This is a genomic window from Microcoleus sp. w1-18aA5 (genome assembly GCF_036701705.1).
In the GTDB taxonomy this organism is placed as follows: Bacteria; Cyanobacteriota; Cyanobacteriia; order Cyanobacteriales; family Microcoleaceae; genus Microcoleus.
In genome coordinates this window covers 1-49,018 of the sequence record NZ_JAUPTE010000047.1, presented here as the reverse complement: position 1 = coordinate 49,018, position 49,018 = coordinate 1, and the positions used below count along the sequence as shown (strand labels likewise).

Below are 49,018 nucleotides of genomic sequence, written 5' to 3'. Positions count from 1 at the left end.
ATGATGACGAGCGAACAAAACCGTTTGGAGACAGCTACGCCAACAGTTGCTGCCCTTACCCAGGAACATTTGGACTATCTAAAACAGCAACAACAACTAATCAAAAAACTGATTAGTGACCATTTTGACCAACACCCACACTTAAAACAACAGCGCGAGCTGTTGAATTCAATTCCTGGCATTGGAGATTTAACAGCTTCTATATTATTAGCTGAAATTGGCGATGTTTCTGATTACGATAATGCTCGTCAATTAGCAGCCTATGCTGGTTTAACACGCCCGCGAACGTACTTCTGGGACTTCGGTTAAGGGCAAAACTCGTTTGTCTTGTACGGGTAATGTCCGACTGCGAAAAGCTTTGTATATGCCAGCGGTAGTGGCGATGCGTTATAACCCTTTGTTGAAAGCTATGAGTGACCGATTATTGGGTCGTGGGAAGGTCAAAATGCAGGTAATTGGTGCTTTGATGCGGAAATTGGTGCATTTGGCTTTTGGTATTTTAAAGTCCCAAAAGCCTTTCGACCCCAATTATTTACTTGCTCCCCCTTGACAGGTCAAGACAGTATCTACAGATATTATCAGCGTTTCTCCGGGTTCATCTGCGGTTAAAAACCTCGAAGTCTACTTACTGGCATAACCCGTGTTCACCAAAAACTCCCGCAACTTCCCAAAGAATTGAGTGCGATCGCGTCCTTGATAAACCCTCTCCAATAACTGCCAACCTTCCGCCTCCTGGCCCATGACATACTTGTTCGCCATGAAGGCCGCCAACACCCCTTTCACCTCCGCATTTTCACTCAGACGCTTGTTAGATTCTAGCCAAAGCTCAGCAGAATTCGTGTATACTTCTACCGGATACTGTTTGCTAACATCTTGCATTTTACCTGGGCGGTACTGCCAAATTTGCAGCGGAAAGCGAGAATCAGCGTAATTTGTAAAAGCCTCGGAAAATCTGCCGTCCTGACTTTTAAACTCGGGGATATCATTTTTGCCCAAATCGACAATTTCGTAACTCACATTGCCCCAGAAATGCTTGATATGAGTGTATTTGTTAGCGCCCGAATCGTAGCGGTAAATAAACGAATAATTGCAGCAGCGGACACCGCTTTTGGTTGAGACTAAATCTGCCAGCACTTCCGGTTCTTTGTCCCCGTCTAAATCACGGATTCGCAGCGATAAAAAACGTCCTTCTGATATTTCTTCGCTGGTTTTTTTGTCGGGATTATCTACTAGAGAACGAGTCGGAATTAGCACTGGTTCTTCTAATAAAGTTTTACCGTCGCGGATAATTCTGATGCGGAGATTTTTAGCATTTTCTGCTTCTTTTAGGAAAGAAACTTCCGCCCGAACTTTCCCCGATTCCGAGGTTTCTGTTGTTCTCGGCGGGCCAATATTCGGGGGAATTTGGGCGATATATTGGGTAGGAACTAAGGCAGTTTGGCCGGGTTTGGCGATCGCCTGACAGAAAAAACTTGCGACTTCGGCGCGAGTAGCATTCCGAGTAGGTTCTAGCTGTTTAACAGCCGGATAATTCACCACCAGTTGTTTTTCTGTGGCGGCGGCGATCGCACTTCTGGCTAGTTCGGGAATTTGCGGCGCATCCTCAAAAGTCGCATCCAAAATCTCAGCCGCCGAGCCCGTAGGTGTATATTTCAAGCCGCTGGTTAAAGCTACCAAAGCCTGCCAGCGGGTAATATTCAAAGTCGGGTTAAAGATACTGCCACTGTATCCAGACATAAAACCCGTCTGATAAGCTTCTCGAATTGCTTTAAAACCCCAGTAATTTGTAGGAATATCTGCAAAGTCGATCGGAGCGCGGACGGTTTTGGCATCGGGAAAAGCCATGCGAACCATCGCCGCAAACTCAGCGCGGCTGACGGGGCGATTCGGGCGAAAACTGCCGTCTTCGTAGTAGCCACTGATAATTTTTTTCTCTGCTAACTCCTCAATACAAGCTTGGGCCCAATGGTTGTTAACATCCTTAAATTTAGCTTGAGCAAATGCCGGCGTTACATTCAGACCCGGAAACATTAAATTCCCGATGATTATCACTAGGGCTACCACTAAACCGATAATAGCTTGCCGTCTGTGCGATCGAATCATAGAACAGACTCCTCTACTTACAAATTGTTGTTCAAAACTTTGGAAAACTTTGTTTATATAATATCAGCTATATTAACCAGATTTAATACCATTTATTAAAAATTTACCGACGACCAAGGACACGGCACTGCCGTGTCCCTAATTTTTCGAGTTCCTATAATAAAGCTTACTTCGACTCTAAAGTCATCTCCATCGCCATTTTTGTTGTGATTGTTAATTCTTCAGAACTGCCAGCATTTTTACCACTCATTTCGCTATTTGAACTAATAGACACAGTAGAGCGAAAAGGATTTAATCTATCCAAGCGCATTGTGGCTGCTCCCCGACCCTGAGAACTAAAAGATTTTAGGGTTAGGGTAGTTCCAGCAGGCAGTTGGGGAGAGGTAAGATTTTGGGGGTTGGCTTGCTGCTCTATACTTACATTCAGAGACACAACCCCATCTTGCCAGCTATCCAATTCATAGGTAGCAATTTCATTCACATTCATGCCACTGAAATCAGAGGAAGAAGAAACGCGCCATTTGGCTCCTTTTCCGACTGCTTCGGCAGGCAGCGGCGAGGCTAGTTGTTCTAGAGATTTAGACATTTGTCGAACCATTTGTTTGAGGTTGTTGTCAGCTCCTTCGGGCAAAATAATGTCGCCTCCTTTATGAAAACCGCGATTGTCCATGATGAAAGAGCCTTTCACTCCCACCATGCTTTTGAGTGCGGAACGCATGGCATCTCGGACGGCTGGCGGCATATTTCCAGTATCGCCAGCGATATCTGAGTTAGTATAAGCAAACTCGTAGTGAATATCGCCGTTGGGATCGATTTTAGTGACTTTTGTCTCGAAAGTCATCATCGATACTGGAATTTTAGCCCCAGGCGAAGACCGACCGGATGCGGATATTTCCATATCCATTTTTACGGTCATCACAGTTGTTTCTTTGACATCAATAGCTGGTTTTAAACGCAGTTCCTGTCGTGGTTCCACTCCCGGATTTAGCAGTTCCACTTGTGGGGTTTTGGAGTTGGCGGCAGGTGCGGATACGCCAGGGGCTGGCTGCTGCACTAGAAGTGGAGTTTCAGCACTTAGGGAAGCAGGAGAAAGCTCGATCGCCCATCCGGCACTTACCAAACAAAGAGATGCAATAAACTGTCTTTTTTTCATGGATTTAATTTCCTGTTATTTGAATGTTAGCCTGTTCCCACAGTCGATCGACTGTCACAAATTTGTAACCTTTATACAAAAGCAATGGAATTATTTTATCAGCAGAAGCTGCAACATCTTCGCCGCCGCAATAGCCGTCGTGGAGTACAATAATTGATCCGTTTTCAGTTTGCTGCACGATGCGACTAATAACTTTCCTCACCCCCGGCCGCACCCAATCTTCCGGGACGACACTCCACATTACGGGGCGATATTCCCACTGTTGCAATAACTCTAATGTTCGCGGCGTAAAAATGCCATTGGGTGGCCTCACGTCCAGGATTAATTTTGGGTCTAAATCGCAAGCTTTGGCAATTGCTTTCTGCGTGTCTTCTAAACTTTGTTTGAGTTCGTGGGTTTTTAGTTTTGGAAACGATATATGCTGATAGCCGTGGAGACCGATCCAGTGTCCGCGATCGTACACTTCTTTAGCCGTTTCTGGATGCCGATCCACGCAAAAACCTAGCCAGAAAAAACTAGCTTTGATGTCGTATTTATCTAAAACTTTTAAAAGTTGAGGTGTGTGCTGACGGTGCGGCCCGTCGTCAAATGTGAGAGCAATTTCTCGGCTGTTGATATCTCCCGTCCACAGACATCTGGGAAAAGCAGATTTGAGGATGGGATGAACGACAGGAAACAGGGGTGCTAATGGCATTGGTTAATGTTGCGAAAGTGCGATCGGGTAGAAATGAAGCTGCGTTACTATAGGATAAAGTTAACTCAATCGAGGTAAATATGACAACTGGCATTGATATTGGAAGGCTAATTGTCCGCACGCCAGGAACTTGCGACTGGCGCCCCCCATTGCCACAACCCGAATTACCGTAAAAAATATTGCTATTGATTTTAATGCTGGGCTGACTCCAGAAAAAATCATTAATTAAAAACCGCATTTGACTCGTTCGCAAATTTATGGTCTACTAGCCTAATATTAGGCGAAGCCAGACAAAATTGAGGCAAATCTAGCAGCAAAAAAAGCTGATGGAAAGCGCTTGCTATCGGAAGTTACGATAAAACTCAAGTCTTTAAAATAGAATAAGATAGCCAGATTAAAAAAATATATTATCTTAATAACTATCTCGAATAATAGATGAGCAATCGCACTTAAAAACAACTTTAACTCTTTTGATAGAGCCTCAAACTATATCCGATCGCATCGACCTCTATCTCGCGGTTGATGCGATCGCCCTACAGCGTCCTCCTATACTAAAAACCAGCATAACTAATCGAGAAACGATCAAGGAGGAACAATGACCGAGGAATACTTAGCCGAACGCACAGTTTCAGCCGTATTTAAGGAAGAAGAACAATTAGACGGCGTAATTCGGCGGTTGCTAGATCGCGGAGTTTCCCGCGACCACATCTCAGTAATGGGAAAAAACTTTCAATCTAAAACTAAAATTGCCGGCTTTATTACTAAAAAAGATGTGATATTAGGCGGTCTCCGAAGCGGGGCGATTTTTGGTTCCTTATTCGGTTCTTTTTTGGGTTTGCTAACAGGCGTCGGCGTGCTGTTTATTCCCTTTGTCGGTGCAGTAGTATCGGCGGGCCCGCTGGGTGCGGTACTGTTGGGTGCAGCTAGCGGGGCGATCGCAGGTTCGGCGGGTGCGGGTTTAGTTTCCGCTTTGGTCGCTTTGGGAATGCCCGAAGACAAAGCAACTATCTATCAAACCCGCGTTGAAGCAGGCGAATTTCTCGTGATGGCAGAAGTTCCCGCAGATAAATCGGGCGAATTTCAACTCTTGCTAGAAAGTGCAGGTGGCGAAGAGATAGCTATTAGCGAAATGACGCTGCCGCGCGCCGTCAAAGGTCGCTGCAATAGTCAGGCAGACTTATCTCCAGAAGTGCGATCGCACCTGTCGGAAGCTGCTCAAAAAACCTTTATGGAATCCTACAACGCCGCATTTGATGAAAGCAACGACTCGATACAAGCCGAACACACGGCTTGGAACGCCATTCACCAGCAGTACGAAGAAGATGAAAACGGCGTTTGGACTAAGCCTTTAGCAAAAGTCTAGTCTTCCCATCGCAGCCAACTAATAAAAAATACAATCAAGCCTCTAGAACTGCGGTTCTGGAGGCTTTGACGATTTTAGATTTTAGATTTGTGCAAGACTTAATTAAATTTTATATTTTATAATTTTGAAAAACTAAATTTTTAATAATTTCCGAATTGCCGAAAGCCGCATTACTTTTTGAAAGTGGTATTGCACTAAGTTGCGTTGTCAAGTACAATCTATAGGCTTGCAATATAAAATTGAGTTAAGCAAATGCAAAAATACGTTTGTACAGTTTGCAATTACGTCTATGATCCAGAAGTAGGCGACCCCGACGGAGGCATAGATCCCGGTACACCCTTTGAAGATATCCCCGACGATTGGGTTTGTCCCACTTGCGGGGCGGCAAAATCCGATTTTGAACCAGAATAAGCGAGAAAAAATTTGTCCGATCAAATCCTCAAAATTACAATCATTGGCGGCGGTGCTGCTGGTTTTTTTAGTGCAATTACCTGTGCCAAAACCTACCCCCAGGCCCGCGTCACTTTACTAGAAGCTGGCCGGCAACTCCTGGCAAAAGTTCGCATCTCTGGCGGCGGGCGCTGCAATGTGACTCACGCCTGTTTTGACCCCGGTGTTTTAGTGCAGAATTACCCCAGAGGAGGGAAAGCTCTGCGCGGTGCTTTTACTCGATTTCAACCGCGCGATACTGTAGAATGGTTTGCAGGTCACGGTGTGAAATTGAAAACAGAAGAAGACGGGCGAATGTTTCCCATCACAGACGATTCGGGGACAATTGTTAACTGTTTGATTCGGGCTGCTGAGGATGCAGGCGTAAAAATTCGCACTGGCGATGCAGTAGTTTCAGTAAAGAAATTAACGGGCAACACCGCAGAGGGCGAACAGGGGGATACCGCCCCTAGGTTTGAAATTGAGTTAAAGTCGGGGGAGAGTTTTAAGTGCGATCGCATTCTTCTCGCTACAGGCAGCAATCCATCGGGTTATAAGTGGGCAAAAGAGTTGGGTAATACTGTAGAACTGCCCGTTCCTTCTCTATTTACTTTTAATATTTCCGATAGCAGAATCAAAGATTTAGCGGGAATTTCTGTTCCTAATGCTAAGGTGAAATTGCCGGGAGCTAAATTAGAACAAAGCGGGCCTTTGCTAATTACTCACTGGGGTTTAAGCGGGCCTGCTGTACTCAAACTTTCGGCTTGGGGTGCGAGATTTTTGCACGATCGCCATTATAAAACCTCTGTGCTGATTAATTGGCTTCCCCAGTACAATGCGGAAGTTTTGCGGCAGCAACTGCTAGCAGTTAAGTCGCAGTTGTCGCACCGATTGATTGTTTCTAGCTGTCCGTTTCCGATGCCGCGCCGCCTCTGGGAACGTTTGACAAGTTCGATCGGGATTGATGAACAAAAACGCTGGGCCGACTTATCTAACAAAACCCTCGATCGCCTCCTGCAAGAACTCGTTCAAGGCGAATATCAGATTGCCGGAAAAGGCGCATTTAAAGAAGAATTCGTCACCTGCGGCGGTGTCAACCTCAAAGAAGTCGATTTTAAGACAATGGAAAGCCGCCGCTGTCCCGGACTTTTCTTTGCGGGCGAAATCTTGGATATCGACGGCGTGACGGGCGGTTTCAACTTCCAAAGTGCTTGGACTACGGCGTGGTTGGCCGGAAACGCGATCGGCAAACCATCCGATTTTAGATTTTAGATTTTAGATTTTAGATTGCGGGATACTTGCTATATAAAGGTTTGGGAGTGGCGATCGCGCGATCGGCTTACCAATATTAACTTTTGTGTTATTTTTGAATTAAGGCGCACCAAATGTGTTTCAACTTCAGCTTGTAGACACAATTCGCAGTTTTGCGGAGTTAACATCGGCGAATACAGATGAAAAACTTGAATCTACAAACCCTAAAGTTCGATCGCAACCTTGAGGGCCATCTTGACTCACCTTTCATCGAAAAAAATGGCTTGCTGGAACTCAACCTCAAATTTATCACTCCCGAATTTTTAACAGCCTGGACGTTTGAAACACACCTGTACGACGAACAAGTTGCGATCGACCACTTTGTCATCACATTTCCCAGCCGCACCGATCTCGAAAAATACGCCGCATCTTTGCGCTCTTTCGGCGCCAAAACAGTTGAAGGCCCCGACTTGTTCCCGATCAACTTTTGTTCGGGAAACATTAACGTTCCCTCCGATTTGTGGCTGCATTTAATGACCTTATTAATGCCAGCGGGCGGCTTAGTAGTATTAGATGCGCCCCACGCAGCCGGCGACCAAAAAAACCGCTTTCAGCAAGAAAGAGGATTAGAAGCAGTTCACCACGTCGCGCTTCGAGTCGAAAACGTGCAGAATGCTGCTAAAATATGGCAAAATAAAAACTTTAAACCGCTATCAGAGCGTCCTCTAGACTACGGCTCATTAACCCAGTGGTTTCTGCAAAACCCCGCCGGACAAATCATCGAATTAATAGAACGTCGCCCCGGCAACAACGGCACCTTTGACTGCAAAAACATCGCAGGCTTGCGTCTCAGCGAAGATAAAGTCAGTAGTCAGTAGTCAGTAGTCATTAGTCATTAGTCAGTAGTCATTAGTTAACGGTTAACCGTCAACGGTTAACAGTCAACAGTCAACAATGCCCCATGCCCAACGCCCAATTCCCAATTCCCAAATCTATGGTTGCAATAAAAATCCCCAAAGTCACTTTTCAACCCCCAACATTCAACTCAGTTGAAGAAGAACGCCGCCACCGCAAACAGCGTTTAGCCGCCGCATTCCGATTATTTGCCCGCTTCGGATTCAGCGAAGGAATTGCCGGACACATCACCGTCCGCGACCCCGAACACCTCGACCATTTCTGGGTCAATTCTTTTGGAATGCACTTTAGTTTAATTCGAGTCAGCGACCTAATTTTAGTCAACCACAAAGGCGAAGTTGTGGAAGGAAATAAACCCGTAAACGAAGCAGCATTTGCCATTCATTCCCAAGTGCACAGCGGCCGCCCCGACGTAATCGCAGCAGCCCACGCTCATTCTCCCTACGGCAAAAGTTGGTCGAGTTTGGGCCGCCTGCTTGACCCGCTGACGCAAGATGCTTGTTCTTTTTATGAAGACCAAGCTTTATTTGACGATTACACCGGAGTTGTTTTGGAAATCGAAGAAGCTAAACGCATCGCCAAAACTTTAGGTGAGAAAAAAGCGATTATTTTACAAAATCACGGACTGTTAACAGTAGGTCAAACAGTAGATGAAGCGGCTTGGTGGTTTATTGCAATGGAACGTTCTTGTCAAGCGCAGTTAATGGCCGAAGCAGCAGGAAAACCAATTCTCATCAAGCCAGAATGTGCGCGTTTAACACAGCAGCAAGTAGGGTCTCACCGCATGGGATGGTTTAGCTTTCAACCGCTTTATGACATGATAGTGCGTCGGGAACCTGACTTATTAGATTAAGGAACTAGGCGGTTGAAACCGCTACTACACAAACACAGTCCGCCTGCGGCGAATCAAGAATGAAGGGGGTATTAAAGCCGGATTTAGTATCAGAAGTGCAAAATTTATAAATTCATGCTGACACGGATTCCAGCCAAGCTATCAAATCCTCTTGACTGGTAAAATCTAACAAGATTTCTCCTAAATCATCTAATTGTTCGAGAGATAACTGCTGGATGCGAGTTTGAACTTCTGGTGGGATTTCGCCAGTGCGCCGCGCGATTTGACGCAGAATTAATGCTGTTTGCCCCTCAATTAGACCTTCTTGGCGACCTTCTTGGCGACCTTCTTGCATCCCCTTAATAACGGCACCGCGTTGGTCTTCAAAGAACATTTCCCGCTTTTCTAATGATGCTAACTCGTCAAGGTTTAAGGTAGACCTGTTAGCAATGTTAAAAGCTGTTTGAATTTCGGGTACTGACGCCAATTTATCCGGTATTTCCTCCAGTTCAGGAGCATTTTTTATAAAATAAATCCAGCTTTGAATCAGATTTTCAACTTGTTCTAATTTTTTGTTAAACTTTGGTAGTTCAACAAAAACTAACTCTATTTCCCGATAATACTCGAAGTTTTCTTCGACTTCTTTAAAGACAAAATGTGAGAGAAACTTTTCGGTATTTTCAAACAGGATAAAATCCGTAATTGTGAGAGCGATGAGAGGATTTAATTTTGAGTAGCCTTCTCTCCGTTTGAGTTGAGTGGCGTAGGTTTTTGCTGCATTATATATAACGCGCTTAGTAAAAGCTTCTACATTGATGACCTGCATTTCGATAATTACAGTTTTGTTGCCCGTAATTTTTGCTTTGACATCCAGGTAAGTGTCTTTTAACCCAGTAATGCTCGGTGCGGCGTAGGGATCGATGATTTCTAAGTCTGTAATTGTCGGCTCTGCGTTGTAGAGCATGGCATTTAGGAAGCTAATCAAAACTTCTTTGCTCTGGGGCGAAGCAAAGATTTTTTTGAAGCCAAAATCTGTCTTAGGGTTGATGAAATTCATAATTGATAATTAGTAAATGGTATTTTAATGTGATAATTATATCACAAAATTCCTTCCATTTCTAAATCTTCAATAAGCTGCAATCCGCGCGGATCGCCGACTCGCAATAGCGAAGATTTAGCATCTTCCCTGACGCCCATATCTTCATCTTCTTCTAAAGCTTCAATCAAACCGTCGATCGCCCCAGCGTACACTATATTATTCGGCAATTCTCGCGCCAGTTGCCCGATCGCCCAAGCGGAATTACTTCGCACAGCAGACACAGCATCTCCCCGCAGCGCTTCAATCAACGGCGGAATCGCCGCAATCACCACATAGTAACCAACTTTTGCCATTTGACCCAGAGAACTCGCCGCCCACAAACGCACCGCCGAAATATCAGTTTTCAGAGCATCAATTAAAGATGGCAAAGCGCGGTGATCGCTGCAATTTCCCAAGGCCCAAACTACCCCTTTGCGAACGTAACCGTTCCAGTCGCGGTTAAGCTGAACAATCAGCGGTTCCACAGCATCGGGGCTCGGATTTCGCCCCAACGCATAAGCCGCGCTCACTCGCACCAAGGGGCAACCGTCTCTCAATAAATTAATTAAATGGGAAATTGCTCGATCGTCCTGCAGTTCGCAAAAAGCCCGCGCCGCAATCATCCGGTGCTGAGGTTCCGGGGATTCCAGCAAAGGCAGCATTTCCTCTGGATCTGGCAGCGGGGGTTCGGATTCGTCAAATTGATCCAAAGGGCTTTCCAGTTCCGTGTCAGTATCAAGGGCGTTGGAGTAGTCGTTATTGTTCATAAAAAAACTTTACCGCACAGAGGATGCTCCTAAGCAACTCAGTCAGCAGTCACCAGTCACCAGTCAATAATTGTAGGGTGCCCACGATATTGCACCATTGTGAGCAACAGGCTTTCCGGCCTGTTCCACAAGAATAAAATTTATCTTTTGTGGAACAGGCCCAAAAGCCTGTTCATAAAAGGCTAATTGAGAATGGTGCAACATATAAGTTACTACAAACGAATATCTCTGCTTTTACTTAAGTTGGTAGTGAGGAATTCAGTCCTCATAATTTGGATGAATCAGGACTTTAGCCCTGATTCCAAACCAGTAGAATTTATTTTTCAAAGAGACTTGAGCATCGAGACGGAATGACTTTGATAGCCTAATTTTTGATAGAGATTCACCGCCGGCTGATTGCTCAGAAATACTTGCAAACCAATTTGCCGATCGCCTCTTTCCCGCGCCCAATTCTCAGCATAAATAACTAAAGCTGCACCGACTCCTAGACGGCGATGTTCCGGTGCTACGTACAGCAAAAAAATGTGAGCGTAGCGTTCTCCGGTGGTTTGGTCGATCGCATTTCCCAACCACAAACATCCGACAACCGATTGGAGATTTTGCGCCTGAGATTGGGGATTGAGATACTGCGAGGGAAGCGCCGGCAAAATTTCTGCCTCTTCCTGGCTGTTTTTCTGGCACTCTACCCACCAAACCGGCGTCTGGTTAGAAAAATACTGCTCGACAGTTTGAGCCAAATGTCCCAATTCCCCATCCGGGTAAAGCTCTTGGTAAGTCCGGTGCATAAACTTTACCAGTTTTGCCCGATCGAGTCCCGATCCCGATCGCAGCCAGTAACCCGGTATTAGTTGAGCAGACCTCAGCTCAGCGGACACGAAAAGCGGAATAATTTAGCCCCAAGAACATTGGATTGACTATTGCCGCTTGCTTTTGAGGGATCGCTTCCTCAATCGGTGCCGGGGCAGCCATGTCACCAGGCAAAAAGATGCGAGCACTGACTGCTACCAGAGCCGCGAAAAATACTAATACCGCTATTAATGGAGCAATGTATTGACGAATGATACCCATAACCGTAAAAACTTAATTCTTGAGTTGATATTATCAAGTGTACCATACAAATCTTGTCAGCTATAATTGCTGCCATTGGACAATTAGCTCAAGCCTGAGCGCTCGCAAATACCAACAAACAGAAAATATAATATTATGAGTTCCTCGCCTGCTGTTTATGAAGCTCTAGCTAAATCAATTGTTTTTTTGAATCAAAAGCCGAGCGCGCAAAATGAAGTTTCGACTTTCCTAGATACTAATGGCTACTATATCGATCGCATATTCGACGACCCAGAAACAAACTTTTATGCGATCGGATTCGGTTCATCCAATCCCGAAAACCCGCCCGCCCTCGTATTTAAAGGTACAGACTTCATCGACGGCGACGCTATTTTTTCCGACTCGCGGGACATTGGTTTACCTGAATTTGAAAAGAACAAAGATAATATCAAAAATTGGCTCACAGAAATCGGTCAAAATACTGGTAAAAACCCCAGCAAATTATTGCCAGATGTCATCGGACACAGTTGGGGCGGAGCAGTCGCTCAAATTGTAGCAACCGAATACACATCTCTGACCGGAGATATCTTTACTTTCAACTCTCCGGGAGTCTCCGCGAATACATTCACCAGTTTTCGGAGAAATCTCGGCAGAGTCGGCAACAAAAATGTCACTCACTACATTGTCAGCGGAGATTTCGTCAGCTTGTTTGGTGAAGCATTTATTCCGGGTAAAGTATTTATCCAAAGTTTTACAGATCCGAGTATTAATCCCTTAACTGTTTTGGCAAAACATCGAACTGAAAATTTGTTAACTACTCCGCCCGTGGGTTTTTTGCAGAGGCAAATTTCCGTAGAACAATTAAACAGTCCCGAATTTGCTTATAACAACGACTCAGATTTTAACGAGTTTATCGCTGCGATGAATTTCGCCCTGCCCAATGTGTCAGTCGCCATCAGAACCAGAGGCGGTGCAGAGAGTTTGAGAACAGCACCAGAATTTTCTTTTGTGCAGTTGATCAGAGAAATGCAATACGGTTTAGCTCCCTTACAACCGAATTATTTATCAGGCGACGCTCGTAGCAATACTGCTACGGGGGGCCCTGGAGAGGATACAGTTATCGGCAACGGCGGTAACGATACTCTCAGAGGCAATCGAGGTAATGACAGCATCATCGGTGGTGATGGCGACGATTTCTTGTACGGCGGCAGAGATAACGATTATTTGGAAGGTGGCGACGGAAACGATTTGGTTTCCGGCGAGTTTGGTAACGATTTTTTAATTGGTGGTGCGGGGCGCGATCGCTTTGTATTGGAATCCGGCGGCGGAGCAGATGTGATTTTAGATTTTCAAGATAGTGAAGATTTAATTACACTGTCGAGGGGTCTAACTTTTCCTCAAATTATAGTAACTCAAGGTGTTGACGGAGCTTTAATTACTATCCCGGTTACTGGGGAAATTCTTGCTACTCTCAGAGGCGTAGTTGCCAGCGATATTACGCGGGTAGATTTTGTATAGCTTTAGGGTGCTCAAAATTGGTATTTTTGGTGGCGCAAAATCTGCCTTGGTTTTGTAGCGAGAGTTTTTTTGTATTAAAAAATCTCTATCAATTTGCCACTAAAAAACCAATAAAAATGACCAATTAATATGGTCAATAAACGAAGTTTATAGTAAACTTAGTTAAGTAGCTTAAAAACTAATTCCCCCTCAAACGACAGGAAATAAAAAAATATGCCCTCCTCCCCCGCCGCTTACGAAACTATAGCCAAGCAACTTGCTTACATAGATGACCAGCCCCAGTTTCAAACTTTAGTTCAAACAGGCTTGAGTACTGCTGGCTACCAAATCGATCGCACCTTTGACGATCCCGGAACTGGATTTCACGCGATCGGCTTAATTTCCACCACCTCAGACAAACCGCCAGTTTTAGTATTTCGCGGCACCGACTCGCCCGTAGATGATCTTGCTAACGGAGACCCGCGCGGCACCGGTTTTAACCAATTTGAAGCCAACAAACAAGCATTAGGAAATTGGCTGACCCAAATCAGTCAAGATACAACCAAAAACCCCAGCCGCTTGCCACCAGACCTTCTGGGACACAGCTTGGGCGGCGCCATAACGCAACTAGCCGCCACTGAATTCACATCTGCGATCGGAGATGTTGTCACCTTCAATTCTCCCGGAGTTGATCAGAGCACCGTCAATACATTCAAGCAGAAAGTCGGTGCCGGAAAAAATGTAACTCACTACGTAGTTGAGGGGGATTTTGTTAGTTTGGGAGGAGAAGCTTTTCTCCCCGGAAAAGTAGTTCTTCAAACATTTACTAACCCGGTTATCAACCCGCTACTTGTCTTGGACAAGCACACGCAAAGCGGTTTGTTAACTTCTCCACCTCCCGGATTGACTCAGAAAGAAATCTCTGTAGACGAGTTGAGCCGCCCTGATTTCACCTTCACGGATTCCGATTATTTAGAGCTGTTAGCTGGCGTAGACTTTACACTGCCCGACTTGGCAACCTCGCTGGAATCTCGCAGCAGTTTAGAGCAATTAAGAACCACTCCGGGAGCCTCATTTTTAGCAAATGTTGCAGCAATGCAAACTGCTCTAGATCCATCCCAAATTAATAATTTAGTCGGCGACGATACCAACAATACAGCATCAGGTTTTGGAGGGGACGATATTATCACTGGCAATGGGGGCAACGACACTCTCAGTGGCAACAAAGGCAACGATATTATCAGCGGTGGCAGCGGCAACGATCGGCTATTAGGTGGCAAAGGAGATGACAATTTGAACGGGGGAGAAGGAGACGATACGCTCATTGGCGGAGCGGGTGCGGATCTCTTGATTGGCGGCGCTGGACGCGACGTATTGGTGTTAGGAGTAGGTGCCGGTACAGATACACTTGTAGACTTTCAAAAGGGTGAAGATTTAATCGGTTTGAGCGGAGGTTTGACCTTCAACCAAGTGAGAGTTACTGCAGGCGATTTTATAACGACGATCGAAATTGCCAGTAACGGCGAAGTTCTTGCCAGTATTCCTGGCATTCCAAGTAGTCCGCTAACAGCTAGTGATTTTATTGCGATTTAGTTCGGGGCTGGCAATACAGATTTCGGTAGGGACACAACATTGTTGTGTCCTTATTTTATGAACGCAACCGCACATAATTTATACTCCAATACGCTTGGGATAAGAATAATCTGATTTCCTTTAACAAGTCTGGGACTCTCATAAATGCGTGAAATGAAATTCGTCGGAAAGCGCTAGCCCAAGCGTATTGATTTATACTCATTCCATGATTACAAACATCCATATTCCTCTAGGGAGGGGTTGACCGAAATCTCCAAAAGTAGTGCAGACATTGGTAAACCCGACCCGCCCGAATATTATAGTTATAGCGATCGCACTTGATCTTAATCGAAATCGTCCAGTCCAGGTCTGGGCATGGATGCTAATTTTTTCTCATCTTCTAGGGGCAGAAAGAAAATCGTCAGCATACCGGGAATCACAGCCAGCGCGCTCATCAAAAAATAATTTTGATAACCGAGACTCGCCTGCAAGTAGCCGCTGAAAACGCCCGGAATCAGCACTCCTGCGGCCATAAAAGCCGTTGTAATTGCATAGTGAGATGCTTCGTATTCAGGGCGGACAGTCCGCATCAAGAACACTGTATAGGCAGCTACGCCAAGTCCGTATGTAAATTGCTCGATCGAATTTACGGCATAAGCCCATTCAATCCCCGGTTGATTGATTGCCAATAGCCAATACAGCACGTTAGTTGAATTTTGCAGAATAGCCGTCGGCCACATCCATTTTTTCAATCCTTGTTTGGCAATCAAATAGCCGCCCAGTAACCCTCCTATTAACAGAAACATTACCCCTAAAGTACCGGATAATAAGCCCATATCCGACGTAGAAACTGCTAATCCTCCTTTCTCAACTTTATCCATTAAAAATGGAGGAGCCATTTTAAAAGTCAAGGCATCGCCCAAGCGAAAAATCAAGACGTAAGCCACAATCCAACCTATTTTATCTTGCTGAAAATAAGTTTTGAATGCTTCGATAAAGCTGGTTGTTCGTTGGGGGGTGTCGGATTCCAGAGCGTAATTGCGAGGATAGGGAAGATACCACCGCTGAAAAAGATATATCAGCACAAACATAATCGCACAAATGCCAAAGGCTGTCGCCCATCCGTAGTTAAGCGCCGACACGCTAAAATCCGAACCGAAAAGTGACAGCGGAATGTTTTGATATATTTTGGTGTCGCCTGTATTTCCAGTGACTAAATGGTTTTCGGCCAGTTTCCCCGCTAAGAACACCAATAAACCGCTACCGGCAATGACAGCACCTCTATAAGCCGTGTTGCGAACCCCGACAAATAGTGCTTGTTGGTCTTTATTTAGAGTGTTTAAATAAAATCCGTCAATGGCGATGTCGTGAGTAGCTGACACAAAGGCGATCGCGGTAAAGATAACAAGCGATATAATAATCGGTGCGGGCGTTAATACGCCAAAAGCCAGGAAAGCAAACAGGAAAGCACAAATGATTTCGGTTGTTAAAATCCATTTGCGTTTCGTGGAATACAAATCAACAACGGGCCCCCACAAACCTTTTAAAACCCAAGGAAAAGACAAAAGACTTGTCAATCCGATCAATTCGTTGCTGGTTCCCATACCTTTCAAAAAAATCACCGACATTAAATTAACGACGGTGTAAGGGAGACCTTGAGCGAAGTATAATACTGATACCCACAATCCAGCGTTATGCTTTTTTTCCATTGCAGAGATATTTTACCTAGTTACTTATTTGATTTACTGAGTGCGATCGACAATTCCGGTCAATTCAACCCCTGGCATCACAGTATATGCCATTCCGATGCCAGCGGCTGCCATATAAATAGTGCATTTTAGCATCCTTCAGACTCAAAACAATTTTTATTTTTTGAATTAGCTTGCAAAAGATTTTCTCCGTTAAAATGAACGAGGTAAGCGCGAAGATTCTTGTCCCACTCAGAAGTGTCATAAGTTCGCAGCAATTCCAAAGCACTTTCTTCTATCTGATATGCGGTTTTTGGACTATTCACCGGACGTTCGGGACTGTCAGGATTAACAACAATTAAACCTGCATCTAGAAACTGATGCACCGTTTGGCGGCGCACAGTTTCCCGCGTATTTGGTGCATATTTTTTACTGTACTCCTCCTCCATAAATTCCATAATTGGTGTGATGCCCCGAATAGGAGATTTTGCCGATTCCCAAGCTTCCTTTGGCTTAAGGTCAAGCAAAGCCAGAAGGGTTAAGGCGGAACGTTCGTTAAGCTGACCTTTTGGAAAACCCAGCGCTGCAAGGATTTCTAGAGATTCATCAATACGGTTCTTGATTGTCGTCGGGCTATTTTCTAACGGATTGGGATCGTTAAGCAGTTGTGTCTCGACAAGTTTATCAATCTCCCGCTGTGTAGGAAATATTTCTGTTATTTGAGCGCCAAGTAAAAGTAATTGCTCTACATTAGGATACTTCAAAGTGCGTAAATCCGTAGCATTAACTTGAGTGTGTCCGTTGAACAGTCGGAAAAACGCATCTACCAAACTCGAATTTAGATAAACGGCCAATCCCCCCGCCAGGGTGAGGTCTAATCCGCGTCTCTGTTGGTGAAAGTAATTCAAATGGTTCTCAAAACCAACGCTAGAACTATTAATTTTATTGGCATCCCAGACAACTGCAACAATTCGCTTTTTCTCTTCCTTTGAGGAGAAGCGCTTGCTCAAAACATAATGTTCGTTAGGTACGAGGAGTGCAGCAGTTTTTTCCGTGACAACTAAAGCTTGATGCTTTCTCGTTGCGGTGGGATATTCAACACCGCCAGCCGAGAAGTGTGCGGGATAAATCAGCGGAACTGTACCCTTTTCAGGTTTTAGCCGCAAGTCAGAGCGAACACGAAAATCTACAACTTTTCCGGTGGAAACTGTTAAGCCTAATTCCTCTAGGGTACAAGTAAATTGAGCCATTTGCTCGACTACTTTCTGGCTGACAGAATCCGGTAGAATCCGAATAAATTGCTCGGAGTCTTGGGGATTAATTAGGGCGGTATAGGGCAGTTGGTGAGACAAAACCAGGTCGTCGCCCGCGCTGCTGCTTGAGGTAATTAGTACAGTATCTGGCTGTTCTATTTGTTTGGTGGCGCGCACAATAATAGTTTCTTGCAGCACCGCATCATCGCGAAATGGCAACTGTCGGGATTCAAAGATGTGTACTTGGCGTAAAGCCATCATTTGAAGGAATACTTTGCGGAAATCTCGAAAGTATAAACCGTTGCAAAAGCTGCGGGGAGTAATCGATACTAATTCACCGTTTGGTTTGAGCATGTGAGCAGCAGCAACTGTGAAGCCAGCGTAGAGATTGCTGGTTTCTAGTCCTATAGAACGCAGCAAGGTTCGGGCTTGGGATTTAGCGTTTATTTTGGCATAGGGAGGATTGATAATTGCATGGGTAAATTCCCGTTTTACTGGTTGTGTAAATAGATGGGGCTGCAACATATCGGCGCTGTCTTGAATAAAATCTATTTCGCGAACCTCAGAGGTAAAAGATATCCCAAAATGCTGACATTCAATACTGCATAATTCTAAAGTTTGCTTGAGGTATTCAATCAAAATAAGGTCAATTTCATAAGCTGTAACGTGGAGGCTGTGCGGTTTGTTTGGGCGCTGGCAAAGTTCGCAAACAACGGCTGCTAACAGCGAACCAATACCAGCCCCGGCATCTAAAAGCGATATATCAGGACAGTTAAATTCAAACATTCCCGCCATCAAACTTGCGACTGAGGAAGGTGTTAAAAATTGTCCTTTTTCTCCTCTCTGGCTTTGCTGCAACTTTCGGGTTGCTTCTTGGCGCCAGCCATCTACTCGATCGAGTAAATTGCTTGCTGTTGAGTAGCTGTTACCCGGAAGGGCTAGGGTTTGAAAGTGGGGTACTATCATTTGTTCAAAAAGTGCGTTAGCGAAGCCCTAGAAGAGGATCGCAAGTTCAGTTTATTTTCGCCAAAATAGGAATCTATACGCTATCATAGTACCAGTTTACTCTCTTCCCATAACAGCAAAGGGCAGCCATGAGTCAAGAAAATTTTACATTTCTCCTTGATAGCGAAAAAAAAGAGGCGCTGAAGGCGATCGCTACTGTCACAGATCGCGATTTAACTTATGTTTTGAACGAAGCGATCGCTTCTTACCTAGAAAATTATCAATGGCTGCTCGATGAGATTAACAAAGGCGTTGCCGAGGCCGAAGCTGGAGACTTTGCCAGCGATGATGAAGTCCAAGCAGTTTTTGTCAAATTGACCAATGAAAATTAAGTGGCTGCGACAATCTTTGCGAAATCTAGAACAGGCTCACGCATATATTGTTAAAGACGATCCAGAGGCAGCAAGGCAATTAATTTTAAGGATTCAGAGTGCTGTAGGTCAACTCGCAGAATTTCTTTTTATGGGTCGAGTTGGTCGCGTAGAAGCTACTAGAGAACTTGTCATTTCCAATACCTCTTATCTCATCATCTATCGAGTAAAAGAAGAAAACGTAGAAATTCTCCGTATCCTTCACAGTTCAAGAAAGTATCCAGAAAATTAGGTGATGCTGCCGATCGCACTTTTAGTGTATTTTCGCCAAAATAGGATTAGTATTATTGAACCGCGAAGACGCGAAGGACACGAAGGAAGAAGAAAGAAGCAGAAAGAAGCAGATAATTTTATACAGAGAAGGGTGTAAGAGACCCGATCGACTTTTTCTGCAAGCGTGTGTTTTGCAATACCTATTTTACCGATCTGCCCAATTAATGTATGATTGTGCGAAAATGTCAAGCGGACGCTCAAACCAAAAGTCTGTAAAGGACTGTTAAACGCTCTCTCACACATTTCTGATGCGAAATACCAAAACATTCTTTTTGTCAAGCTTGTTCCTGATTGGCTTAACAATTAGTTTTCTGCTGACTCCTGGTTGGTTCTCCAACTTCCCATCCGGGGCGATCGCAACTATGCCCCCACAAACCCAAACCGCCGATTTTCGCGCCTTCTGGGTGGACGCCTTCAACCCCGGCTTTAAAACTCCTCAAGAAGTCACAAAATTGATCGCAGACGCGCAGCGGGCCAATGCCAACGCGATCGTCGCCCAAGTCCGCCGCCGCGGCGATGCTTTTTACACGAGTGCGATCGAACCCCGCACCCTCGATCCCAACGTTCCTGCGGGTTTCGATCCACTGCAAGATTTGATTGACAAAGCCCACGCCGCAGGCATTGAAGTACACGCTTGGATGGTGACGCTGCCGGTGGTTTCGGGCACCAAACTTCCCGCCGGTCACGTTTGGCAACAACACGGGCCCAATGCGCCGGGAATCAACAATTGGGCGATGCTGACTTCGAGCGGCGAATCACCCGGTTTCCTCGATCCCGGCCATCCAGACGCCCTAGATTATACCGTTTCCGTCTATTTGGACTTGCTCAAGCGCTACGATGTGGACGGCGTACAGTTGGATTATGTGCGCTACGGCGGGCCGACTTGGGGCTACAATCCGACTGCGATCGCCCGTTTTAATCAGCAAACAGGTCGATCGGGCAAACCCGCACCCACCGATCCCGCGTGGATGCAGTGGCGGCGCGAACAGGTGACAAATTTAGTCCGGAAGCTTTATGTAGAAAGCCTTGCGATTAAACCGCGCGTTAAAATTACCGCCGCCACGATCGCCTGGGGGGACGGCCCGCAAAACGATGCAGGGTGGTATCAAACGCAGCCTTACAAAGAAGTATTGCAGGATTGGCGCGCTTGGCTGGAAGAAGGGATTGTAGACATGGCGATGCCGATGACTTACCAGCGCGAGTACAAACGATCGCAAAAACTCGCTTATGACAACTGGATCGAGTACGCCAAAGACCACCAGTACAACCGCCAAATTGCGATCGGCCCCGGCAATTACCTCAACTACATCGAAGACACTCTAGGCCAGATTCGTCGCGCCGAACAGCCGTCTGCGAAAGGAAATCACGTCGCAGGTACGGTGCTCTATTCCTACGCTAGCAGCAACGTGTACACGAATGTGGAACTGCGATCGGGCGGTAGCGGTGATTTGCCCCGCCAGCCTTGGAAATACGTACCCCAAAGCAACGATTTGTTCTATACCGCGCTGTCGCAGCCGAGTCAATACGTTGATGCTGCGACGGGCAAAACCTATGAAACTCAGCCTGTGTGGGCGACAGCAGCAGCGGTTCCCGATATGCCTTGGAAGTCGCGGCCGACTACAGGTGCGATCGCCGGAAATTTGCAGCGGTGCGCTCGAACTTGCGACGGTGCGAGCTTGACATTGCAGTCGATCGATGCTGCGGGCAAGGTGCGCCAACTGCGCGCGGATGGTAAAGGATGGTTTGGGGCGATCGAGCTTTCTCCGGGAACTTATCAGTTGAAAGTTGACGGTAGTCAGATTCAACAAACAGTTAATGTTGTCGCCGGCGACGTAACAAAAGTGAATTTCGGAGCCTCTTAATATCTTTTTAGGGTGCGCCGGGGTGCACTATTGCGATCGACTTACAGCGTATCCCGGGTTTATAGAACCCATTTAGGATCTTTTTGTTGTCTCACAAGCCTTTGAGGTATCTAGGTTGTATCTGGTTTGATGCCTGTTAGTTTAAAGTCCTGACTCTGGTATTAAATCCTCTGGTAAAACGATACCCTCAAAACCATATAGTTCGCTCCAGAAGATACCAAATGGGTTCTATAAAGTTTCTAAGATTTCTGACTTAGGGAATCTTACTTTTGCGAGTGAAGCATACTTATCTGCTTCAGAGCGATAGCCAGCCGCACAAGCTACGACGGTAGTAAAGCCTTTTGCAGAAAGACCCAACACGCGATCGTAATTGACAGGTTCAATTCCTTCCATTGGACAGGTGTCAACACCAAGCAATGCAGCACTGGTCATAAAGTTGCCCAGTGCAATATAAGTTTGGCGCGTTGACCAGTCATTAATATTAAAACTGCGGCCACCATCAACCAAGTCACTGACGATTAGACTCCGATATCCTGCCATTGCCTCTACAGTCCCGCCCCGCAGCTCGACAGTGCGAGCTATAAAGCGATCGACATCCTCGGCACTGAGATGCTTTTTAATCGCGAACACCACATAATGAGAGCAATCAGTAACCTGCGACTGATTCCAGGAGAGGGGTTTGAGCTGTTCTTTAAATTCCGAGCTCGTAATAATCAGAAATTTCCAAGGTTGAAGCCCATAAGAAGATGGTGTTAACACTAACGCATCTTCTAAAGCTGTCCAGATGTCTGGAGGAATTGTTTTGGCTGGATCGAACTGTTTGGTGGCATATCGCCATTTGAGATTTTCGAGTAAGTCTGTCGTAGTGATGTGATTCATTTCTTTTACTTAAGAGATTGCTATTAATCATGGTTGAAACGGATAATTACAGGCTGGCTGCCAATAATCCTGGTTCAAATGAAATGATAACGGAAGCGGTCTGCAAAAAGTAGCGAGCAGGTCGATTTCATCCCCCGACAGACTAATTTTTAGCTGATTCCTAATCGCTTTCGAGAATACTAGCCAGCAAAGCTTGCTGAGCGTGCATCCGATTTTCTGCCTGATCCCAAACGCGCGATTGACTGCCTTCAATCACTGCATCGGTAATCTCTTCATCCCGGTGTGCAGGCAAACAGTGCAATACAATTGCATTCTTATCTGCTAACTTCAGCAATTGTTCATTTACCTGATAGGGTTCAAACAAAGGAATCCTGCTTTTTGCTTCCTCTTCCTGTCCCATACTCGCCCAAACATCAGTATAAATCACTTGAGCATTTTTAGCAGCAGCTTCCGCATCAGCAGTCACAGTAACTTCTGTTTTTCCCTGAGCAATATTCTTAGCTTTTTCCACTATCTCAGCATTCGGCTGGAAATCTTGAGGGCAAGCAATTCTTACATTCATTCCCGTCATTGCACAGCCCAACATCAGCGAATTAGCCATATTATTGCCATCGCCCAAGTAAGTCAAAGTCACCCCTTCCAACTTCCCAAAACACTCTTTTACTGTCATCAAATCCGCCAGCACTTGACATGGGTGTTCGTCATCTGTCAGCGCATTAATCACAGGGATTTTCGCATATTTAGCAAAAGTTGCTAAGTCCTTTTGCTCGAAAGTCCGAATCGCCAAAATGTCTAAATATCTGTCTAAAACCCTGGCTGTATCTACCAAAGGTTCGCCGCGGCTGACTTGTGTAACGTTGGGATTAAGGTCAATCACTTGCCCTCCCAATTTATACATTGCCACCGTAAAACTTACCCGCGTTCGCGTTGAAGCTTTGGAAAATAACAAGCCGAGAACTTTATTGCGTTTCAGCTTGACCATTCCCGATTTTAAACTGGCTGCTAGATCTAGCAAATAATTTAATTCGTCAATGCTTAAATCTGCCAGACTTAATAAATCTCGCCCTTTTAAGGAATCCATGCTTTCCCCCACACACAAATTTTTAACTGTGTCTTAAATCTTAGCCCGCAGAGGTAAATTTTGTTTCTGTAATCCCTAGCTGACATCTGCGGCTAAGGTTTATGCGGGCAATTGCTCGATCGCGCGATCGATCGAATCGCAACCTTGTTCAACCGTTTCTACCACAGCCAACACACCCCGCAATTCCCCAGCGCCGGGGAAACCCTTAGCATACCAGGTTAAGTGCTTGCGCGCTTGGCAAACACCGCTTTCACCTTTATATTCCCACAAAGCCCGCAAATGTTCCTTAGCACATTCGAGACGTTCAATTGGTGTCGGAGCTATCTTTTCTACACCAGTTTTCAAGAAATAATCAACTTCTCCTACCAAAAAAGGATAGCCCAAAGTTCCCCGCGAACACATCACTCCATCAGCGCCGGTTTCTTCCAGACATCGCATCGCTGCTTCCACTGAAAAAATATCCCCGTTAGCAATAACTGGAATCGATAAAACTTCTTTCACTCGGCGAATCCACTCCCATTTTGCCGGACCGGTGTAACCTTGCGATCGAGTGCGGCCGTGCACGGTAATCATTTTTGCTCCCGCATCTTCCATCCGCTTCGCAAATTCCAAAATATTAATTTCTTTGTCAGTCCAACCAATCCGAGTTTTAACCGTGACAGGAACATCTACTGCTTCCACAACAGCCCGCACAATTGCCTCGGCTGTTTCAGGATCTCGCAGCAGGGAAGAACCGCCGCCGTTTTTAGTAATTTTGTTAACCGGACAGCCCATATTAATATCAACTGTATCCGCTCCTTCTGCCACTGCTTTCTGCGCCGCTTCTGCCAAGAAATCCGGCCGGCAGTCAAACAATTGAATGCTAATCGGGCGCTCGTTCGGGTCAACTTCCATAATTCTCGGCAGTTGCTTCACGTAGTGCAAACCCGTAGCGTTCACCATTTCCGTGTACATCATCGAATCTGGCGCGTAGCGGCGCACCAGGCGGCGAAATACCAAATCGGTAACGCCGGATAAGGGCGATTGCAGGACGCGACTTTTAACTTCAAAATCGCCGATTTTGAGCGGAGTTGCTAACCTTTCTTTTAATTCGGGAGATAGAGTAAGCATAGTCGATCGCACTTTAATTCTAATATCTGTATATTATACTACACTTGCGATACTTGACAGTTGTTAATTATATTTTTAGCCGATTATTGAGTGGCAGCTAAAAGTATATTTAACCTGACCGCGATGCCTATTTTACACATCCCGATCGCCCGAATTTGAATATTGTGAAACCAGAACCCAAACGCCAACGCCGACCACAGTTAAATCTCTGTGCCTCTTCGCTCTATCTATGGGGTGTGGCCATTAATGGGGGATCTACCTACTAAGAGTGTTGCCCAAGTCATATTTTTCTTGTTTAATCGTGCCGAATGCTCTGCTTGCCTTCAGAACCGGCTGCCTTCAGACGATTAATGCTTAAATTTATTGGGATTCTGCAAAAGCCGTACATCAGATCGTTTTAAACTACAATTGGTGGATTCCTGACGACGCCGATCGAACATTAAAAAAATTGTAGAGAATTCCTATGGATGCCACAGCACTCTGGCAACGCTATCAAGACTGGCTTTACTATCACTCTGGATTGGGACTTTACCTCGATATCAGTCGCATGGGATTCGACGACGCTTTCGTCGCCACAATGAAGCCCAAATTTGACAAAGCTTTCAAAGACATGGCAGCTTTAGAAGCAGGTGCGATAGCCAATCCCGACGAAAACCGCATGGTGGGCCACTACTGGCTGCGAAACCCTGATTTAGCTCCAACTCCAGAATTAAAACAAGAAATAGTCGAAGGCATATCACAAGTCGAAGCATTTGTCAAAAAAATTCAAAACCGCGATATTAAACCGCCCTTTGCTCCGCAATTTACCGACATAATTTCGATCGGCATCGGTGGTTCGGCCCTCGGCCCCCAATTTGTCGCCGAAGCTTTATCCCCAGACATTCCGCCCCTAGCAATACATTTTATCGACAACACAGATCCCGCCGGGATCGATCGCATCCTTAACAAAATCAAAGACAAACTCGCCAGCACCTTAGTAATTACTATCTCCAAATCCGGCGGCACCCCCGAACCCCGCAACGGGATGATCGAAGTTCAAAAAGCCTTCGCCGCCGAAAAACTGGATTTTGCCAAACAAGCAATTGCCATCACCGGAGTTGACAGCCAACTAGACAAATTAGCCAAATCCGAAGGCTGGATTACCACTTTTCCAATGGCAGATTGGGTGGGAGGACGCACTTCCGAATTGTCAGCAGTCGGACTTTTGCCAGCAGCTTTGCAAGGCATCGACATTCGGGCGATGCTCGACGGCGCTAAAGTCATGGACGAAGCTACCAGAACCACCGAAATCAAACATAATCCCGCCGCCTTGTTAGCAATGTCCTGGTATTTTGCTTGCAACGGACGTGGCGAAAAAGATATGGTAGTTTTGCCGTATAAAGATTCACTGCTATTGTTCAGCCGGTACTTGCAGCAATTAGTCATGGAATCGATCGGCAAACAGGAAGATTTAGACGGCAACACAGTTCATCAAGGAATCGCAGTTTATGGCAACAAAGGCACCACCGACCAACACGCCTACGTCCAGCAACTGCGAGACGGCGTGGCGAATTTCTTCCTAACATTTATCGAAGTTTTGCAAGACAGGCAAGGCATTTCCCCAGAAGTAGAAACTGGCGTCACTTCAGGAGATTATTTGTCGGGTTTGTTGCAGGGAACTCGACAAGCTTTGTACGAAAATCACCGAGATTCCATTACTGTCACAATTCCCCAAGTCAACCCTCGGACAGTAGGAGCATTAATCGCCCTCTACGAAAGAGCCGTAGGTTTTTACGGTTCCTTGGTGAATGTCAATGCCTATCACCAGCCCGGGGTTGAAGCAGGCAAAAAAGCAGCCGCTGCTGTATTGGACTTGCAGCAACGGGTACTGCAAGTGCTCAAAGACTCCCAAAAACCTCTGTCTGTAGCAGAACTAGCAAAAAAAGCAGGAAGACCAGAGCAAATCGAGACAATTTATAAAACTCTGCGACATTTGGCAGCCAACGGGCGCGGCGTAGCTTTGGAGGGCAAATTAGGACAACCGGCTACTTTAACTGCAAGTTATCAAGAGAATTAAACAGTAGAATTAAACATTAAAAGTGAAATTAGTCACTTTTAATGTTTAATTTTTAATTCCCCCATGCCATTAACGATTCTGGTTGCTGACGACGATTTCGCGACTCGCTTGTCAATTACCGATTATCTAGAAATTACCGGATACTCTGTAATCGCTGCTGAGAACGGCAAAGAAGCTTTAGGCTTGGTAGATGAATTTCAGCCGCACTTGATTGTTACCGACATTACAATGCCCCAGATGGATGGCTACGAATTCGTGCGGCGAGTTCGGACTCGTCCCTCTTTCCGCTTGCTGCCGGTGATTTTTTTGACGGAACGCACGAGCACGCAGGAACGGATTCGCGGCTATCAGATGGGGTGCGACAATTATCTGGCTAAACCTTTTGAACTCCAGGAATTGGGGGCGGTTATTCGCTCTTTGCTCGATCGCTACGCTCTCATCGCTCAGGCCCCCTCTCGTTCCCCCGAACCCGAACCAACGCCAACAGAGGCACGCAGCAGAGCCAATGACAAGCCAGAAGCAGATTTTTTAACTCAAAAGTCAAACACAGGCGATTCCCTACGGGATAGCTCCGCTTCACGGGCATCTCCCAGCCAAAATGCTCCGAGTTTGACGCAGCGAGAGCGACAAGTGCTAGATTTGCTGACAGAAGGTCTTTCTAATATTCAAATAGGCTCCACACTCCACCTCAGCCCTCGAACGATCGAAAAGCACGTCAGCAGCTTGTTCCGAAAAACTGAAAGCAACAATCGAGCAGAACTCGTTCGCTTTGCTATGGAACACCATTTAGTCAGATAACCGCCAACGCTCTGGGAAAGAAAATTACCTGCACTTACTACGCTGAATAAATAACATCATGGTCAACAATTACTTAAAAAATCAGAAAATTCTATATGCTGTAGCATTAGCAGCTTCTATAATTTTCTGTATTGCCATGACCTCCATGGGAATCACCAAGTATTACAGCGTTTTACAGGGTGGAGACAACTATAACGATTTCCCTACCAGCGGTTTCAGCCTCATCCGAATTCTAATTAACGGTTCCTACTTGATAGCAACAGTTACATATATTATCTGGTTAATTCAAAAAAAACAGACAAGTTCCAGCTTTCTAGATATTTGCAAGTATGCAATCCCCTTTCTGGCACTGGCCCTCATAACTTATCCCCAAAGCAGTGACATTTATATGTACTTGCATTACGGAGCGATGAGCTTACATAAAATTAATCCTTACCTGAATAATTCCGATACCTTAATTTCTAACGTATCTCCCTTCCTCCACTGGGGGCAAACTTCTACCTACGGCCCCGTTTCTTTATTCTTTTTTGCCCTATCAGCACTTGGTGTACCAATTAGCCCTTTACTAGCAGTTTATATTTTTAAAATAATCTGCGTGTTGGTACACGCGCTCAATAGCTACTTAATTTGGCGGTTGCTAACAAATTCTGAAAACCGTAACCTCATAACAATCGCTTATTTAGTCAATCCCATGCTATTGAATGAGCAAATAGCTAATGCTCACCTCGACGTTTTGCTGGCTAATACATTGATTGTTTTAATAGGATGTATTTATTACCAACGTTATGTTTTTGCAATTTTGGCAATTTGGGTAGGTTTTTTAATAAAAACCTTACCTATAATTTGGCTACCCTTAGTTGCTGCTTTCCTCTGCAAGCAGCGTCGGTGGAAAGATTTAGCAGCATCAGTCTTGCTTTCTTTATTAATTATCGCGGTGATAACTTATACATTTATGCCAACCGTTTCAGCTTGGAGAAGTCTTTTAAATCCAGGAACCGCCGGGGCGACGGCTCGATCGTTTCACCATGCAATCAATTTATTTATGAATTTTTTACCCAATGTAAATGTTGAAACTAGGAAAAGTATTCTATTATTAGTCAAATATTTTGCGTATTTAAGCTGGATTGTTTACTATACAGGAACGTTAATGAAATCATTATTCCGCAAAAAATATTCGGAAATTAATTTGGTATCAGATATTGGATGGACGACTCTCACTTTGTTTTTGTTTGCTACACCTTGGCTAATGCCTTGGTATCCATCTATTTTGCTGCCAATTGCGGCTTTGAGTATCAATTCTCCCCATTTTGTATTGACAAGTTTAACTTTTTCGTTGTCACCCAGTCTCATTTTGGGAGCGGGATCGGGAACAACTGTGATCTCCCTAGTTACGAGTTTTGTTAGCGTTGTCCCCCCTACAGCATGGCTAATATTCGGGCGGAAAAAGGCACTTTTTTAATTTAAATTGATTGCTGACCGCCAACTGTTAATTTTTCTTGACTGACAACGTACTCCAACAAACCCTCGCAAGCATCGTGCAGCAAATCAATTACTCGATCGAATCCCTCCGGGCCACCGTAGTAAGGATCTGGCACTTCTTTAAGGTCGTATTTCTGGCAAAAATCGCACATCAGCCGCACTTTATCTTTATACTTTCCAGCCGCATCCAGGGCAAGAATATTGCGATAATTTTCTCGATCCATGGCCAGAATCAAATCAAACTTTTCAAAATCGTTTTTGGAAAATTGGCGGGCTTCGCCTAGCAATTCAATGTCTCGCTTCCTCGCCGCCAATGCCATCCGCCTGTCAGGGGGGCTGCCAATGTGATAGCTAGCAGTTCCGGCAGAATCGCAGGTGATGCGATCGCTCAAACCAGCTTCTTTAATTAAGTGATTCATAATATTTTCTGCTGAGGGCGATCGGCAGATATTTCCGAGGCAGACAAACAATAATTTAGTCATTAGTCATTAGTTATTAGTCAGTCAACAGTCAACAGTGCTAATTTGTAGGGTACGTCGCTTTCAGAGTCAATCTGCAAGTTCCATCGAACATGGAGCAGCGACGCACCTTACTAGAGCGGTTTTCCAGAAAGTTTAATCAATCAGTCAACAGTCAACAGTCAACAATTGACTAATGACTAATGACTAATGACTAACCGAAACCGGGGAGATTTAGTCCACCGGTGAGTTCTTCCATTTTCTCCCGCATCGTCATCGTAGACTTAGCGTAAGCATCCTGCATCGCCACCGTGACGAGTTCAGAAACCACATCAGCACCTTCACCGAGGGCATCCGGTGAGATTTCCACGCGGCGGGGTTCTTGGTTGCCACTGAGAAAAACCTTGACCAAGCCGCCGCCGGCTGTTCCCTCAATTTCCATTACATCCAACTCTTCTTGGAGCTTTTTAGCTCCTTCTTGAACCTGCTGAGCTTTTTTGAAAGCTTCAGTCAGTTCTTTCATTTTTCCCAGGCCGAAGCCAAATCCTTGTCCTGATTTTGTCATAACTACTTTTTGATGGTGTGTGGGTTGGCAGTCTGCCGTTTCCGTATTACTTCAATGATGCCTTAGAAGGGAAACTCTCCCAGTATTCTAACTTCTGGCTCCAACAACAGCGACCACCGCTGCTCGACTTGCTGTTGAACGTGGCGGATCACTTGAAAAATATCATTGGCTGTTGCCGACCCGCAGTTAAGAATAAAATTAGCATGGCGCTGAGCTACTTGTGCGCCGCCGATCTGATATCCCTTCAGCCCCGCTTGTTCGATGAACCAACCGGCCGTCTTGGGGCCTGGGTTACGGAAGACTGAGCCACAGCTCGGTAAGTGATAAGGTTGAGTTGTCCGTCGCTGGCTGAAATGGTCATTAGTTTCTGCCATTACTTGCGATCGGTCAAATCCCGGCTGTAACTGGAAAGTCGCTTCTGTTACTAGCCGATCGCCCCCTTGCAGCACCGAAGTCCGGTAGCGGTACTCCAACTCTTGGGGAGTCAGAATTTCCACCTTACCACCAGGGGATAGGACGCGAGCGTTGACCAGAATATCAGCAGTACAGCCTCTGTGAGCGCCTGCATTCATGACCACAGCCCCTCCCACCGTACCGGGTATGCCGACGGCCCATTCTAGACCTTTCCAGCCCCGTTTAGCCGCCAACCAAGCGAGGCGGGGAATTGACTCTCCCGCCCCCGCTGTCACTTGACCTGTTTCTGGATTAAAATTCACCTGTTTCAGGTAGCGAGTGCCGACGACCAAACCGGACAAACCCCGATCGCTCACCAACAAATTAGAACCCGCACCCAGCAGAGTCACCGGCACTCCTTCATCGTGTGCCCAGGCAAAACTCGCTTGCAAAGCCTCCATACTGCGGGGAGCAACGTACCACTCGGCAGGGCCGCCGACTCGGAACGAAGTCAGGCCCGCCAGGGAAACTTGGGAATTAATCTTGCAATCAGTTCCCCGCAAAGAAATAGGAGAATACACTCGCCGATTGTCCTTAACAGAGGAGTCATTCGAGATAGTCACCATCTTGAAAATCCTTAAAAATACCTTCGCTCGAAGACGTGGTTGAAAATTCGTTTAGCTAACTTATGTGGCCGCTTTGAGCGAGCCGTCCGACAGAAGTTTCGGCACAACGTGCCACGCCATAATGTCGATCAACTCTACTCAGTTCGCGAGCTAATCGGGGCGATCGGCTTGTTGATAAAAAGCCATAACCTCTGGAATAATCTGATTCAGATTACCAGCGCCCAAAAACAGAGCCAAATCCCCCGGTTGCAGATTTTTGGTTAAAAACTTAGTGACTGACTCTAGGGAAGGCGCAAACTCAACATCTCGGCCTTCTTTAGCAATCAAATCAGCAACTTGCTGCCCGCTAATTTCTCCTAAATTTGGTTCCCCAGCACTATAAATATCGCAAGCCACAACCAAATCAGCATCCCCAAAAGATTGAGCAAATTCTGGCAAAAATGTCAGAGTCCGGCTGTAACGGTGGGGTTGAAAAATTGCAACCACTCTTCGGGATTTGGGATTTTTTTCGCTACCTTCGATCCGCAAGCGAGCCGCCGCCAAGGTGACACGAATTTCGCTAGGATGGTGAGCGTAGTCGTCCACAAACAGGATGTCATTGTGAAAACCCCGCACCTCAAAACGGCGGCGAGCTCCTTCAAAGCCAGCAATCGCTTTGGCAATGGCCGAAAACTCTAACCCCAACAATCGGCCCACTGCTACCGCAGCTAGTGCATTGCTGAGATTGTGTGTGCCCAGCAACTTCAACTCCATTTCCCCTAGGAAAGTTCCTCGCTCCCAAATCCGGGCCTTGGTGCTTTCTGCTCCGTACTCCACGTCCGAAGCCGTGTAGTCAGCACCGCTGTCCGGCTGCAAGCTGTAGCTGACATGAGGCTGAAGGGAATCTTTGACGATTTGATCGTCAATGCAGCCCACCAAGGTTTGACAGTTTTGGGCAAACACCTTAAATGTGTCTATTACCTGGTCAAGGGTATCGTAATGGTCTGGATGATCCAGTTCCACATTCGTCACTATGCCAATTTTGGCTACCAGCTTAACGAGAGAACCGTCGGATTCATCAGCCTCGGCCACTAAGTAGGGCCCTTCCCCCAAACGGGCATTGCCTTCCCAAGCATTTACCTCGCCTCCTACTACGATCGTCGGGTCTAGACCCGCCGCCATCAGCATGAAGCCGATTAAGCTGCTAGTAGTAGTTTTGCCATGAGTACCGGCTACGGCTATGCTTTGATAATCTTGAATTAACGCTGCCAACACATCCGATCGATGAAAAATCGGACAGCCCAAATCTAAAGCAGCTCGATATTCGGCATTGGCTGGGTGAATAGCCGTCGAACATACTACTTGAGGCAATCCCGGAATTGCTTGGGCGCTTGAACCGTTGCCGTTCAATTGGAGAGCTTCGGCTGTCGCGACAGAAGTCCCTACCGTACCCCCGACTATCGAGGATACTGCCCTTTCCTGTTGCCCGCAGTCGGGACTGCTACCGTTAAGGGCCGTTTGAAATAGTTCAAAATTGCTGGCGTCTTGACTCCAAAAAATATGAGCTCCCATTCCTTGCAAGCGCTCGGTTATGTGACTCGATTTAATGTCGGAGCCGTACACAGGCAACTTGCGTTTAGCTAGAATGTAGGCAAGGGCTGACATCCCAATCCCACCAATGCCGATGAAATGAAATGGTCTACCGCTAAAATCAACAGAACTCGGCATCTTTGCTCCTCACACACCACACCACGCCAATAACACGCGATATCATATCAAGAATTGTTTTTTCAGGATACAGTTCGCTAGAGATTTTGTACAAAATTCTCTGCGCGTCCCTAGATTTGCGGGACTTGTAGAGATGTTTGTCTTGTATCCTATATGACTTAGTACCGAGTAGTTTTCCGGAACAGTCACAGCTCGAAAATTGCAGGTAACAGAAAACGGGGTCTGGGGTCGGGGTCAATAGACTAATTTTGGGTGATTGCATACTCCTGCATTCTTTCTATTTCGATCCGCCTGCTGTGCTGGGATACGGCAGCAAAAGCCCCACAACCTTTCTACCAAGATTGAGGGTAAAACCCATAAGGATTTACAAACACTACCACGAACAACAAAATTTCGCTCATTTTGTAGTCATTTATCTAGTTGTACGGTCATTTTTTCTTGAAAGTCAGAGATTGACACGAGCGCAGCTATAGTATATATTCTTACTTTATTGTATATATACAAGGTATGCAGTTAGTCGAAATAGTCGCAAAGCCATAGATCAAACCAAATCATTGGTTTGATAGAGAAGCCGATCGACGCTTTTGGCAGTCCTTAAAATTTTTACCACTGCGCTAAGTATATCTACCCTCAAAACTTTTTCGGTCGCCCACAAACGAATGCTCAGGCGGTCGATCGCGCACTCAAAACAAGTTGGGATTAATATTGGCAAGGTTAATCATCCAGTCCCGCACCCAATCCGACGCTGAAACATGGTTTTTTAAGTCTTATTGAAGGTTGGAACGAATTAAGGGGGTTGAAAAAACCGGTTTCAGCGTCCAGGGCGATCGTTGAAACTAGCGTCGTCCAGGGGTTTGTCCCCGATGTGAAGCGAGGGTTTTCTAATAAACGAGCTTATGGTTAAAAGTGTATAAACATAAAAGTGGCGCGATGTCTGTATTAATCCTGATTTTGGGGAAATATGGGGAAAATAGCGATTTTGGGGGGGACTTTTGACCCGGTTCACTGGGGTCACGTGTTGGTAGCCGAGACGGCTGCGAGTCAATTTGCTCTCGATCGAATCATTTGGGTACCGGATCGCTCTCCTCCTCACAAAGAGCGCCCGGATTTGGCAAGTTTTGAGCGGCGGCGGGAAATGCTGGCTTTGGCAATCGCCGATCGGCCTGACTTCCTAATTTCGCCGCGGTCGGCCAATCCCAGAGGCAGTTGTTTTGCGATCGACACCTTGCTGTATTTGCAAAAATTGTATCCCGGCGATCATCGCTGGTACTGGATTATTGGTAGTGACGCACTCCTTACTCTCCCCAAATGGTACCGGTGCGGCGAAATTGCCGGGTTGTGCGACTGGTTGGTGGCCCCGCGTCCGACTCAGGGAGATCGAGAGACATCAGAAAGCGGGGAGATTGGGGAACTGTCAGAGTGGGGAGATTGTCCGAGTGGAAAACCCATCGATTCCGGGGGAGACAGGATGCAGGTTCAGGCAAATGCTGTGGGCCGACGAGTTGCCGAACAAATGGCTCTTCTGGACGTGAAAATTCGCTGGGAGGTGCTGTCCATGGCTGCGATCGAGATTTCGTCGAGCCACATCCGCCGCTGCTGCGCCGAAAGTCGCAACCTCCGCTACTTAGTCCCGGAAGTTGTACAAACTTATATTGCTGCCCATCAGCTTTACCAGTAACCAGCGGCAGAAAGCCTAATGCCTTCTGCCTTGCAATTTCAGCCTTCTAGAAAAGTTCAAGCTTTTTTGATCGACACAAAAAGTTAGAAAGGATCGACCTTTGCGATATGATCTTGTCTCATAAGTCAATTCTTAAATTTTTCCAAAATTTAAGCCTGAGCTAAGGGCTGCCATCGTTAGGAGGTACTAAAGTGATTCGAGTCGCGATCAATGGTTTTGGACGTATCGGGCGCAGTTTTGCGCGCTGCTGGCTGGGCAGAGAAAACAGCCAGCTAGAGTTGGTAGCTATTAATGACACTTCCGATCCCAGAAGTAATGCTCACTTGCTGAGATACGATTCCATGATGGGAACGTTGAAGAATGTGGACATCAGTGCGGATGAAAACTCCATTACTCTCAACGGCAAGACAGTTAAATGCGTGAGCGATCGCAACCCGCTAAACTTGCCTTGGAAAGATTGGGGTATTGATCTGATTATTGAATCGACCGGTGTCTTCGTTGACCAAGCTGGTGCATCGAAGCATATCACTGCCGGCGCTAAAAAAGTGCTAATTACCGCTCCCGGCAAGGGTTCTGAAGTTGGCACTTATGTGATGGGAGTCAACCACCACAACTACAAGCACAGTGACTACACTGTCATCAGCAATGCTAGCTGTACTACCAACTGTCTGGCTCCTGTACTGAAAGTGCTTCACGAAAATTTTGGCATCGTCAAAGGCATGATGACCACTACCCACAGCTATACTGGCGACCAGCGCTTGCTGGATGCCAGCCACCGCGACTTGCGGCGGGCCCGGGCGGCAGCAATGAATATTGTGCCGACTTCTACCGGAGCAGCCCAAGCTGTGGCTTTGGTGATTCCAGAATTGAAGGGCAAGTTAAATGGTATTGCCATGCGCGTGCCGACTCCCAATGTGTCCGTAGTTGATTTTGTGGCTCAGGTAGAGAAAAAGACTTTTACCGAGCAAGTAAATCAAGTGTTCAAAGAAGCTGCCGAAGGCTCCATGAAAGGGATTTTGGAGTACAACGATTTGCCTTTAGTTTCATGCGACTATCGCGGAAGTGATGCTTCTTCGATTCTGGATTCCAGCTTAACGCTGGTGATGGATGGCGATATGGTAAAGGTTTTGGCTTGGTACGACAATGAGTGGGGCTACAGTCAGCGGGTGGTTGACTTGGCTGAATTGGTCGCCGAACGTTGGGAAGCTTAATCCGAAGGTAGAAGGCATTAGTCATTCGGCAGAAGGTGAAAAATGCTGACATTTTGTACTTTTGAGTCGATTTCTAGCTGACTGGTTATTTCTGTTTTCGAGCGGTAGAGACTTTTGGCAGTCGATAGTTGGCGACGAGTAGAAGATGAAATATAGTAGGGACAAGGCACTGCCGTCCCTACTATATGCTTATGCTGCTACTCCCAGCTATCTATCGAACTTTTTGCAATCATACTTCGATCGGGCTTTTGGGTCTGTTTGATGATAAATTTGTTGTTTGTTTTTAGTAAGCGCTTAAACTTGCTCTGGTAATTCCTCGGAAAATCCCAAATATTAAAAATAACAAAAATTCCGACTAAAAAAGTTAAAAACCTGGAAAAATAGCAAGAGCTACGGTATAGCTTTGAAAGCAAAATGTGATATGAAAAAAGCGTTAATTAGCGGTATATCAGGTCAGGACGGAGCTTATTTAGCTAAACTGTTACTTGATCGAGGTTATGAAGTTTGCGGCACCTCCAGGGACGCCCAAATGTCTAGTTTCGGAAACCTGGCCCGTTTGGGCATCCGAGACAGAGTAAAACTAGAATCCATGTCTCTTAACGATTTTCGCAGCGTCTTGCAAGTGCTTGCCAAAATAGAGCCAGATGAGGTGTACAATCTAGCAGGTCAAAGTTCCGTCGGTCTGTCTTTTGAACAGCCCGTAGAAACCCTCGAAAGCATTGCCACAGGCACATTGAATCTCTTAGAAGCAATTCGGTTTACAGGGGGAAAAATCAAACTTTACAACGCCAGTTCCAGCGAATGTTTTGGGGATACCGGAGGCAGTGCAGCGGATGAAAATACGCCTTTTCGCCCCAGAAGTCCCTACGCCGTGGCAAAAGCAACGGCATTTTGGGAAGTAGCGAATTATCGGGAAGCGTACAATTTGTTTGCCTGTTCTGGTATTCTGTTCAATCACGAGTCCTCGCTGCGGCCGGAGAGGTTTGTTACCCAAAAGATTGTATCTGTTGTGTGCAGAATTGCGGCAGGTAGTTCCGAAAAACTGCATTTGGGAAATATTTCAGTGCAGCGGGACTGGGGTTGGGCGCCGGAATATGTGGAGGCGATGTATTTAATGTTGCAGCAGAAAGAACCGGACGATTATGTAATTGCCACGGGTGTAAGTTATCCTTTGGAGGAGTTTGTGCAGACAGCGTTTGTTTCTGCTGGTTTGGATTGGCAGGAACATTTAGTAACCGATGCGAGTCTTTACAGACCGACGGAGATTGCAGTTGGGAGGGGAAATCCCGGTAAGGCGAAGCAAAAGTTGGGATGGGAGGCCAAATATAAAATGCCCGATGTGGTGCGGATGATGGTGGAAGCGAGGATGGGTAAGGTGTGAGGATTTTTTCAGAAAATATAGCTCTTTGTTTGCAATAAATACCTGTTGTGAATTATCAGCGGTTGTGTACCCTTTTCAAGATGTGAAACAATGCAAGTAGTTTTATTAGCCGGCGGTTTGGGGACACGTCTCCGAGAAGAAACAGAATTTCGTCCTAAGCCCCTAGTAGATGTGGGGGGGTATCCAATTCTATGGCACATTATGAAGACCTATGCCCATTACGGTTTCCGGGACTTTATTGTGTGTTTGGGCTACAAAGGCAACATGATTAAGGAGTATTTCCTCAATTATGAAGCTATGAATAATGATTTTACTATTTGCTTGGGTCGCCAGAATTGCATTACTTATCACGAGGATCATAAAGAACAAGATTTTAAGGTGACACTGGCAGAAACTGGCTCGGACACTATGACTGGGGGACGGGTGAAACGTGTGGAGAAATACATTACTGATGATACCTTTATGGTGACATACGGTGATGGAGTTGCGGATATCGATATTGGAGCTTTGGTGGATTTTCATAAGGCTCATGGTAAGCTGGCAACTGTTAGTACAGTTCGTCCGATATCCCGATATGGTATTTTAGATGTGGACAGCCAAGGCAAAGTTCTGGAATTTACGGAAAAACCTCAAATAGATGGCTGGGCTAGTGCAGGATTTTTGGTACTTCACCGCAGCATATTTGAGGCTTTGAGCGGGGATGATTGTTTTTTTGAGCGAGAGCCACTAGAGCAGTTAGCGGCCCAGGGACAATTGATGGCGTACCGCCACGAAGGTTTCTTTTTTGCGATGGATACTTACCGCGAGTATAAATATTTGAACGAACTTTGGGATAATGGAGAGGCTCCTTGGAGGGTGTGGGAATGAGTGAATTTTGGCGCGATCGATCGGTATTGGTGACAGGTTGCACAGGTCTTTTGGGTAACTGGTTAGTAGCTGAGTTGCTGGAAAGAGGAGCTTTGGTAACGGGATTAGTCCGTGACTTGGTTCCCCAATCCCGACTTTATGCTGGAGAGTGGTATCGGCAAATTAATACCGTTCGCGGTTGTGTCGAAGATTTGCCAACGGTAGAACGAGCGATTAATGAGTATGAAGTAGATACGGTGTTTCACCTAGCAGCTCAGACAATTGTGGGAGTTGCAAATAGAGAGCCTCTGGCAACTTTTGAAACGAATATTAAAGGCACTTGGAATATTCTAGAAGCTTGTCGCCGGGTTGGAGGTGTGAGTCGAATTGTCATAGCATCCAGCGATAAAGCTTATGGAGACCAGCTTGTGTTGCCTTATAGCGAAACAACCCCCCTGCAAGGAGAACACCCTTATGATGTTTCTAAAAGCTGTGCTGATTTAATCAGTCGGACTTATTATGTTACCTATGGTTTGCCGGTTTGCATTACTCGCTGTGGGAACTTTTACGGAGGCGGAGACTTAAATTTTAATAGGATAGTTCCCTCTACAATTAGATCGGCATTACGAGACAAGCCGGTAGTCATCCGCAGTGATGGCACTTTTATCCGGGACTATTTCTATGCGAAAGATGGGGTTTTAGCTTATCTCCATTTGGCAGAACAAATGGACAGGAAAGAAATTTTGGGAGAGGCATTTAATTTCAGCAACGAATTGCAAATTTCAGTGCGGGGCATGGTAGATAAGGTTTTGGAATTGATGGACAAGACTCATTTAGAGCCTGTCGTATTGAATCGGGCTAAGAATGAAATCAAACATCAGTATCTCTCAGCAGATAAAGCGCGAAAAATGCTCGGTTGGGAGTCTAAGTATCCTCTAGAAGAAGGGTTGAAAGAAACAATTGAATGGTATACAAACTTTTTGAAAGAGGAAAATACCTGTGTCATCAGCGTGTGATGGAGGATTTCTATGACTCTGGTTTTAATTTTATTTCTCTTATTTGATAGTCAAGGGGTCTAATTCTGTGCCATCTAAATGTCGTTTTTGCAGTCACGCATTGGAGCATACTTTTGTAAATTTGGGGATGTCGCCGCTGGCGAATGCTTTTCTGTCTCAAGAGCATCTGAATTGTGCAGAGAAATTTTATCCGCTTCATACTTATGTCTGTGCTAATTGTTTTTTAGTGCAGTTAGAAGAGTTTGAATCCCCGGATAGCATCTTTAGCGATTATGCTTATTTTTCTTCCTATTCAGACTCTTGGTTGCGCCATGCTCAGAAATACACTGATTTGATGGTGGAGCGCTTTGGATTTGACGAAACCAGTCAGGTAATTGAACTCGCTAGCAATGATGGGTATTTACTCCAGTATTTTCACCAGAAAGGAATTCCCGTATTGGGGATTGAACCTGCTGCAAATGTAGCTAAGGTGGCTGAGGAAAAAGGGATTCCCACTTTAGTCAAGTTTTTTGGTGTTCAAACGGCTAAAGAGTTGGTTTCACAAGGCAAACAGGCAGATTTGTTGCTGGGAAATAATGTGTTGGCCCATGTGCCTGACTTGAATGATTTTGTGGCGGGAATGAAAATTCTCCTGAAACCAAACGGCGTCTTGACAATGGAGTTTCCTCATATATTGCAATTAATTCAAGACAATCTGTTTGACACGATTTACCACGAGCATTTCTCTTATTTTTCGCTGTTGACGGTTGAGAAAGTTTTTGCAAGTCACGGTTTAACTTTGTTTGATGTGGAGGAATTACCGACCCACGGCGGTTCTCTGCGGATTTACGGGAGGCATGAGGATTTTGAGAGTATAGCAGTTGGCGATCGCATTTCCCAACTGAAAGCTAAGGAAGTGCAAGCAGGGCTAAATCAGATTGAAATTTATGTAGGATTTGGCGAACAGGTTAAGTCTACGAAGCGCCAAATGCTCAGTTTCCTAATTGATGCCAAAAACCAGGGCAAATCAATTGCCGGCTACGGTGCGCCGGCGAAGGCTAATACGCTGCTGAATTATTGCGGTATCCGCACGGATTTGATTGATTATACGGTCGATTTAAGCCCGCACAAGCAAGGTTTGTTTTTGCCTGGGACTCAGATTCCGATATATCATCCAGACAAAATTCGGGAGACTAAGCCAGATTATTTGGCGATCTTGCCTTGGAACATTAAAGATGAGATAGTAAGTCAGATGGATTATATCCGCGAGTGGGGAGGTAAGTTTGTGGTGCTGGTTCCTCAAGTGGAGGTGATAGGGTGAAGTTTACTGAAACAAAGCTTAAGGGAGTTTATGTTATTGAGGTAGAACCCATAGCAGATGAGAGGGGATTTTTTGCCCGCAGTTGGTGTCAAAAGGAGTTTGCAGAACATGGTTTGAATCCTAACCTAGTGCAGTGCAATATTTCTTTTAACCTGAAGAAAGGTACTTTGCGGGGGATGCACTACCAGGCTACACCTCACGAGGAAGCGAAGTTGGTTAAATGTATCAAAGGGGGAATTTATGATGTAATTATAGATTTGCGTCCCGATTCTCCTACTTTTAAAGAGTGGTTTGCGATCGAGCTAAACTCCGAAAATCGTAAGATGATATATATTCCTGAAGGGATGGCTCATGGCTGTCAAACTTTGGCAGATAATACTGAGGTTTTTTACCAGATGTCGGAATTTTATTATTCTGAATTAGCAAGGGGAGTGCGGTGGGATGATCCAACTTTTAGTATTGAGTGGCCGGAGATATCTCAGCGTGTAATTTCGGAAAAAGATCGCAATTTCCCCGATTTTGTGCTATGAAAAAAGTCCTGGTTACGGGGGCAGGGGGTTTTGTTGGCCGACACTCGATCAAGACTCTGGTGGAACGGGGGTTCGAGGTTCATGCTGTAGCTTCTAAGACTTTGCCGACTTTAATTTCTGACTGTACGTGGCATCTGGCAAATTTGTTAGATCATACATCCATTAAAGAGCTAGTTTGTAAAGTCAAGCCAACACATTTGTTGCACTTTGCCTGGTGTTATACTGTACCCGGTCAATATGGGAAATCTGAAGATAACTTTTTGTGGGTGCAGGCAAGTTTGGAATTATTGAGGCAATTTCGAGAGCAAGGTGGCTATCGGGCTGTGATAGGTGGAACCTGCGCCGAGTATGATTGGAATTATGGTTATTGCTCGGAATTTGTAACGCCGAGAAATCCAGATACTCCTTACGGTATTTGTAAAAAAGCTTTGCAGGAAATGGTGAATTGCTATTCGGAGACGACAAGTCTCAGCATTGCTTGGGGACGTATTTTCTTTCCATACGGTGCTTACGAGTATCCAAATCGGCTGGTTTCTTCAGTGATTCTTTCTCTGTTAAAGGGAGAGCCTGCTCGCTGCTCTCACGGTAATCAAATCCGGGATTTTCTGTATGTACAGGATGTTGCTGATGCTTTTGTGGCTCTGTTGGAGAGTGAGGTGACGGGTGCTGTTAATATTGGATCGGGACAGCCGATCGCGATTAAAGATGTGGTCTATAAAATATCGGATGTAATCGGGCGATCGGATTTAGTGCAGTTAGGTGCTATTGCGTCTGCCGCGAAAGAAGCGCCTTTGTTAGTGGCTGATGTGACTCGTTTATCGAATGAGGTAGGCTGGCTGCCAAAAGTTAATTTGGAAATGGGATTAAGGCAAGCTATAATCTGGTGGAATAATTCAAATTATACAGGATTAAAAATTGAGTAAAAAGTGATGCTAAAAGATCAAAAAACTATAAATATTTCGCCGTAAATGGATCTTAAGTATGCAGAGATGCCCTGTTTGCAATTCTAACTTAATAGCCCCCTTTTTGGTTAGAGGTAGCGTACCCGTCCACCAAAACTTAGTGATGGCAGATATAATATCTGCTAGACAAATAAATCGCGGCAATCTAACTCTAGCAGTTTGTGAAGACTGTGGATTTATTTTTAATCAGGATTTTGATGGTTCCAAGTTAAGCTATGGAAAGGAGTATGATAATACCCAGACTTATTCGCCATCTTTTGAGAGTTATATTTGCGAACTTGCGCGCTCTCTAATCTATGATAAAAATGTTCAAAATTGCTCGGTTGTAGAAGTTGGCTGTGGCAAGGGTTCATTTTTAAGGAAGCTAGTAGAATCAGAGGAATGGGGAAATACTGGTTATGGATTTGACCCAAGTTATGTCGGGGCAGAAACTATTTTTGACGGTCGCCTGAAGTTTGAGAAGCGTTACTATGACTCAGAGTGTGCTAATATTCATGCTGATGTAGTTGTTTGTCGTCACGCGATCGAACATATTCCCGATCCTTTGAGCTTACTCTTTTCTGTCCGACAAGCTTTGGTTCATTCTCCCCAAGCTCGCGTTTTCTTTGAAACGCCCTGCGTCGAGTGGATACTCCGCAATCAAGTAATATGGGATTTTTTCTACGAACACTGTTCCTACTTTACGGCAGAGTCTCTAGCGACGGCTTTTGAAGTAGCGGGTTTTCAGGTTGAGAGCGTAGAGCATATATTTGAAGGGCAATATCTATGGTTAGAAGCTACTATTCCTGCCCAAAAACCTGCGGTTACGAAAAAGCCCGGATTCATTTCAATTTTAGCTAACCAGTTTGCGACATCAGAACGTGAACTGATTAGCAAGTGGGAAATTAAGATTCAAGAATTAGCTAGCCAAGGAAAAGTGGCTCTGTGGGGGGCTGGAGCTAAAGGTGTAACTTTTGCTAACACGATCGATCCAGATCGTAAATGGATTGACTGCATTATTGACCTGAACCCTAATAAACAAGGTAAATATATCCCTGGCACTGCTCACCCGATTGTCAGCTATCAGGATATAGCCGTTCGAGGAATTACAACTGCTATCTTGATGAACCCGAATTATTATCAAGAAAACCTAGTATTATTAAAGGCATCCAATTTAAACATTGACCTATTAGTGGAGTAAGTTATGAAATTGACAATTGATACGGCTGAAAAAACACTCACTTGTGAGATCGATCACCAGAAGCAGGTATTAGACCTTTACACAAAAGAGGCTTTTGAACTGATATCGCTTCAGTGGGTTAAAGTTGGATGGAATCAGAAATATTCTTACACATTTAGTTGGTTTGGTCGCCCTTTGCTGCAACTCCCTGAAGATTTGATTCGCATTCAGGAAGTTATCTATCAGGTTAAACCGGATGTAATTATTGAAACCGGGGTGGCTCATGGTGGCTCGCTGATTTATTATGCTAGCCTTTTTAAAGCAATAGGCAAGGGTAGGGTTGTAGGAGTTGATATTGAAATTCGCCCCCACAATCGCAAGGCTATAGAGGAACATGAACTGTCATCGTTCATTACTTTAGTGGAAGGCAGTTCTACAGATATCAGTATTGTAGAGCAGGTGAAAAAACTGGTAACTCTAGGGGAGACTGTCTTGGTGATTCTTGACTCGTGTCACACAAAACAGCACGTTGCTGACGAGTTAGAGGCTTATTGTAGTTTTGTAACACCAGGCTCCTATATAATTGCCACCGATGGGATTATGAAGGATTTGTATGATGTGCCGAGGGGAAATCCTGAATGGACTTGGGATCATCCTACAGCAGCCGCGGCTGAGTTTGCGGAGCTGCATCCTGAGTTTGTGCTGGAGCAGCCTAAATGGCCGTTTAGCGAGAGCGATTTGACGGAGAATGTAACTCATTGGCCTGGGGCGTGGTTAAAGCGAGTATAGCTAAAAGTTCCCCTAGTTTGTGAAGGGGAGCTTTTCTTTTTCCAGCCTTATTTTTCAGTGTTAAAACTATTTATTTACTTCCTCAACTCCTTGATTATCTTAATAACTTCATTGTAAATTGCTCGCCAATCACATTTATAGTTAAAGTTTTCAAAATTTTCTACACTATCATCTGGAATCAATACTTGTGACTGAAAAGTTTCAATGTGTGGGTGATTTTGTTGGTTCAGATACATTTTTCCCCAAGCAGCAATACCTTTAGTATGTGCATGTAACACACCAGGCTTATGAGCTATCCATGCGGTGAAAGTTGTTCCTGCTCCAAGGGGTGATATATGCAAATCTACATTCAAAGTCCAAGCAACTGTTTCGTCAACTGTGGAACCGATAGAACTATATACTTTGAGGTCAGATGGTATCATATCTAGTATTTCTGCCATCAATTTTTTTTCTTTTTCAATGGCTGACCAACTCCCGCTAGAAGCATCTTCCTTTCCTGTCAAAGACCAACCATCAAAGACAACTGCTAAATTCGGATAATCTAAATACAGGTTATTAATAATACTGGCTATGCCTTCTACTTGATTGAGCCATATTCGAGAGTGAGCGCGAATTTGTATCAAAATAACAGGAAAATGTCTTTCTTGAATCTCTTTCACTTGCTTCAAAAACTCCTGAGAACACCTTTGAATTGATGATCGCTTTATCCTGTTAAATAAATTATCATCCATAAACCCTGTGCCTAGCCTAAATACAAAATGATTTTTTTCGACAATGGTTTTGAAAACACTATAGGTGTCTTGATGTGGAATAACATCATCATAATGAGTAATAGAATTTAAAGGAATTTCTGGAAAAAGATGCTCAATACTAAAGTATTCATAGCCACCAACGAAAAAATCATAATTATCAACAATTTCACGCTTACACAAATACTCAATACCCGTCAATTCATCCCAAATATGATGTCCAATATTAGTATGAAAACCAACCACTAAAGTCATTTTTCTACGGGGACTGGATAAGTAAGATTTTACCGACGACCAACAACTAACTAGATAAGCCTTTAAGTGATTTATATTTTGAGTACCTACATATAGTGATGCTTCCCCCCCGAATCTAATAAGCATATCTAGGTTAGGAATGTAAATGCCTATTTTATCACCTCTTTGACAACCTGTCAGCAAGTAAAATACCTCTTTCCCTACAAAACGGTAAGCAAAAACCTCTCTGTGACTCCCAGGAATTAGGAAAGATTGATTAGATCTCAAAATTTCACCACTAAAAGGACATACACAATAAATATAACCAGTCTCTACGATGTTTTTTTCATAAGGGAAAACAGGAGGTTTGATTTTTTCTGGCTGTGATACCTTGTGAAAACCAAATTTATGAGCATATATCTGCTCAGTAAAACAATCCTGTTGATTTGCTATTAAATGGAGATTAATTACTGGCAATCTAGCCCTTTGTAAAAAATTAATGTCTTCCTCAGCCAAAGCACCAATGTTAATAACTTTATACTTGCTTGTCTCCCTGAAATATTCATCTACTTCTTGTAAGCTAATTTCTATTGAATAATTTGGATTAGTTTTATCAAGTGTATCTAGTTGATTTAATCCCTTCCATAGACTTTCGTATAGATATGATTTATCAATTTGTGTCTGTAGTGCCTGTTCAAAAAAAATCACAGCCTCATTCATCAAACCAAGCTGTGATAACTGGCTAGCTATATTATAAAAATATTTCCTGCCATCAGAAATATTTTTAAAACTATTTTGATAGCAATCTAGTACCACCTGAATTTGTCCTAGCTTTATCAATAAAATGGCTAAATCATTAGCCTCTAAAATCATCTGTCGATCTAAATTCTCAATCTCTACCGCCTTTTGATAGCAGTCGATAGCTAGATCCATCTTGTTTTCATGTCCTAGCAGTGTTCCCAGCTTAATAATTTGTCGGCACACTACATTGGCTTCATTGTGATAACGCTGTTTTTTTAGTAATTTCGCTAAATAGTAATGAGCTTCATAAGAATTTTGGTTTAATTCAACTGCACGCCTAAAAATGGTAGTAACGTCTTCGATCTCTTCAAAAAAGTTTTCCATATATCTCCAGTAGGCAATTTCTTGTTCCAATAATAGGCTACTACTTGATTTGTGCTTGTACTCAGGGGACTGCGTGAAATTATTGACTAAACCTAGACGAATACAACCCTTACAAATAGCATTATTCCAGTGTTGTACTTCGACAGGCGCAGGATGACGCTTTAAGTAGACGCGATACACCTCTATGATAAAATCTTCATTGCTAAGGTGTTTAGTTACTTGTACAAATTCTTCATCGTTTTTGCTTCGATTGGGTTCAACTTCTGGTGGATTATTTTGTTGTAGTTTATTGACTATAGTTTGCTCATAATTAGAATCGAAAAGTAGAGATGCCAAGTGAAATTTAGTTGATAAGTAAGTTTTACCTAATTGAAAATGAGCCTCAAAAGATTCTGGATTCAATTGGCAGGCGCGACGATAGGAGGTTATCGCCTCTTCCCCCTGCTCAAGTTTTATCAATAGCTTCCCTAACTGCAACCAAACTTCCCAGTTATCTGGCTGAATTTCTAGGAGCTTGCGGTATGCTTGCACATCATCGGGATTTAGCTCAATGGCTCGACGGTAAGAAACGATCGCCCCCTCCAAATCTAACAGAGTTCGCTGTTGCAGCACCTCGCCCAGGCGATAATGAATCCAATCGGCATCTGGATTTAGCTTTATGGCTTGCTCATAAGCAACAATCGCCTCATCTAACCGGCCCAGTTTCACCAAATTCTGCCCCAATCCGCAGTAAGAACCGAAATGTTGCCGATTGAGTTCAATGGCTTTACGGAAAGCCGCTGCGGCCTCCTCGGGTTGCAGTTGCTGAGCTAGAGCATCTCCCAAGTGATGATAAGACCAAGAAAAATCCGGCTTGAGTTCTATAGAGCGACGGAAAGCTGCGATCGCTTCCTCGAATTGACCGAGTTTTACGAGAGATTCCCCTAAATTGTGGTGAGACCCAGAGAGATCAGGATTTAGCTCAATGGCACGGTGGTAAGCCGCGATCGCTTCCTCCAGCTTGCCTTGCTGAGTCAGGGCTTGCCCTAATTGGTGGTAAGACCAAGAAATGTCAGGATTTAACTCAATCGCATGGCGGTAAGCCGCGATCGCTTCGTCTAAATTGCCCGACTCTAGAAAATGATCTCCTTCGTGGATATGGGTTACAGCCGTTTTCTCTGCATTCATTTTGAATAAGTGCCACTTGTGATAAACTTGCAACGTAGTTGATTTTAACTTAAGTGTGCGAGCAAAACAAGAACTGCCATTGCTGATTTAGGGTATGAAAGGCGAAATATGCAAGTCATAGAAACCAATATCCACACAACTTCGGGATTTTCAAGTTATTTTTTTCATACCCTAATTAAGCAACGCCAACAAGAACTCACTGGACTGACCTGACCCTACTCAAACACAGTAAAATACTGAATTGAGGATTTACGGTTGACATGGGGAACATTTTGCGAGCGCTACCAGTCAGTCCCCACTGACGCAACTTCCCTTGGGTCGAGGCAATCTAGCCAATAACAACGAAAAATTAGGAGACGAAGTACAAAATGCACCAAGTCGTGCAGATGATAGTAGATGAAATATCTTACAGGAAAACATTTGTTTCAACAAAATTCATAGAGGTATATAGGTATTATTGTGGTTGAACTAATTGCCGTTAAGGAGGGACTAAAATGACAAACTGGAAAAAAACATTTTTATTTAAAGGAAAAGAGTTATATTACAATCGCATACCGTATAACAATCCGTCGGAAAGAGCGGTTGAAGTTTCGATTGGGTTTAACTTTCTGATTAATCTCCCAAATTCAGACCGTGTTCTAGAAGTGGGGAACGTACTTTCGCGCTATGAAAGCTCACTCGGCGAAAAGATGGGGGTTATTAAAAGAAGAATTATAGACAAATTTGAAATAGATATAGGTGTGGATAACGAAGATTTAATGACACTTGAATCCGAGGAAAAATATGATGCTATAGTTTCAATCTCTACCGTAGAACATATAGGTCAGGGACTTGCTCCGTTCGGTGCTTACGGTGAGTCTACAGAAATTGGTGATCGGGAAGCTCCACTGAAGGCAATCGCGAAGATATACGATTTGCTGACTATTGAGGGAAAAGCATTGATTACAGTTCCCTTTGGAGTCCTTACGGATGGAGGATGGTACATTCAGTTCAGCGCGCAGTATCTGGCACTATTAAAAAAATATGGAATTCCTCAAGAAGCCATCCGTACAAGTTTCTTAAGATTAATTAATAGAGATCCCACAAAGGATAGCGTCAAAATGCTTTGGGAAGAAATAGAAGAGATAGAACTTAGTAATGTAGAGTACAACAATCCTTTCCCCTTTGCAAATGCGATTGCTGTTATAGAGCTTTGTAAGGTTTCCAACGATTTTCATTTAGACTTAAATATCGATCCTACCCCTTTGTTTTACAATAGGCCATATGAAAATCGGGTGAAATTGGCTCAAGACAAGGCGCAATTACACCCTACTCAGACAGATTTAGAGCAATACAACCAGCCAGAGTATCAAACTCAGGCGAAGGTGGAAATAATATCGGTTCATGTACCCAAAACAGCAGGAACAACATTTTATCAAGTTTTAAGTCATGTTTATGGTACAGAAGCTGTTTTCAGTGATAATGAGAATGTTCCCGAAAGTCAAATTAAACCATCTGCTTTACCAGCAAACATTAAAGTTATTCATGGTCACTTTGCCTTAGACAAGTACAAAGGCTATTTTCATAATGCTAAAAAAGTAATCTGGTTGAGAAACCCTGTAATTCGATTAATATCAAATTACTTTTTTTGGCGGATGCAAAAGGTTGGTATTCCACGCAATATGGAGTTCTTGGGAATCGTAGAGTTTGCCAATCTTCCTGGGGTGCGAAATATAGTAGCTAACTATATTGGGAAAAATCAGTTGAGTAATTTTTACTTTGTCGGAATTCACGAGTTTTTCCAGTCAGACTTAGAAGACTTAAAAACGATGATGGGGTGGAGTGATTTTAGCGCTTTTTTTAGTAATGCTAATACATTTCCTGATTATGATATTCAATTACGAAAAATATTAGATGATAACGAAATTGTCAAGAAGTTAGCACAGAGTAATAGTCTCGATATGGAACTCTATCAAGAGGGTCTGAACTTGCGAGCAAAGCGTAGGAATGAATTAGGTGGATTCCACCAGCTTCTGCAACTTAGTGAACAGTCTCAGTTGCAATTGCATCAAGAACGGAGTCAACGGGCACAATCGCAGTTGCAACTGCACCAGATTCAGGATGAATTGGAGCAATCTCAGTCGCAATTGCATCAAGCACAGAGTCAATTGGCACAATCGCAGTTGCAACTGCACCAGACTCAGGGTGAACTGGAACAATCTCAGTCTCAACTGCACCAGACTCAGGGTGAATTGGAACAATCTCAGTCTCAACTGCACCAAACTCAGACGGAATTGGAGCAATCTCAGTCTCAACTGCACCAGACTCAGGGTGAATTGGAGCAATCTCAGTCTCAACTGCACCAAACTCACACGGAATTGGCACAATCTCAGTCTCAACTGCACCAAACTCAAGCAGTATTGGCACAATCTCAGACTCAACTGCACCAGACTCAGGGAGAGTTAGAGCAATCTCAGACTCAACTGCACCAGACTCAGGGAGAGTTAGAGCAATCTCAGACTCAACTGCACCAGACTCAGGGAGAGTTAGAGCAATCTCAGACTCAACTGCACCAGACTCAGGGAGA

At 44.7% G+C, this 49,018-nt stretch carries 42 protein-coding genes; 26 read left to right on the top strand and 16 right to left on the bottom strand.

Features of this window, described 5'->3' with window-relative positions; genetic code table 11:
- Window positions 1–309: transposase (locus Q5691_RS17630; protein ID WP_333345944.1), on the top strand; the 309-nt coding region annotated here is incomplete at its 5' end.
- A 13-nt stretch (window positions 310–322) separates the two neighbouring features.
- Entirely contained in the window at window positions 323–550 is a 228-nt protein-coding gene (locus tag Q5691_RS27725) for a transposase (RefSeq protein WP_445304853.1), read from the top strand.
- A gap of 71 nt (window positions 551–621) precedes the next feature.
- Here the strand turns inward: Q5691_RS27725 and Q5691_RS17625 are convergent, their stop codons facing one another.
- From Q5691_RS17625 to Q5691_RS17615, 3 genes are all read right to left on the bottom strand, one after another.
- Window positions 622–2,103 carry an S-layer homology domain-containing protein gene (locus tag Q5691_RS17625; RefSeq protein WP_333345941.1) on the bottom strand — a complete coding sequence of 494 codons (1,482 nt, stop codon included), beginning with the start codon at window positions 2,101–2,103 and terminating at the stop codon, window positions 622–624.
- 166 nt (window positions 2,104–2,269) lie between these two features.
- Entirely contained in the window at window positions 2,270–3,256 is a 987-nt protein-coding gene (locus Q5691_RS17620) for a DUF6263 family protein (protein ID WP_333310809.1), read from the bottom strand.
- 4 nt (window positions 3,257–3,260) lie between these two features.
- Window positions 3,261–3,950: a polysaccharide deacetylase family protein gene (locus Q5691_RS17615; protein WP_333214031.1), complete on the bottom strand. Its 690-nt coding sequence runs from the start codon at window positions 3,948–3,950 to the stop codon at window positions 3,261–3,263.
- A 595-nt stretch (window positions 3,951–4,545) separates the two neighbouring features.
- Between Q5691_RS17615 and Q5691_RS17610 the strand changes: the two genes are divergently transcribed.
- The 5 genes from Q5691_RS17610 to Q5691_RS17590 all read left to right on the top strand — a co-directional run bounded on the left by Q5691_RS17610 (window position 4,546) and on the right by Q5691_RS17590 (window position 8,761).
- The gene (locus Q5691_RS17610; RefSeq protein WP_333214027.1) at window positions 4,546–5,313 is read left to right on the top strand and encodes a ChaB family protein; all 768 of its coding nucleotides are present in this window, start codon (window positions 4,546–4,548) and stop codon (window positions 5,311–5,313) included.
- Window positions 5,314–5,565: 252 nt separating this feature from the next.
- Window positions 5,566–5,724 carry a rubredoxin gene (rd, locus tag Q5691_RS17605; RefSeq protein WP_333227106.1) on the top strand — a complete coding sequence of 53 codons (159 nt, stop codon included), beginning with the start codon at window positions 5,566–5,568 and terminating at the stop codon, window positions 5,722–5,724.
- A gap of 24 nt (window positions 5,725–5,748) precedes the next feature.
- Window positions 5,749–7,014, top strand: a complete 1,266-nt coding sequence (locus Q5691_RS17600) for an NAD(P)/FAD-dependent oxidoreductase (protein ID WP_445305835.1) — start codon at window positions 5,749–5,751, stop codon at window positions 7,012–7,014.
- Window positions 7,015–7,193: 179 nt separating this feature from the next.
- Window positions 7,194–7,871, top strand: a complete 678-nt coding sequence (locus Q5691_RS17595; protein WP_333310814.1) for a hypothetical protein — start codon at window positions 7,194–7,196, stop codon at window positions 7,869–7,871.
- Window positions 7,872–7,987: 116 nt separating this feature from the next.
- Window positions 7,988–8,761, top strand: a complete 774-nt coding sequence (locus Q5691_RS17590; protein ID WP_333214020.1) for a class II aldolase/adducin family protein — start codon at window positions 7,988–7,990, stop codon at window positions 8,759–8,761.
- Window positions 8,762–8,873: 112 nt separating this feature from the next.
- Here the strand turns inward: Q5691_RS17590 and Q5691_RS17585 are convergent, their stop codons facing one another.
- The 3 genes from Q5691_RS17585 to Q5691_RS17575 form a co-directional block, all read right to left on the bottom strand.
- Complete coding sequence (locus Q5691_RS17585) at window positions 8,874–9,797, bottom strand: Rpn family recombination-promoting nuclease/putative transposase (protein ID WP_333214018.1); 924 nt, start codon at window positions 9,795–9,797, stop codon at window positions 8,874–8,876.
- A gap of 41 nt (window positions 9,798–9,838) precedes the next feature.
- The gene (locus Q5691_RS17580) at window positions 9,839–10,585 is read right to left on the bottom strand and encodes a HEAT repeat domain-containing protein (protein WP_333214016.1); all 747 of its coding nucleotides are present in this window, start codon (window positions 10,583–10,585) and stop codon (window positions 9,839–9,841) included.
- Window positions 10,586–10,908: 323 nt separating this feature from the next.
- Window positions 10,909–11,460: a GNAT family N-acetyltransferase gene (locus Q5691_RS17575; RefSeq protein WP_333214014.1), complete on the bottom strand. Its 552-nt coding sequence runs from the start codon at window positions 11,458–11,460 to the stop codon at window positions 10,909–10,911.
- Between the two features lie 328 nt (window positions 11,461–11,788).
- Here Q5691_RS17575 and Q5691_RS17565 point away from each other — a divergent pair, with 328 nt between their 5' ends.
- Both Q5691_RS17565 and Q5691_RS17560 read left to right on the top strand, forming a co-directional pair.
- Entirely contained in the window at window positions 11,789–13,150 is a 1,362-nt protein-coding gene (locus tag Q5691_RS17565; protein WP_333345933.1) for a calcium-binding protein, read from the top strand.
- Window positions 13,151–13,363: 213 nt separating this feature from the next.
- Complete coding sequence (locus Q5691_RS17560; protein WP_333345930.1) at window positions 13,364–14,722, top strand: calcium-binding protein; 1,359 nt, start codon at window positions 13,364–13,366, stop codon at window positions 14,720–14,722.
- 323 nt (window positions 14,723–15,045) lie between these two features.
- On the opposite strand, the gene Q5691_RS17555 is transcribed toward Q5691_RS17560, so the two are convergent.
- Entirely contained in the window at window positions 15,046–16,410 is a 1,365-nt protein-coding gene (locus Q5691_RS17555) for an MFS transporter (RefSeq protein ID WP_333311103.1), read from the bottom strand.
- Between the two features lie 128 nt (window positions 16,411–16,538).
- Window positions 16,539–18,608, bottom strand: coding sequence for an Eco57I restriction-modification methylase domain-containing protein (locus Q5691_RS17550; protein ID WP_333345927.1), 2,070 nt, complete (start codon window positions 18,606–18,608; stop codon window positions 16,539–16,541).
- A gap of 128 nt (window positions 18,609–18,736) precedes the next feature.
- Between Q5691_RS17550 and Q5691_RS17545 the strand changes: the two genes are divergently transcribed.
- The 3 genes from Q5691_RS17545 to Q5691_RS17535 all read left to right on the top strand — a co-directional run bounded on the left by Q5691_RS17545 (window position 18,737) and on the right by Q5691_RS17535 (window position 21,153).
- Complete coding sequence (locus tag Q5691_RS17545; RefSeq protein WP_333102366.1) at window positions 18,737–18,979, top strand: CopG family transcriptional regulator; 243 nt, start codon at window positions 18,737–18,739, stop codon at window positions 18,977–18,979.
- Window positions 18,969–19,250 (top strand): type II toxin-antitoxin system RelE/ParE family toxin, encoded by a 282-nt coding sequence (locus Q5691_RS17540; protein WP_333345924.1) that lies wholly within the window; start codon window positions 18,969–18,971, stop codon window positions 19,248–19,250. Before Q5691_RS17545 ends, Q5691_RS17540 begins: the two co-directional genes overlap by 11 nt.
- A 289-nt stretch (window positions 19,251–19,539) precedes the next feature.
- Window positions 19,540–21,153: a family 10 glycosylhydrolase gene (locus tag Q5691_RS17535; RefSeq protein WP_333345921.1), complete on the top strand. Its 1,614-nt coding sequence runs from the start codon at window positions 19,540–19,542 to the stop codon at window positions 21,151–21,153.
- A gap of 228 nt (window positions 21,154–21,381) precedes the next feature.
- Here the strand turns inward: Q5691_RS17535 and Q5691_RS17530 are convergent, their stop codons facing one another.
- The 3 genes from Q5691_RS17530 to dusB all read right to left on the bottom strand — a co-directional run bounded on the left by Q5691_RS17530 (window position 21,382) and on the right by dusB (window position 24,223).
- Entirely contained in the window at window positions 21,382–22,032 is a 651-nt protein-coding gene (locus tag Q5691_RS17530; protein WP_333345918.1) for an NAD(P)H-dependent oxidoreductase, read from the bottom strand.
- A gap of 160 nt (window positions 22,033–22,192) precedes the next feature.
- On the bottom strand, window positions 22,193–23,113 hold the full coding sequence (gene argF, locus Q5691_RS17525) for an ornithine carbamoyltransferase (RefSeq protein WP_333311094.1): 921 nt from the start codon (window positions 23,111–23,113) through the stop codon (window positions 22,193–22,195).
- A gap of 99 nt (window positions 23,114–23,212) precedes the next feature.
- A complete protein-coding gene (gene dusB / locus Q5691_RS17520) occupies window positions 23,213–24,223 on the bottom strand; it encodes a tRNA dihydrouridine synthase DusB (RefSeq protein WP_333227082.1) in 1,011 nt (336 codons plus the stop codon).
- A 463-nt stretch (window positions 24,224–24,686) separates the two neighbouring features.
- On the opposite strand from dusB, the gene Q5691_RS17515 reads away from it, so the two are divergent.
- The 3 genes from Q5691_RS17515 to Q5691_RS17505 all read left to right on the top strand — a co-directional run bounded on the left by Q5691_RS17515 (window position 24,687) and on the right by Q5691_RS17505 (window position 28,536).
- Window positions 24,687–26,279 (top strand): glucose-6-phosphate isomerase, encoded by a 1,593-nt coding sequence (locus tag Q5691_RS17515; protein ID WP_333345915.1) that lies wholly within the window; start codon window positions 24,687–24,689, stop codon window positions 26,277–26,279.
- A 63-nt stretch (window positions 26,280–26,342) separates the two neighbouring features.
- A complete protein-coding gene (locus Q5691_RS17510) occupies window positions 26,343–27,077 on the top strand; it encodes a DNA-binding response regulator (RefSeq protein WP_333212971.1) in 735 nt (244 codons plus the stop codon).
- Window positions 27,078–27,135: 58 nt separating this feature from the next.
- Window positions 27,136–28,536 (top strand): hypothetical protein, encoded by a 1,401-nt coding sequence (locus tag Q5691_RS17505; RefSeq protein ID WP_333311088.1) that lies wholly within the window; start codon window positions 27,136–27,138, stop codon window positions 28,534–28,536.
- 1 nt (window position 28,537) lies between these two features.
- Here Q5691_RS17505 and Q5691_RS17500 read toward each other — a convergent pair whose 3' ends face one another.
- The 4 genes from Q5691_RS17500 to murC all read right to left on the bottom strand — a co-directional run bounded on the left by Q5691_RS17500 (window position 28,538) and on the right by murC (window position 32,305).
- A complete protein-coding gene (locus tag Q5691_RS17500) occupies window positions 28,538–29,038 on the bottom strand; it encodes a low molecular weight protein-tyrosine-phosphatase (protein ID WP_333212973.1) in 501 nt (166 codons plus the stop codon).
- Between the two features lie 190 nt (window positions 29,039–29,228).
- On the bottom strand, window positions 29,229–29,579 hold the full coding sequence (locus Q5691_RS17495) for a YbaB/EbfC family nucleoid-associated protein (protein ID WP_006634273.1): 351 nt from the start codon (window positions 29,577–29,579) through the stop codon (window positions 29,229–29,231).
- A 62-nt stretch (window positions 29,580–29,641) separates the two neighbouring features.
- Window positions 29,642–30,598, bottom strand: coding sequence for a UDP-N-acetylmuramate dehydrogenase (murB, locus tag Q5691_RS17490; protein ID WP_333057143.1), 957 nt, complete (start codon window positions 30,596–30,598; stop codon window positions 29,642–29,644).
- A gap of 150 nt (window positions 30,599–30,748) precedes the next feature.
- Entirely contained in the window at window positions 30,749–32,305 is a 1,557-nt protein-coding gene (gene murC, locus Q5691_RS17485) for a UDP-N-acetylmuramate--L-alanine ligase (protein ID WP_333212974.1), read from the bottom strand.
- Window positions 32,306–33,266: 961 nt separating this feature from the next.
- Between murC and nadD the strand changes: the two genes are divergently transcribed.
- The 10 genes from nadD to Q5691_RS17435 all read left to right on the top strand — a co-directional run bounded on the left by nadD (window position 33,267) and on the right by Q5691_RS17435 (window position 43,177).
- Window positions 33,267–33,983 (top strand): nicotinate (nicotinamide) nucleotide adenylyltransferase, encoded by a 717-nt coding sequence (gene nadD, locus Q5691_RS17480; RefSeq protein WP_333212975.1) that lies wholly within the window; start codon window positions 33,267–33,269, stop codon window positions 33,981–33,983.
- Window positions 33,984–34,174: 191 nt separating this feature from the next.
- Complete coding sequence (locus tag Q5691_RS17475) at window positions 34,175–35,194, top strand: type I glyceraldehyde-3-phosphate dehydrogenase (protein WP_333212976.1); 1,020 nt, start codon at window positions 34,175–34,177, stop codon at window positions 35,192–35,194.
- Between the two features lie 421 nt (window positions 35,195–35,615).
- Entirely contained in the window at window positions 35,616–36,575 is a 960-nt protein-coding gene (locus Q5691_RS17470; protein ID WP_333345911.1) for a GDP-mannose 4,6-dehydratase, read from the top strand.
- 90 nt (window positions 36,576–36,665) lie between these two features.
- Window positions 36,666–37,442: a glucose-1-phosphate cytidylyltransferase gene (rfbF, locus tag Q5691_RS17465; protein ID WP_333345908.1), complete on the top strand. Its 777-nt coding sequence runs from the start codon at window positions 36,666–36,668 to the stop codon at window positions 37,440–37,442.
- Window positions 37,439–38,437, top strand: a complete 999-nt coding sequence (locus tag Q5691_RS17460; protein ID WP_333345905.1) for a GDP-mannose 4,6-dehydratase — start codon at window positions 37,439–37,441, stop codon at window positions 38,435–38,437. Before rfbF ends, Q5691_RS17460 begins: the two co-directional genes overlap by 4 nt.
- Before the next feature lie 67 nt (window positions 38,438–38,504).
- On the top strand, window positions 38,505–39,737 hold the full coding sequence (locus tag Q5691_RS17455) for a class I SAM-dependent methyltransferase (RefSeq protein WP_333345903.1): 1,233 nt from the start codon (window positions 38,505–38,507) through the stop codon (window positions 39,735–39,737).
- Window positions 39,734–40,267 (top strand): dTDP-4-dehydrorhamnose 3,5-epimerase, encoded by a 534-nt coding sequence (gene rfbC / locus Q5691_RS17450; RefSeq protein WP_333345900.1) that lies wholly within the window; start codon window positions 39,734–39,736, stop codon window positions 40,265–40,267. Before Q5691_RS17455 ends, rfbC begins: the two co-directional genes overlap by 4 nt.
- Window positions 40,264–41,190 (top strand): NAD(P)-dependent oxidoreductase, encoded by a 927-nt coding sequence (locus Q5691_RS17445; RefSeq protein ID WP_333345897.1) that lies wholly within the window; start codon window positions 40,264–40,266, stop codon window positions 41,188–41,190. Before rfbC ends, Q5691_RS17445 begins: the two co-directional genes overlap by 4 nt.
- Window positions 41,191–41,332: 142 nt before the next feature.
- The gene (locus Q5691_RS17440; RefSeq protein WP_333345894.1) at window positions 41,333–42,409 is read left to right on the top strand and encodes a class I SAM-dependent methyltransferase; all 1,077 of its coding nucleotides are present in this window, start codon (window positions 41,333–41,335) and stop codon (window positions 42,407–42,409) included.
- Between the two features lie 3 nt (window positions 42,410–42,412).
- Window positions 42,413–43,177, top strand: coding sequence for a CmcI family methyltransferase (locus Q5691_RS17435; protein WP_333345891.1), 765 nt, complete (start codon window positions 42,413–42,415; stop codon window positions 43,175–43,177).
- Window positions 43,178–43,251: 74 nt separating this feature from the next.
- Here the strand turns inward: Q5691_RS17435 and Q5691_RS17430 are convergent, their stop codons facing one another.
- Entirely contained in the window at window positions 43,252–46,452 is a 3,201-nt protein-coding gene (locus Q5691_RS17430) for a tetratricopeptide repeat protein (protein WP_333345888.1), read from the bottom strand.
- A 494-nt stretch (window positions 46,453–46,946) separates the two neighbouring features.
- Here Q5691_RS17430 and Q5691_RS17425 point away from each other — a divergent pair.
- On the top strand, window positions 46,947–49,018 hold a 2,072-nt coding region (locus Q5691_RS17425; protein WP_445305834.1), incomplete at its 3' end, for a sulfotransferase family 2 domain-containing protein.

Bases quoted from the DNA above. Each gene is read 5' to 3' on its own strand.
- Q5691_RS17625 (WP_333345941.1), bottom strand. From the start codon at position 2,103: ATGATTCGATCGCACAGACGGCAAGCTATTATCGGTTTAGTGGTAGCC.
- Q5691_RS17460 (WP_333345905.1), top strand. From the start codon at position 37,439: ATGAGTGAATTTTGGCGCGATCGATCGGTATTGGTGACAGGTTGCACA.
- Q5691_RS17515 (WP_333345915.1), top strand. From the start codon at position 24,687: ATGGATGCCACAGCACTCTGGCAACGCTATCAAGACTGGCTTTACTAT.
- murC (WP_333212974.1), bottom strand. From the start codon at position 32,305: ATGCCGAGTTCTGTTGATTTTAGCGGTAGACCATTTCATTTCATCGGC.
- Q5691_RS17620 (WP_333310809.1), bottom strand. From the start codon at position 3,256: ATGAAAAAAAGACAGTTTATTGCATCTCTTTGTTTGGTAAGTGCCGGA.
- Q5691_RS17555 (WP_333311103.1), bottom strand. From the start codon at position 16,410: ATGGAAAAAAAGCATAACGCTGGATTGTGGGTATCAGTATTATACTTC.
- Q5691_RS17545 (WP_333102366.1), top strand. From the start codon at position 18,737: ATGAGTCAAGAAAATTTTACATTTCTCCTTGATAGCGAAAAAAAAGAG.
- Q5691_RS17610 (WP_333214027.1), top strand. From the start codon at position 4,546: ATGACCGAGGAATACTTAGCCGAACGCACAGTTTCAGCCGTATTTAAG.
- Q5691_RS17535 (WP_333345921.1), top strand. From the start codon at position 19,540: ATGCGAAATACCAAAACATTCTTTTTGTCAAGCTTGTTCCTGATTGGC.
- Q5691_RS17590 (WP_333214020.1), top strand. From the start codon at position 7,988: ATGGTTGCAATAAAAATCCCCAAAGTCACTTTTCAACCCCCAACATTC.
- nadD (WP_333212975.1), top strand. From the start codon at position 33,267: ATGGGGAAAATAGCGATTTTGGGGGGGACTTTTGACCCGGTTCACTGG.
- Q5691_RS17585 (WP_333214018.1), bottom strand. From the start codon at position 9,797: ATGAATTTCATCAACCCTAAGACAGATTTTGGCTTCAAAAAAATCTTT.
- dusB (WP_333227082.1), bottom strand. From the start codon at position 24,223: ATGCTTACTCTATCTCCCGAATTAAAAGAAAGGTTAGCAACTCCGCTC.
- Q5691_RS17580 (WP_333214016.1), bottom strand. From the start codon at position 10,585: ATGAACAATAACGACTACTCCAACGCCCTTGATACTGACACGGAACTG.
- Q5691_RS17510 (WP_333212971.1), top strand. From the start codon at position 26,343: ATGCCATTAACGATTCTGGTTGCTGACGACGATTTCGCGACTCGCTTG.
- Q5691_RS17505 (WP_333311088.1), top strand. From the start codon at position 27,136: ATGGTCAACAATTACTTAAAAAATCAGAAAATTCTATATGCTGTAGCA.
- Q5691_RS17440 (WP_333345894.1), top strand. From the start codon at position 41,333: ATGGCAGATATAATATCTGCTAGACAAATAAATCGCGGCAATCTAACT.
- Q5691_RS17615 (WP_333214031.1), bottom strand. From the start codon at position 3,950: ATGCCATTAGCACCCCTGTTTCCTGTCGTTCATCCCATCCTCAAATCT.
- rd (WP_333227106.1), top strand. From the start codon at position 5,566: ATGCAAAAATACGTTTGTACAGTTTGCAATTACGTCTATGATCCAGAA.
- Q5691_RS17445 (WP_333345897.1), top strand. From the start codon at position 40,264: ATGAAAAAAGTCCTGGTTACGGGGGCAGGGGGTTTTGTTGGCCGACAC.
- rfbF (WP_333345908.1), top strand. From the start codon at position 36,666: ATGCAAGTAGTTTTATTAGCCGGCGGTTTGGGGACACGTCTCCGAGAA.
- Q5691_RS17430 (WP_333345888.1), bottom strand. From the start codon at position 46,452: ATGAATGCAGAGAAAACGGCTGTAACCCATATCCACGAAGGAGATCAT.
- argF (WP_333311094.1), bottom strand. From the start codon at position 23,113: ATGGATTCCTTAAAAGGGCGAGATTTATTAAGTCTGGCAGATTTAAGC.
- Q5691_RS17540 (WP_333345924.1), top strand. From the start codon at position 18,969: ATGAAAATTAAGTGGCTGCGACAATCTTTGCGAAATCTAGAACAGGCT.
- Q5691_RS17565 (WP_333345933.1), top strand. From the start codon at position 11,789: ATGAGTTCCTCGCCTGCTGTTTATGAAGCTCTAGCTAAATCAATTGTT.
- Q5691_RS17595 (WP_333310814.1), top strand. From the start codon at position 7,194: ATGAAAAACTTGAATCTACAAACCCTAAAGTTCGATCGCAACCTTGAG.
- Q5691_RS17550 (WP_333345927.1), bottom strand. From the start codon at position 18,608: ATGATAGTACCCCACTTTCAAACCCTAGCCCTTCCGGGTAACAGCTAC.
- murB (WP_333057143.1), bottom strand. From the start codon at position 30,598: ATGGTGACTATCTCGAATGACTCCTCTGTTAAGGACAATCGGCGAGTG.
- Q5691_RS17435 (WP_333345891.1), top strand. From the start codon at position 42,413: ATGAAATTGACAATTGATACGGCTGAAAAAACACTCACTTGTGAGATC.
- Q5691_RS17500 (WP_333212973.1), bottom strand. From the start codon at position 29,038: ATGACTAAATTATTGTTTGTCTGCCTCGGAAATATCTGCCGATCGCCC.
- Q5691_RS17560 (WP_333345930.1), top strand. From the start codon at position 13,364: ATGCCCTCCTCCCCCGCCGCTTACGAAACTATAGCCAAGCAACTTGCT.
- Q5691_RS17470 (WP_333345911.1), top strand. From the start codon at position 35,616: ATGAAAAAAGCGTTAATTAGCGGTATATCAGGTCAGGACGGAGCTTAT.
- Q5691_RS17495 (WP_006634273.1), bottom strand. From the start codon at position 29,579: ATGACAAAATCAGGACAAGGATTTGGCTTCGGCCTGGGAAAAATGAAA.
- Q5691_RS17530 (WP_333345918.1), bottom strand. From the start codon at position 22,032: ATGAATCACATCACTACGACAGACTTACTCGAAAATCTCAAATGGCGA.